This is a genomic window from Achromobacter kerstersii (genome assembly GCF_902859595.1).
In the GTDB taxonomy this organism is placed as follows: domain Bacteria; phylum Pseudomonadota; class Gammaproteobacteria; order Burkholderiales; family Burkholderiaceae_B; genus Achromobacter; species Achromobacter kerstersii.
Genome location: NZ_CADIJQ010000001.1, coordinates 57,672 through 114,710, shown reverse-complemented (window position 1 = coordinate 114,710; position 57,039 = coordinate 57,672). Strand labels below are relative to the sequence as shown.

Below are 57,039 nucleotides of genomic sequence, written 5' to 3'. Positions count from 1 at the left end.
GTTGCATGCGCTGGTTCAAGCCTGCGCCACATCGCTGGGCTCGTTGGAAGAAAAAATGGGCCAAAGCCTGCTGACGCTGGCGCTGGACATTGCGCAGCAGGTCGTGCGCACCACCCTGTCGGAACAACCCGAGACGGTGGCCGCCGCCGTGCGCGACGTGCTGCACATCAACCCGTCCGCGGGCGGCCAGATGCGCTTGTGGGCCAACCCCGAAGACATCGAGCTGATCCGCCTGCACCTGGCCGACGAATTGAAAGAAGGCCATTGGCGCGTGCTGGCCGATGAGTCCATTGCACGCGGCGGTTGCCGCGCCGAGACGCCGTTCGGCGATATCGACGCCACGCTGCAAACCCGGTGGCGCCGCGTCGCGGCGTCGTTGGGCCGCAACGTGTCGTGGGAGGACCCGGCGTGAACAGCAATCCGGCTCCGGCTCAGCCCGGCCAGACGGCTGTGCCCGCGGCGTCCGCACCGGCATCCGCGCCGGCGCCCGCCGCCCTTGCACCGGCCGCCACCACCGTGCCCGTGCTGGATCGCTGGAAAACCCAGCTGGAGATCGGCTCGATCCGCGCCGCCTCCACCGACCCGTGGCTCGTCAGCGGCAAGATCACGCGCGCCACCGGCCTGGTGCTGCACGCCACCGGCCTGCGCCTGCCCGTGGGCGCCGCCGCCCGCATCGAAATCGCGCGCGGCCATGACCACTGGGCCGACGCCGAAGTCGTGGGCTTTGACGGCCACACCCTGTATTTGATGCCGCAGGCCGATATTTCCGGCCTGCCGCCCGGCGCGCGCGTCGTGCCTGGCGAACCGCCCGTGCAACGCGCGATTCCGCTGCCGCGCAAGGCCGAATTGAACGGCAACGCCAAACCGCAGCTGGGCCGCCACTTGCCCGTCGGCAATGCGCTGTTGGGCCGCGTGCTGGATGGCGCTGGCCGCCCGCTGGACGGCTTGGGCCCGCTGACCGGCGCCGAACTGGCGCCGCTGTCCGCCCAGCCGATCAACCCACTGTCGCGCGCCCCGATTGACACCGTGCTGGACACGGGCGTGCGCGCCATCAACGGCTTGCTGACCGTTGGCCGCGGCCAGCGTATGGGTCTGTTTGCCGGCTCCGGCGTGGGTAAATCCGTGCTGCTGGGCATGATGGCCCGCTACACCAAGGCCGACGTCATCGTCGTGGGCCTGATCGGCGAACGCGGCCGCGAAGTGAAAGAATTCATCGAGCACAACCTGGGCCCCGAAGGCCTGGCGCGCTCGGTTGTGGTGGCCGCACCTGCCGACGTCTCGGCGCTGTTGCGCCTGCAAGGCGCGGCCTACGCCACACGCCTGGCCGAACATTTCCGCGACCAGGGTCTGGACGTGTTGCTGATCATGGATTCGCTGACCCGCTACGCCATGGCGCAACGGGAAATCGCGCTGGCTATCGGCGAGCCGCCGGCCACCAAAGGCTATCCGCCGTCGGTGTTCGCCAAGCTGCCGATGCTGGTTGAACGCGCCGGGATGGGCGCGCCTGGCCCTTCGGGCAAGGCCGGTTCCATTACCGCGTTCTATACCGTGCTGGCCGAAGGCGATGACCAGCAAGATCCGATCGCCGATTCGGCGCGCGCGATTCTGGACGGCCACGTGGTGCTGTCGCGCCATCTGGCCGAAGCCGGTCACTACCCCGCCATCGATATCGAAGCGTCGATCTCACGCGCCATGACCTCGCTGATCACGACGCAGCAATTCGCCATCGTGCGCCGCTTCAAACAAAACCTGTCGCGCTACCAGCGCAACCGCGACTTGATCGCCGTGGGCGCCTACGCCGCCGGCAACGATCCACAGTTGGACGAAGCCATTGCCCGTTATCCCCGTCTTGAAGCCTTCTTGCAGCAAGACGTTGGCGAGAACATCGGCTATGAAGACGCCGTCAACCAGTTGCGCGCCAGTTTTGAGTTAAGGGACACCTATGCCTAGCCAATTGCCCTTGGACATGTTGATCAACCTGGCCAAGGAGAGCACGGATGAAGCCGCGCGTCTCTTGGGCCGGCTCAGCGCCGAACGCACCAATGCCGAACGTCAGCTCGGCATGCTGAACGATTACCGCCAGGACTATCTGGAGCGCTTGCAGCAGGCGATGACGACGGGAATGTCGGCCAGCGACTGCCATAACTATCAGCGCTTCATTGGCACCCTGGACGACGCCATCGGCCAACAGCAAGGCGTGCTGCGCCAGGCGGATGAAAACCTGGCCAAGGGCCGCCAATACTGGCAGCAGGAAAAGCGCAAGCTCAGTTCCTACGACGCCTTGGCGCAGCGCGAAATGCGCGCCCAAGCCGTGGTGGAATCCCGCCGCGAACAACGCGCCAACGACGAATACTCCGCCCGCCTGGTCCAGCGCCAAGCCGGCATGCATTAAGCAATACCTAACAGGAAGCCCAAGATGACCGCTCCCCTGCCCTTGCCGACGATCGCTCCGGTCGCGCCGACGTCCATCGCTGATGCGTTGGGCGCCAACAAGACGCCCGCGAACAAGAAAGGCCCCAGCTTCTCCGACGTGCTGGCTCAGCAGCGTCCGAAGCCGTCGGCCGATTCGCGCCCGGCGAACAATGGCGCCAAGACGCCCGGCAAAAACACGAACACCGCCAGCGACGCCGCCAGCAAGGCTGAAGGCGCTGCCGCCGGTGCAATCAACGACGCTGTCACGACGGCGACCGCTGCCGAAGCCGGCGCGCTGGCCGTTGCCGCGCAACAACCGGCTGCGCCCGTGCTGCCGCAACAAGCGCTGGACATCGCCGCGCAAGCCGCCGAACAGGTGCAGCTTGCCCGTGGCAACGCGCAGGCTGCCGCCACCGCCATGAGCAGCGGCGCTGCCGTGCTGACCGCAGCGCTCACGGCTGCCGATAGCCCCGCCACAGCACAGACCCCGGTCGCCGCGACGGCCTTGCAGGCCGAATCCGCCGCCGCGATTGCCGCGCGCAACGCGCAAGCCGCTCAGCCCGTGCTGACCGAAGCCGTCAAGCCGGGCAGCGCCGTGGCCGCCGTGGCCGCTACTGCCGTCGCCGAGGTCGCGCCTGCCGCCGCCAAGCCGGCCGCCAAGGCCGACACGCCGCGCCTCGCGCCCGAGATCGCACTGCCGCGAGTCCCGCGCGCAACCACGGCCGATGCTGACGCCAAGCACACCACCACGTTGCCCGCGCATACCGAAGAAGAACTGACCGCCGCGCTGAACAGCACGGCCCAGCAATTCCAGGCCCCGCAGCATGGCGCATCCGCGCAAGACCAATTGGCGCAAGCGCTTGCCGCCGCCACCCAGCGTCAGGCCGCCCCGGTTGCGAACCAGGCCGCCATCGCCGCGCCTGCGGTGCCCGTCGTGATGCAGATCGCCACCCCGGTTGGCGGTACGCATTGGGGCACGGAACTTGGCCAGCAAGTGGTGATGATGAGCACCAACGCACGCCAAGGCATGCAGACCGCCGAGCTGCGCCTTGACCCGCCGGATCTGGGTCCGCTGCGCGTCAGCCTGAATCTGGCCGACGGCGTGGCCAGCGCCTCGTTCGTGTCGGCCCACGCGTCGGTGCGTCAGGCCATTGAAACCGCAATTCCGCAGCTGCAACAGGCGTTGGCGCAAGCCGGCATCTCGCTGGGTCAGACCAGCGTCGGTGAACAAACCGCGCAGCAGGAATTCGCACAACAGAACGGCAACGGCGGCTCGCAGCGCCAGTCCGGCGGCGCATCGGTGGTTGCCGATGGCGCAGCCGACAACGCAGCGCCTGTCGTGACCGCGTCGCGCAATGCCAACGCCCTGGTAGACACCTTCGCGTAATAAACGAGCGGCCCGCGCCCAGCAATGGACGCGGGCGGTGCAGCAATAGCTTGAGATACGCGGCTTTCGCCCTGTTTTTCGCCTCCAAGCCGAGGCGTCTTTTCGGGCAGAATGCTTTCATCCACTAAGAATCCGTTTTCACCAGCGGCCCAATACGCATCGAAACCGAGATGGCGACTTCCAAAACCATAACCGCGCCGACAGGCGCTAAGAAATCCGGTGGCATCGGCATTGTTCGCATGCTGCTGGCCCTTCTGGTCCTGCTCATCGTCGCCGCCGCTAGCGCGGGCGGCACGTGGTTCATCACCCAGCGCATGCAGCAGCCGCCCGCCGGCGCCGCAGTGCAATTGGGCGTGGGCCAGGTTCCTGGCGGCCAGCCTGGCCAGCCCGGCCAAGCAGGTCAAGCCGGCCAGGCCGGCGCAGGTCCGCAAGCCACGCCGACGACCTTCGTCGCCCCGCCTGCCGGCCCTATCGCCGTGCCCGCACCGATTTTCGTGCCGATCGAAGCCTTCACCGTCACGCTGCAAAACGCTGACACCGAACGCATCATGCACGTCGGCCTGACGCTGCGCGTCAGCGATGAGCAAACGCGCACGCGTCTGGAAAAGTACATGCCTGAAGTGCGTAGCCGCATCCTGATGGTGCTGTCGTCGCAATCGCCCACCGGCGTGCAGACCCAGCAAGGCAAGACCGACATGGCCAACGCGATCAAGCAGGCAGTCAACCGCCCGTTCTCGCCCCTGCCGGACGGCCAGTATGTCACCGACGTACTGTTCACGGCGTTCGTGGTGCAATAAAGATGGCCTACGAGGCATTTCTTTCGCAGGACGAAGTCGATGCGCTGCTGGCTGGCGTCACCGGCGAGAGCGATAGCAAGTCAGAAGCGGCAAGCTCCACGGATGGCGCGCGCGCCTATGACCTGAGCTCGCCCGAGCGCGTCGTGCGCCGCCGCATGCAGACGCTGGAGCTGATCAACGAGCGTTTTGCGCGCCACATGCGCAACGTGCTGTTGAACTTCATGCGCCGCAGCGCAGACATCACGGTCGGCTCGATCAAGATCCAGAAGTACGCGGACTTCGAACGCAACCTGCCGGTGCCGAGCAATCTGAACATGATTCAGATGAAGCCCCTGCGCGGCACGGCGCTCTTCACGTATGACCCGAACCTGGTGTTCCTGGTCATCGACAGCCTGTTCGGCGGCGATGGCCGCTACCACACGCGCGTCGAAGGCCGGGACTTCACCACGACCGAACAGCGCATCATCCGGCGCCTGCTCAACCTGACCCTGGAAAGCTACGGCAAGTCCTGGGACCCCGTCTATCCGATCGAATTCGAGTATGTGCGCTCGGAGATGCACACCAAGTTCGCCAGCATCACCGGCAACAATGAAGTGGTGGTCGTCACCTCGTTCCACATCGAATTCGGCGCGACCGGCGGCGACCTGAACATCTGCCTGCCCTACTCCATGATCGAGCCGGTGCGCGATCTGCTGACGCGGCCGTTGCAAGAAACCACGATGGAAGAAGTGGACCAGCGCTGGTCGCAGCAGCTGTCGCGCCAGGTGCGCAGCGCCGATATCGACGTGGTCGCGGAATTTGCGCGCATCCCGTCGTCGATCCGCGAGCTCATGAGCCTGAAGGTGGGCGACGTCCTTCCCGTGGACGTCCCCGACACAATCATTGCCAACGTTGATGGCGTACCGCTGATGGAATGCGGTTACGGCGTCTTCAACGGCCAGTACGCCCTGCGCGTGCAGAACATGTTTACCTACGATACCGATTCACACGAGGCCCCCGACCATGACTGACAAGAACGAGCCTGGCACCGGCTCGTCCCCGGCCGACGACTGGGCCGACGCGCTCGCCGAACAATCCCGCGCCAATCCGCCCACCCAGGCCGATGGCCTGAAGCCGCAGGACGACTGGGCAGCCGCGATGGCTGAACAGACCGCCTCCACGCCGCCCGCTGAAACGCCCGCCCCGGCAGCCGCCGCGCCGGCCGCTCCGGCTGCGCCCGCACCCGCCAAGCCCGCCGCGCAATCGGCGTCGCAATCGGTGTTCAAGCCGCTGGCTGGCACCACCGCAGGCGCCGGCACCGACATCGACCTGATCATGGACGTGCCCGTCCAGCTGACGGTTGAATTGGGCCGCACCCGCCTCACCATCAAGAACCTGCTCCAGCTGGGCCAGGGCTCGGTGGTGGAACTGGACGGCCTGGCCGGCGAGCCGATGGACATCTTCGTCAACGGCTACCTGATCGCCCAAGGCGAAGTCGTCGTCGTTGAAGACAAGTACGGCATCCGCCTGACCGACATCATCACCCCGTCCGAGCGGATCAACCGCTTGAACAACCGTCGTTGACGTCTGGCGCCATGACTGAGTCCGCCCTGCTGCGCGTCATCATCGGCCTGGTGCTGGTGGTGGCCGCCATCCTGGTTTCGGCCTGGCTGGCGCGGCGCGCCGGCCTGACTCAGCGTGGCGGCGGCAACGTGTTGAAGCAGGTCGCCAGCATGCCGGTCGGCCCGCGTCAGAGCATCGTTGTCGTCGAAATTGAAAACACCTGGCTGGTGGTGGGCGTTGGCCCGAACCAGCTCAACACCCTGCATACCCTGCCCGCCGGTCAATTGCCGGAGGGTTCGCCCTTGCCCGCCGCAGCGTTCGCGGCCAAGCTGGGCCAGGCGCTCAAGCGCCGCTAGCGCCATCCGCGCGATCCAAGCGATACCCATGAGTTTGCTCAACAGCACGACATCCCCCTCTCTCCGCTCGCGCGCGCTGCCCATGCTGGCCGCCGCCGCCGTGCTGGGCCTGGCCTTCTTTCCGGCCGGTGTCGTCGCCCAGGCCACCCTGCCCGCGCTGACCACCACGCCGGGCGCAAACGGCTCCGAAACGTATTCGCTCAGCATGCAGACGCTGCTGCTGATGACGTCGCTGTCGTTTCTGCCCGCCGCCCTGCTGATGATGACGGGCTTCACGCGCATCATCATCGTGCTGGGCCTGTTGCGCAGCGCGATGGGCACGGCGATGTCGCCGCCCAATCACGTGCTGATCGGGCTGGCGCTGTTCCTGACCTTCTATACGATGTCGCCGGTGTTCGACAAGATCTACGCCGACGCCTACAAGCCGCTGTCCGAAGGCTCCATCCAATTCGAGACGGCCGTTGAACGCGCGGCCGGCCCCTTGCGCACCTTCATGCTGCACCAGACGCGCGAGAACGATCTGTCGTTGTTCGCCAACCTGGCCAAGCTGCCCGCGCTGGAAGATCCGTCGCAAGTGCCGATGCGCATCCTGGTGCCGGCATTCATCACCAGCGAACTGAAGACGGCGTTCCAGATCGGCTTCACCATCTTCATCCCCTTCCTGATCATCGACCTGGTTGTGGCCAGCGTGCTGATGGCGCTGGGCATGATGATGGTGCCGCCCGTGACCGTGGCGCTGCCGTTTAAGCTGATGCTGTTCGTGCTGGCCGACGGCTGGAACCTGCTGATGGGCTCGCTTGCCCAGAGCTTCTACCAATAACGCCCGGAGACACGCCATGACCGCCGAAACCGTCATGACCATGGCCTACCAGGCGATGAAGATCGTCCTGGCGATGGCGGGTCCGTTGCTGCTGGTGGTGCTGGTGGTGGGCTTGATCATCAGCATCTTCCAGGCCGCCACGCAGATCAACGAAATGACGCTGTCGTTCATTCCGAAGCTGCTGGCCATGTGCGGCGTGCTGGTGCTGCTGGGCCCGTGGCTGATCGGCGTCATGGTCGACTACATCCGGCTACTGATCGGCCAGATCCCGATGCTGGTGTCCTGAGCGGCCGGGTTTTCCGCCTGCCCGCCGCCCGGTCCCCGCCGCCATGATCGCCTTCACGCTCGAACAGCTCAACGGCTGGATCGGCCAGTTTCTCTGGCCGTTCGTGCGTATTCTTGCGTTGGTCGGCACCGCGCCGCTGTTCTCTGAATCCATCATTCCGATCAAGGTCAAAGTAGGCCTGTCCTTCGTGCTGGCGGTTGCCATCAGCCCCGCACTGGACCCCATGCCGCCCATCTCGCCGGGCTCGTTCGCAGGCTTGTGGATGGTCATGCAGCAGGTGCTGATCGGCATCGCCATGGGTTTCACGATGCGCATCGTGTTCGCCGCCGTGCAGACCGCGGGCGAATTCGTCGGCCTGCAAATGGGCTTGTCGTTCGCGTCATTCTTCGACCCCAGCTCCGGCGCCAACACCGCCGTGCTATCGCGCTTGTTCAACATGATCGCGATGCTGACCTTCCTGGCGCTGGACGGCCACTTGCTGGTGCTGGCGGCGCTGGTGCGCTCGTTCGACACCCTGCCCGTCGCCATGATCCAGCTGCATCAGAACGGCTGGGGCGTGGTGGTGGAATGGGGCAAGACGGTGTTCGTGTCGGGCCTGCTGCTGGCCCTGCCGCTGATCTGCGCGCTGCTCACCATCAACCTGGCCATGGGCATCCTGAACCGCGCGGCGCAGCAACTGTCCGTGTTCTCGGTAGGTTTTCCGGTGACGCTCATTGTTGGCGTAACGGTACTGACCGTCGTGTTGCCACACGCGGGGCCCTTTCTGGAGACGTTGTTTGAGTCCGGGCTGGGCGCGATGAGCCGCGTAGTGGATGCGCTGGCGGGGCGATAGCGCCGTATCCCGCTCATAAAAAAACGGCCGCTTTTCAGCGGCCGTTTTGTTTTGCCTATCACACCCGGGACGTTACGGCTGACCCGTCAAGCGGAACACGCGGATCGTCTCGCGCAGCGCGCCAGATTGGGTGCCCAGCTGCATCACTGCGCCACCCAGTTCCTGCACCAGCGCCGTGTTCTGCACCGTCATCACATCCATTTGCGACACGGCCGTATCCACTTGCTCGATACCGCTGGACTGTTCCTGGGACGCCTGCGAGATCTCGCCGATGATGTCGGTGACGCGATGCACGGCGGCCACGATTTCTTCCATCGTCGCGCCGGCCTGCTCGGCCTGCGCCGAGCCTTCGGTCACGCGGTCAACGGAATCCTCGATCAGCCCCTTGATCTCCTTGGCTGCTTGCGCGCTCTTCTGTGCAAGGCTGCGCACTTCGCCCGCCACCACGGCGAAGCCCTTGCCGGATTCGCCGGCGCGCGCTGCTTCCACCGCCGCGTTCAAGGCCAGGATGTTGGTCTGGAATGCAATGCCTTCAATGATGCTGACGATGTCGGCAATCTTGCGCGAGCTGCTGGAGATGCCGTGCATGGTGTTCACCACCTGCCCCACCGCCACGCCGCCGCGGCGGGCCACGTCCATGCTGCTGGCGGCCAGTTGGTAGGCCTGCCGCGCGTTGTCGGCGTTCTGGCGCACCGTGGACGTCAGTTGCTCCATGCTGGCGGCCGTCTGTTGCAGCGATGCCGCCTGGCCTTCGGTACGGCCGGCCAGTTCCTGGTTGCCGCGCGCAATGTGCACGGCGGCGTGCGTCGTGCCTTCGATGCCGCGATAGACGTCCTGCGCAATGCCGATCAGGCTTTTGCGCATCACTTCCAGCGAAAACTTCAGGCTGCCGATCTCGTCATCGGAATCCGCGATGATCTGCGTGGTGAGGTTACCGGCGGCGACTTGGCGCGCCATGTTGGCCGCGTCCACCATCGGGTCCAGCAACGAGCGCGACAGGCTCCAGCCCATGCCAAAAATGGTGATGGCTGCCAGCGCAATCGCGCCGCAGCCCAGGCTTGCCGTCATCGTGCTCAAGCTGTCCCAATTGGCGTGCAGCCCATAGGCGCCCGCGGCCGCCATGATGGCGGAGGACAAAAACGAATGGCGGAACATGCGGCTGCGCACGCTGTTCCTGAAGGGAAACGCCAGCACATCCAGGCTGCGACGCCAGCCGGCGCGCACCGGCCGCCCGCGCAAGATACGCACGCCGCGCGCCGAGCCCTCGCGAATGCGCGCGTAGAGCTCCTCGGCCATTTCGACCTGCTCATCCGACGGACGCACGCGCACAGACGAATAAGCCACCACTTCGCCGTTTTCGACGATAGGCGTGGCGTTGGCCAGCACCCAGTAGTAGCCGCCGTCCTTGCGGCGGTTCTTGACCAGCCCCAGCCACGACTCGCCGGCTTGCAGCGTTTCCCACAGATCTTCGTAGGCTTCGGGCGGCATGTCGGGATGGCGCACGATGTTGTGCGGCTTGCCGATCAGTTCTTCGCGGGTGAATCCGCTGACTTCGACGAACGCCGGGTTCGCGTAGACGATGCGGCCCTTGGTATCGGTACGCGAGATCAGATACTGATCTTCGCGCAGCTTGGTTTCCACATCATTGACGGGTAGGTTCACGCGCACAGCTAGTCTCCAGTGACATCAATAGAGCAGCGAATGAATAGCAGCGAGCAAACCGGACTAGACGCCCCGCATCGACCTGTTCCCGCCTGGTTTGTCATGTCGACGCGGCTGCGCCGAATTTCAAACACCGTTCACCGCCCTTTACAGGCGTTATTGTTATTAACGGTCTTATTCGTAAGAACTTAACGTGCGTAGTAAAAACGCAGGCGTTCTTATGACCGTCAGATATAAGGAACACGGCCGCGCTATCAGCGCGGCCGCGATCGTCCTGCCAAACCGCGTGGAAGCGTCTTAGCCCTGCGTCAACGTCGGCGCGGCGTAGCCGCTCAGTTGATGCGCCGGCACTTCGATCACTTCGCCAGCATTGATCTTGAACACCGCCACGGCTTCGGCCAGGCGGTGCGCCTGATCCTGCAAGGAACCGGCGGCAGCCGCCGCTTCTTCCACCAGCGCCGCGTTCTGCTGCGTCACTTCGTCCATCTGCGACACGGCGCGGTTCACTTGATCAATACCGCTGGACTGCTCTTCGGACGCCGCCGAGATTTCGCCCATGATGTCCGTCACACGCTTCACCGAGGCCACGATCTCTTGCATCGTTGCGCCCGCGCGTTCCACCTGCTGCGAACCGGCGCCCACCTTGGTCACCGAGTCTTCGATCAAACCCTTGATTTCCTTGGCGGCTTGCGCGCTGCGTTGCGCCAGCGAGCGCACTTCGCCCGCCACCACCGCAAAGCCCTTGCCCTGCTCGCCGGCACGCGCGGCTTCCACGGCGGCGTTCAGCGCCAGGATGTTGGTCTGGAAAGCGATACCGTCAATGACGGAAACGATTTCCGAGATCTTGCGCGAGCTGGCCGAAATGCCCTGCATCGTGCTGACCACTTCCGACACCGCCGAACCGCCGCGCTCGGCCACGTCCGACGCGCTGGCCGCCAACTGATTGGCCTGGCGTGCGTTGTCGGCGTTCTGCTTCACGGTGGACGCCAGCTCTTCCATCGACGCCGCGGTTTCTTCCAAGGAAGCGGCTTGCTCTTCCGTGCGGCTGGACAGGTCCGTGTTGCCGGCCGCGATTTCACGCGAACCCACGGTGATCTCGTCCACGCCACGGCGCACCGTTGCGACGGTGCGCGTCAGGCTTTCCTGCATGCGCTTCACGGCCGCCATCAATTGGCCGACTTCGTTGTGCGACTTCACTTCCACGCGGCTCGTCAGGTCGCCTGCGGCGATCTTGTCGAAGTGCTGGCCCGCTTCCACCAACGGACGCACCACCAAGCGGCCGAACAGAATGCGGCAGAACACCATCAGCAACAGCGCCAGGCCCACGGCCACGCCCACCGCCACCATGGCGCGGTTGAAGTTGGCTTCGGCCTGATCGATCGTCGCTTGCTGCTGGTCACCGATGTACTTGCTGAAATCGCTGATCGCCTCGATGAAGGCGGCGCTACGCGGGGTGCCGTATTCGTTGTTCACCATGTAGAACGTCGAATAGTCTTCGCTGCGCAGCGCTTCCACCATGGTGTCCACGCCATCGTCGATATACGAGCGATAGCGGCGCACCAGGTTCATGGACAGCTGACGGCCGGTGTCGTCTTGCAGCATGTTCTTTTGGAAGTCAGCAAAACGGCTGCGCACGCCGGTCAGCAGATCCGTCGCGCCCTTCAACGCGGCGGCCGCGTCGCGAGCCGAATTCTCGCCGCTGCCCCAGCCGGATTCCTGCAGGTGGCGTGCGGCCACCATCAGGCTCACGCGGGCGCGCAGCATGTCGCTGTTGATCATCTCGACTTGCTTGGCGCGCTCGGTCAGCGCGTTGACTTCGCGGATGGACTCGTAATTGTGTTGCAAGAAAAATGACGCCAGGCCACCGACGGCCGCGATCAAGATCGCGAAGAACGCCATGACCCACAGCAGCATCGTGCCGACGCGGGCGTCGCGCAAGCGCAGTTTGCGTTTCACCTTGGGCGCTCGCGCGGCCTTCTTCTTCCCGCCTTTGCCGGCCTTTGCGCCGGATTCGAGACTTGCTTCCATATTTTTCCCCATCCCTCAGGAACAGCTCTGACCAAATGAAAAACCACCCTGTGGACACGCCCTGTTACATGGGGTGTACATTCAGGGCGACGTTCATTGCGGCTTGCGCCGCAATGCTCTGCCGGACTTACACGACTATTTGCCCACAGGCGCCAACCCGGCCGGTTCACCCGGGCCAGGAATGTAGATCGTTTGCACCTCGGGTTCCGCCGACGGCATCGGCGTCCAGGCCTGATTCAAATCAGGCGCGGGCGCAGGCCCCAGCAGTTTTTGGCGTTCCCAAGGTTCCAGCAGAATATTGGTGCTGTCGACGAGCCGCATCAGACGGCCATCCGGGCCGAATTGCAGCAGCGCTTCCTTACGGCTGTACAGGCCGTCGGCGACAAACGTGATCTTGAAGTCCCACAGGGCGAGGAGCGTCCCGTCGGTCTGTCTGTAAAGCTTGGTGGGCGGCGCGGTCAGCGCGCGCGAGGCCTCTTCCAGCGTCGTCTGCCCCGGCGTCAGGGTCGACAACTTGCCCGGGTCGAAGTTGTGACCCGTTGCCGCGCAGCCGCCAAGCAACAACGCGATGGCGGCAGCCGCCAGAAGATGTATATAGCCTCGCATACCCTACCTATTCGCCGGCATGGCCGGCATCAAAAAGATTCCCAATCGTCGTCCGACGGCGCCTGACGACGGCTTGCGGCCGGAGCTGCTGGCTTGGTGTCAGCCGCAGCGGCTGCCGCGCGCGGCGCGGGGCGGCGCAGCGGACGCGCCGCCGTGGCGCCTTCTGCAGCAGCGGCCGGCTTGGCGCGCGCCGTATGCGTCAGACGCACTGCCGGCTTGGACGGCGCGGCTTGCGCTGCTGGCGCTTCAGCGGCCGGGGCAGCCACGCGCGGCGCGCGGCGTTGCGGCTGCTGCGCCAACTGGCGAGCCGGCACTTCAATCACTTCACCTGCATTGATCTTGAACACGGCTACGGCCTGGACCAGGCGCTCTGCCTGTTCCTGCAAGGAGCCCGCAGCAGCAGCCGCTTCTTCCACCAGCGCCGCGTTCTGCTGCGTCACTTCGTCCATCTGCGACACGGCGCGGTTCACTTGATCGATACCGCCGGACTGCTCTTCGGACGCCGCCGAAATCTCGCCCATGATGTCCGTCACACGTTTCACCGAGGCCACGATCTCTTGCATCGTTGCGCCCGCGCGTTCCACCTGCTGCGAACCTGCGCCCACCTTGGTCACCGAGTCTTCGATCAAACCCTTGATTTCCTTGGCGGCTTGCGCGCTGCGTTGCGCCAGCGAACGCACTTCGCCCGCCACCACCGCAAAGCCCTTGCCCTGCTCGCCGGCACGCGCGGCTTCCACCGCGGCGTTCAGCGCCAGGATGTTGGTCTGGAAAGCGATGCCGTCAATGACGGAAACGATTTCGGAAATCTTGCGCGAGCTGGCCGAAATGCCTTGCATCGTGCTGACCACTTCCGACACCGCCGAACCGCCGCGCTCGGCTACGTCCGACGCACTCGCTGCCAACTGATTGGCCTGGCGTGCGTTGTCGGCGTTCTGCTTCACGGTGGACGCCAGTTGCTCCATCGACGCCGCGGTTTCCTCAAGGGACGCCGCTTGCTGTTCGGTACGGCTGGACAGGTCGGTGTTGCCCGCGGAGATTTCGCGCGCGCCCACATTGATTTCGTCCACACCACGGCGCACGGCGGCCACGGTGCGCGTCAGGCTTTCCTGCATGCGCTTCACGGCCGCCATCAATTGGCCGATTTCGTTGGAGGACGTTGCCTCCACACGCACCGTCAGGTCGCCGCCTGCAATCTTGTCGAAACTGTCGCTCACCGAGCGCAAGGGGCGGAGAACGACGCGGTTCATGAACAGGAACGCGCCCAGCGACACCGCCAGAATCAGCGCGGCCAGGGCCAGGTACACAAACGTCATCGTGGACGCCTGCGTACGGGACGCCTGCACCCGCTCTTCGCTGAACGCGTTGATGTTGCTGGCGAATGCACTCAATTGCTTGAAGAACGCGGCGCTGGCGGCGCCAGCCTGGGTGTTTTTCAAGTTCAGGTAGGTGGCGGCGTCGCCCTTGTCGAGCGCGGCCATCATGGCCTGCAGCGCACCCGAGAAGCCGTTGAACGAGGACAGCAGCTCGCCCTCAGCCGCCTTGCCCAGCGCCGTCACTTTCGGCACGGCCTTGAAGGCTTCCATCTTCTTGTTCGCGTCTGCGATCAGCTGCTGGACGGTGCGCGAGTTGTCGGCCGCGCCGTTCGTATCACCGGCCGCGCGCTGCGCGGCCGCGATGTCGGCGCGGATCGTCGCGCGCAGCATCTGCGTATAAGCGTCCTTGATCAGATTGCTCTGTTGGACGCTCAGGGAATCCAGAGCGTTGATGGTGTCGGCGCTGGAACGCATGCTGTTCCAGCCCAAACCAATGGCAACCAGTGCGGCAAGGGCAACGGCCAACTGAGCGAGCATCAAGCCCGTGCGCACCTTCAGATTGCTGAACATGTTCCGATTGTTCCGGTAGTCGTCCCGGCGGCGCTGTCGCCGCTGGTCCGTAAAAGGGGGTCTATCTGTGAGCTACTGCCTATTCAATGCACTGACGGGGGAATCGCGTCAGAAAGACTCCCAATCGTCGTCCGCTGGCGGCGCACGGCGGCTGGAGGCGGAAGGTGCCGGCGGCGCACCCGCGGCATCCGCCCGGGTCGCGGGACGGCGCAACGGTCGCACCACGGTAGCCGCCGTTGCTGCGGGTTTGGGACGCGCTACCTGCGTCTTGCGCGGCGCGGCGGCGGGCGCCGGCTTCGGCGCCGCAGGCGCGTCGCCCGCGTCAGGCGCCGACTGCGATTCCTGCTCCAGCTGCGATTCTTGTGCGGGCGCCTCGGGTTTGTTCACGGGGGCATGCGCGGCGGCATTCGCCGATCGGTGGCCAGGCTTGCTCAGCTGCGCCACCGGTGCTCTCGGGGCGGTGGCCTGCGCTCTCGGGGCGGCGGCCTGCGCTGCCTGCACGCGCGGTGCACTGCGTTGCTGCGCCAACTGGTGGGCGGGCACTTCAATCACTTCGCCGGCGTTGATCTTGAACACGGACACGGCTTCGGCCAGACGTTGCGCCTGCTCTTGCAACGAACCGGCGGCGGCGGCCGCTTCTTCCACCAGCGCCGCGTTCTGCTGCGTCACTTCGTCCATCTGCGACACGGCACGGTTCACTTGATCGATACCGCTGGACTGCTCTTCGGACGCGGCCGAGATTTCGCCCATGATGTCGGTGACGCGCTTGACCGACGCAACGATCTCTTGCATCGTCGCGCCCGCACGTTCCACCTGCTGCGAACCCGCGCCCACCTTGGTCACCGAGTCTTCGATCAAACCCTTGATTTCCTTGGCGGCTTGCGCGCTGCGTTGCGCCAGCGAACGCACTTCGCCCGCCACCACCGCAAAGCCCTTGCCCTGCTCGCCCGCACGCGCCGCTTCCACGGCCGCGTTCAGCGCCAGGATGTTCGTCTGGAAAGCGATACCGTCAATGACGGAAACGATTTCGGAAATCTTGCGCGAGCTGGCCGAAATGCCTTGCATCGTGCTGACCACTTCCGACACCGCCGAACCGCCGCGCTCGGCCACGTCCGACGCACTCGCTGCCAACTGATTGGCCTGGCGCGCGTTGTCGGCGTTCTGCTTCACGGTGGACGCCAGTTGTTCCATCGACGCTGCGGTTTCCTCAAGGGACGCCGCTTGCTGTTCAGTACGGCTGGACAGGTCCGTGTTGCCCGCGGAGATTTCGCGCGCGCCTACATTGATTTCGTCCACACCCCGGCGCACCGTTGCCACGGTACGCGTCAGGCTTTCCTGCATGCGCTTAATCGCGCCAAACAGCTGACCGATTTCGTTGGTGCTGCGCACCTCGATGCGGCCGGTAAAGTCACCGCCCGAAATCTTGTCGAAGTGATCGCCCGCCTGATGCAGCGGACGCAGCACGGTGCGGTTGATGAACAACCAGCAACCCAACGCCAGCACCAGCGCAATCGCCAGCATGGCAAGGGTGACCGTGCGCGAGATCCGGTGATCCGTTTCGGCTTGCACGACCAGTTCGTCCGTGCGCGTGTCCAGGAATTGCAGTACGCCGTTGACGCCTTCGCGGAACTCGGTATTGGCCTTGCTGCCGGAATCGTTAAGATCCAGGTATTCCTGGATCGCCATGCTGGACAACGCGGCGGCCTGGCGCTTGTACACGTCGTCGAACTGTTTGTAGCCCGCTTCCAGCTTGGCCACGGCGGCTTCGGAACCCGCCATGCGCGGCGCTTTGCGGAAGGCGTCCAGCGACTGCCTGCCTTCTTGCATCAGCGTCTCAGCGCGCTTGGCCTGGGCGTTTGCTTGCTCCGTCTTGCCCTGCTGCATATCCATCAACGACGTCGCCAGCAACAGCCGGCCGCGCAGAAACGCGGCATACGCGCGGTTCAGCTGGGTGCCTTGGTTCGAGTAGGCGTCGTTGACCCGTTCCAGCTTTTCATTGCTGGAATTCAACCCCATCCACGCCACGCCGTTCGAAATGAACATGGCGCTCGTGAAGAGCAACAGCACCAGAACGATACAGGTGCGAACTTTCAAATTGACAAGCATGAAATATCCGAGCGTTAGGCCACGAGAAACGACTATTTCCTACCCTGCACGCAACCACGGACGCCCCGGCCCAAGGCCAGCAGCGTCCGCAAATCGCTACGCCCCAAGGGCGCCTACAGGGCTACTGCCGCATTATTTGCGGCTGAACAAACTTGATCCCTGAATGGTCATGAAAGCCGACGATGCCGCAGCCAGCGCCACTTGGCGCAAGGCGAGCTGGCTGGCGCCCGAGTAGTAATCCAGGTCTTCCAGATCGGACAGCGACTTGGCGTACGTCAGGCCCTTTTTCGTGCCGGTCGCGTCCAGCGCTTCCAGCTCATTCATCCGGGCGCCAACCGATGCGTTCACGGTCAGGACGTTGTCATAGCTGTTCGACAACTTCTTGTTCGCGGTCGCCAGGGCGTTGGTCACGCGGGCCGTTGCGACAGGGTCCCCATTGCTGGGAGCGTCCAAGGCAGAGATGAGGTCGTCCAGCGTGGAGAACACGTCCATATCTGCGGACTGCACGCTCTCGACGTTGATCGTGTCATTGGCTTTGGGCGCACCGGTGATCACCACCGAAACGCCGCCAAAGTCGATGGCGGTGCCATCGGCGTAAGGCGTCGCGGGCTGGGACGGGTCCGGCACGGTCACGGGGTTGCCGCCATTGGCGTCAGTCGTGGTCACGCGAAAACCCATGGCGCCGGAGGCGTCGGCCTCGAACGTCACGCTGAAATTCTTGCCCTGATTGGCAGCGCCCGGCGTCACAGACACGGAGCCGAACTGCGCGGTGCCGGTGTTGGTGGCGGGCGTGGATGCCACATAGGCTTGCGAGCCCGGATTGGCGCGGCCGAAGACGTCGACACCCAGATCGCTGGTGGACAATTGACGGCTCTGATCTACTTGAATGGTGCGCTCGCCGACCGAACCGCTGTATTGAATATTGCCGCTGGCGTCCTTGGAGTAAGGCGCCACGCTGCCGTCGTTACCCGAAAACAGGTACTGACCGCTGCCATCAGTCGTATTGGCCAAACCCAGCAACGCTTCACGCGTGCTTTTCAGCGCGGTGGACAAGCTTTGGCGATCGCTATCGGAGAGCACGCCGCCCGCCTGCACCACCCGGGTACGCGCGTCCTGCAGCACATTCTTGACCGCGTCCAGCGTATTGCTTTCCTGGCCAAGATTCGTATTGGCGGTCGCACGGTTCGAGGCGTACGTCGAATTGATGCTTTGCGTCTGGGCCACGCCAATGGATAAGGCCGCCGACAAGGGATCATCCGCCGGCGTCAAGAACTTACGGCCGCTGCCGATCTGTTCTACCAGGCGGTTCATGTCGGATTCCTGAGCGAGAACGCCGCTCAGGCCGTTCGTGTACATCATCGTGGTGCTCAGGCGCATGGTGCAACTCCGAAATTCTTTTTAGTAATCACAGTTCAACGCTCAAATCAGCTACGCAGACCCAACAGCGTGTCGAAAATCGTGCTGGCCACATCGATAATGCGGGCGCTGGCCTGATACTGCTCTTGGTACAGCGACAGGCTCACGTACTCTTCGTTCAGGTTGACGCCCGACACGGACTGTTGCGCGGACGTGGTCTGCTTGATCAGGTTGGCCTGTGCGGTAGCAGCCGATTTGGCCTGCGCCGTCTGAACGCCTACCGTGTTCACGACCTGCGCGAACATGTCGGTGGTGCTCATCGTGCCGTGGCCCAGGACCTTGGCAGTTTGCAGTTGCGCGAGCTTCAGGGCGTTCTTGCCGTTGGCGTCACCGCCTGCGGCGTCGGCGGCGGCGATCTTTTCGGGATCGGTGATCAGCACTTCAATGTCACGTGCCGCGTTGCGCGTGGGCGCCAGCGCCCACTTGTCGCCTGCCTGGGGCGGGGCGTTGATCGTCAACGTCACGCCCATCTCGCTTTCCATGTTCAGGGTGGCGTTCGGCGGCGTGCCCGTGGCGGGGCCGTTGTAGACCTGCGTACCGCCCGGCATGCGCACGACCTGATAATTCGTGCCGTCGAACGAAATCTCGTATTCCTTGGCGTTGATGTTGGCCAGGTTCGTGAATTCGCCAGTAATCTGCGCGTTGCTCTTGTTCTGTGTGTTCGGCACGGCTTCGGGAGAAGAAATACCGAAGAAATCGGTGCCCGGATTGCCGTTCTGGTCCAGACCCTGCTTGTGCTGCTCGTTGAAAGACATCGCCAAGCCAACGGCCATCTGGCCCAGCTGGCTCTGCATGACGTCCAGCGATTCCGCGCGGAATTGCAGCAGGCCGCCTAGCTTGCCGCCAGTGACTTCCGTGTCGTTCAGCTCCACGGCGACGGTCTTGCCCGAACCGGCAGGCAAGGTGTAGGCCAGCACGGTACGGCTCGCGTCCGAGGACGACGGCACGGCTTGCAGCGGATAGATCGTGTTGCCCGACAACAGCGACTGGCCGCCCTTGGCCAGCGAAATATTGATCTTGTCACCTTGCTCGTAGGTCGTGATGCCCACGAGCTGGTTCAGTTCCATGACGGCTTGATCGCGCTGGTCGAGCAAGTCGTTCGGGGGGCTGCCGCCGGCCTTGCCGGAGGCGAGCGAGATCTGCGTGTTCAGATCGTCGATGCGGGTCAGGTAGCTGTTGACCTGCTCCACCGTCGTCGTGATCTGGGTGTTCAGCCCTTCACGCTGCTTTTGCATTTCGGCATAGGTCGAACGGATCTGGGTGGCCAGGCTGTTCGCTTTGCCCAGCAAATCCTGGCGAGCGGCCGGATCTGCCGGCGCGCTTGCCACCGCGTTCATGCTCGAGAAGAAATTCGTCAGCCCCGGGGCAATGCCAACTGTGCGGTCTGCAAACAGGTTGTTCACCTGCGAGACCTGGTCAAACTGGGCTTGAAGCTGAGCACCGCTGCCCTGCGCGCCGACCAGCTGCTTGTACAAGAAGCTGTCGTAGCTGCGCGTGACCGTGTCAACCTGAACGCCGCGGCCGATGTAGCCGTTGCTGGTTGCCTGGGCGCCCGCGGTGGACGTCATCACGCGTTGGCGGTTATAGCCGACCGTGGTGGCATTGTTGATGTTGTGGCTGGTCGTTGCCAAGCCTGCCTGGGCAGCATTCAACCCACCTAGCGCCGTTTTATACAAATTCATGCTGACATTGCCCTGTATGTAGCCACAGCTGTTATTCCTGGATACTCCGTTTACGGCAGGAGATCCTCGAAATTTAGAGTCCTTCCAAGATCTGGCGAGATTTTTCTACGCTGGTCGCCGCCCCGCGCAACTGGCCCATGATGCCAATCAGTTTTTGCGCATAGCGGGGGTCGGTCGCGTAGCCCGCGTCCTGGATCTTTCGTGCCGCGTCGATTTCGTTGCGGGCCTGCGTCACGGCTTCGTAGCGCGGGCTGTTGCCGATCAAACGGGCGTAGTCCGCAAACGATTCCTCATAAGAGGCGTAAGCGCGGAAAGGTTGCGTCACCTTTTTCGCCACACCGTCTTCGTATTCGGTGGTCATCACGTTGACGACCTTGCCCTTCCAGCTGCCGCCCGCCTTGATACCGAACAGGTTGTAGCTGGTGCTGCCGTCGGAATGCTTGATTTCGCGCTGGCCCCAGCCGGATTCGAGCGCCGCCTGGCCCATGATCAGACGCGCCGGCACGCCGCTTTGCTGCGACGCCAGATTGGCCGCGCGCGACATCTTCGACACGAAATCCACGACGTGTTCGGGTGCGCCTTCGGCCGCGGCCAAGGCGCGGTCGCTGGCGCGGTTGTTGCGCATCACGTTCAGCAGCGCCGACACTTCACGGGAGCCGCCAGTGCGGAAATCCAGATCGGCGCCCTGCCCGATGGCCTTCACCGCATCGTCCGACACGTCGGCGGGCTTGCCTTGCTGCATCTGCGCCAGGATGGACTGCGACAGCCCAATCCCCGGCGTGGCCAGGTGCAGCGCCAATTGCTCATCCGCCATGGATTGCAGCATCTGCGTCTGCTGCGAGTCGAACAGCCCTTCTTTGGGCGTCGCCTCGCGCATGCGCTTGACCATCATTTGCAGGAACAGGGCTTCGAACTGCTTGGCCACCTGCTTTTGCTGGTCGGTGCCTTCCGGGTCTTTCTTGACGTCGCGCTTCAGGTCCGACAAGCGGCCCATGTCAAACACCGAATCCTGGCGGGCTGCGCCCCGGGCCGCATCTTGAGTAATTGCCATGGCCGTCAGATGATTTCCAGTTCGGCGCGCAAGGCGCCGGCGGTTTTCATGGCCTGCAAGATAGCCAGCAGGTCTTGCGGCGTAGCGCCCAAGGCGTTCAGGCCCTTGACCACGTCAGCCAGGTTGGCGCTGGTGCTCACGCGTTGCAGCGATCCGTTGTCCTGGCGCACTTCGATCTGGGTATTGGGCACCACCACCGTCTGGCCTTCCGTGAACGGCGTGTCCGGTTGCGACACCTGGTTCTGGCGGTTGATGATGACCGACAGGTTGCCGTGCGCCACGGCCGCCTCTTCGATCATGACGTTGCGGTTCATGACGACCGAGCCGGTACGCGCATTGATGATGACCTTCGCGACCGTGGGCGCGCGCGCCACCTGCATGTCTTCCACCTGCGACAAAAAGCGCGCCTGCGACGCCTGTTCCATCGGCGTGCGCACTTGCACGACGCGGCCGTCCAGCGCCGTGGCCGTGCCTTGGCCGAACTTCTTGTTCAGCGCCGACGCCACGTTCTGCGCCGTGCCGAAGTCGGTGTTGTTCAGCTCGACATGAATGTAGCCGTCGCGCGAGAACGTGGTGGGCACGCCGCGCTCGACGATGGCGCCCGCGCTGATGCGGCCGCCGTTCAATTGGTTGATCTGCACGCTGGAGCCGCCGGCGGATGCGCCTGCGCCGCCCACCAGGATGTTGCCCTGGGCGATGGCGTAGACCTGGCTGTCGGCGCCCTTGAGCGGCGTCATCAGCAAGGTGCCGCCGCGCAGGCTTTTGGCGTTACCCATCGACGACACCACCACGTCCAGCGTCTGGCCGGGCCGGGCAAACGCCGGCAAGGTGGTGGTGACCATCACGGCCGCCACGTTCTTCAACTGCATGTTGCTGCCGGCAGGCACCGTAATGCCCAACTGCGACAGCATGTTGGTCAGGCTTTGCTGCGTGAACGGCGTCTGGCGAACCTGGTCGCCGCTGCCATCCAGCCCCACGACCAGACCGTAGCCGATCAGCTGGTTGCCCCGCACGCCCTGGATCGTGGCCAGGTCCTTGAGCCGCTCGGCCTGTGCAGCGCCGGCGCCGGCCACCAGCCCGACCGCCACGCAGACACGGGCGAACAAGGACAGCAAGGCGGATATCGGAGTCGGTTGTGTCATGGTCAGAACGGCGATGCGATCAGGAAGAAGCGTTGCAGCCAGCCCATGGTCTGGACTTCGTCCATGACGCCCTTGCTGCGGTATTCGATGCGGGCGTCGGCCACTTGCGTGGACGACACGGTATTCGTGCCAGTAATGGAGCGCGGATCAACCACCCCGGCAAAGCGAACGTACTCACTGCCGCGGTTGATGGCGATCTGCTTTTCGCCGGCCACTTGCAGGTTGCCGTTGGACATTACGCCGACCACCGTGGTGGTGATGGTGCCGGTGAAGGCGTTGTTGGCGGTGCTGTCGCCCTTGCCCTGCGAGACGTTGCCGCCCGTTGCCTCGGTATTCAGATTCGCGTTCGCCCAGCTGTTCATGAACGACGGCGCGGCAGCAATGCCCAGGTTGGTCGAACCGGTGCGATTCGTATTCGTGGCGACGTTCTTGGACGCGTTGGTGCGCTCGTTCAGCACGATGGTGACGATGTCGCCCACATTGCGCGGCCGGCGGTCTTCGAACAACGGATAGTTGCCGTAAGTCGTGGGCTGATAGATCGAACCCGTGGGCTGCGCCATGGGCATCGGCGGCGGCGGCGGTGCGGCCGTCGTCGGCCCGGTCACGATGGGCTCGGGCGGGATCATGGCGCAACCGGCCGCCAGCAAAGCCAGCGCCGCAGACAAAACCAGACGCAGGACAGACATGGGCATCACAGTTGGGACAGGCGGGCCAGCATCTCGTCGGACGTCTTGACGGCCTTGCTGTTCATTTCATAAGCGCGCTGGGTCGTGATCATGTTGACCAGTTCTTCAGCGACGTTCACGTTCGAGGTTTCTACGTAGTTCTGCATGATCGAACCCGCACCGTCCACGCCCGGTTGCAGCAGGTTGGCCGGACCCGACGCGTCGGTTTCCAGATACAGGTTTTCGCCGATGCTTTGCAGGCCGGTCGGGTTGATGAAGGTGGCGATCTGCAATTGGCCGATCTGCACGTTCACGCCCGCGGCGCCAGGTTGCGTCACCGACACGATGCCGTCCTTGCCGATCGAGATCGACAAGGCGTTGTCCGGCACGTTCATCGGCGGCTGGATCACGTAGCCGCTGACGGTGGTCAGCTGGCCGTTCTGGTCGCGTTGCAGCGCGCCGTCACGGGTGTAGCCCTGGGTGCCATCGGGCAGCTCGACCTGCAGGAAGCCGCGTCCGTTGATGGCGATATCCATTTCGCCACCGGTGTTGTTCAGGTTGCCTTCGGTGTGGATGCGCTCGGTGGCGGCCACGCGCGCGCCCGTACCCAATTGCAGGCCGGACGGCAGTTGCGTCGCATCGCCGACTTGGGCGCCGGGCTGGCGCAGCGTCTGGTACATCAGGTCCTGAAACACGGCGCGGCCGCGCTTGAACCCGTTGGTGGAGACGTTGGCCAAGTTATTGGAGATCACGTCCATGGAGGTCTGTTGACCTTCCAGGCCGGTTTTGGCAATCCACAACGAACGCATCATGATGAAAAACTCCTGGTGCCGCGGCTGGGCCGCGCGCGAAAAATGTTTGAATCAGCGGCTGAATCAGCTAACGGACAACAGCCCGTTGGCGCGTTCGGCGTTGCGGTCCGACTGCTGGATCACCTGCATCTGCTGCTCGAAACGGCGAGCGTTTTCGATCATGCCCACCATCGCCTTCATCGGATTGGTGTTGCTGCCTTCCAGCACGCCGGACAAGACGCGCAGGCTCGGGTCAGCAGGCGCGGGCGGCGCGGGCTGGCCGTTCACGGGCGCCAGGCGGAACACGCCGTCGTCGCCATGCACCAGCTGCGCGTTGTTCGGGTTGGCCAGCTTGATGCGGCCCAGGTTCAGAATATTGTTCGGGCCGTCGCCGGCGCCGATGGCGGTGATCGTGCCGTCCGACGTAATCGTCAGCGCGGCCTGGTCAGGCACGTCGATCGGGCCGCCCTGGTCTGACAGCACGGGCTGGCCCAGCGACGTTTGCAGCAGGCCGTTGATGCCCACTTGCAGGCTGCCGCCGCGCGTGTAGGCCTCGCCTTGCGGGGTCTGCACGGCGATCCAGCCGTTTTCGCTGGACAACGCCACGTCCAGGTCGCGGCCCGTCGTCTGCATATTGCCCATTTCAAAGCTGTTGCCAGGCGTCGACGCCACCGTCGAAACCCGCGTCGGCAGACTCACCCCGTCCGTCACCGGAACCGAGCGGTACAGCGCGATCTGCTCGCGAAAGCCCGTCGTGTTCACGTTGGCCATGTTGTTGGAGAGCGCGGCCTGATGCTCAGTGATACGCGCTGCGCCATTCATGGCGGTGTAGATGATTCTGTCCATTGCCTATTCCGTCGGTGTCGTCGCTGGCCTGTCAGGCTTTACTTCAGGTTCATCAGGACTTGCATGATTTCGTCCTGGGTCTTGATGGTTTGCGAGTTGGCCTGGTAGGTGCGCTGGGCGATGATCATGTTGACCAGCTCCTTGCTCATGTCCACGTTGGACGCTTCCGTCGCCTGACCCACCACCTTGGACATGCCGTTGGTGCCGGGCTGGCCCAGGATCGGCTGGCCGGAAGCGGCCGTTTCGGTCCAGGCGTTGTTGCCCACCGGCTGCAGGCCTTGCAGGTTCGAGAAGTCAGCCAGCACGATGTTGCCGACCACTTGCGTCTGGCCGTTGGTGTAGCTGGCCACCAGGCTGCCGTCGCCGCCGATGTTGATGCCGCTGAATTCGCCGGACGTGTAGCCGTTGGGCTTGGCGACCAGTTTGTAGTCGCTGCCGTACTGCGTGGTGCCCGTGTAGTTCATGGCGATGCTGATCGGGTCGGCGGGCGTCGTGGTGCCGCCCGGCGCTGCAAAGCTCAGCGTCACAACCGGGGCGCTGGTCATGGCGCCGGCCTTGTTGAACGTGAACTGCTGGGGGGTGCCCCAAACGCCAGCGGCCTGCGTCGTGGGCGCCATGGCCTGGCCGTCCATCGTGTAGTACACGTCATAGACGCTGTTGCCGGCGGCGTCCGCCGGACGCTTGACGAAGTACTGCATCACCTGGTGCGAGTTGCCCAGGGAGTCGAACACGGTCATGGGCGACGCGTTCGTGTAGCTGTTGGAGACGGTCGGGTCAAACGGACGGCCGATTTCGGTGACGGCGGCGGTGTAGTTGACGTAGCCCGGGATCTGGGTGATGTCGCCCGTGATGGCGCCCGCGCCGTCGATAACGACGGTGTTCGGGGCAGTGCCGTACGTGCCGGCCGGGGGTGCGCCCGCCGCCCACACCAGGTTGCCCGTGGCGTCGCGCGTGAATTCATAGGGCGTGCCGCCCAGCGAGACCGAACCGTTGACGGCCGGCGACGTGACCGTGTCCGTCAGGTACACCACCTTGGCGTTGGCGTCCAGGTTGGCCACCGTCGTGCCGGTGCTGGTTGCCAGCGGCGCCACGTTGGCGGTCGGCAATTGCAGTTCCACCGGGTTCGCGCCAATGGCGCCGGGGGGGTAACCCGTCAGGCGGTAGCCTTGGGCGTTGACGATGAAGTTGTTCTTGTCGACCAGGAATTCGCCGTTGCGCGAATACATCACCGCGCCGCTTTGGTCGGTCACGCGGAACATGCCCTTGGCGCCGTCAATCGCGATGTCGTATTCACCGCCGCCGCCTTGCACGGTACCGACCGTGAAGCGCTGGTTGATGGCAGCCACTTTGACGCCCAGGCCCACGCGGGAGCTGGCGTACACGTCGGCGAACGACGCCGTCGCCGACTTGAAGCCGACCGTGCCAGAGTTGGCGATGTTGTTGCCGATGACGTCCAGGTTCTGCGCAGCGGCGTTCAAGCCGCTCAATCCTTGTCCGAAGCCCATGTTTTCTCTCGCTAATTTCTTTAGGTAGTGAAGCCGCCGCCCATGCGCCGGCACCGATTCATGTGCGCCCCGATCAGGCGCCGATCACCTTGCGCACGTCCAGCATGCTGGTCTGGCCGTCCAGGCCAAGATCCAGACGCAGGCCGTTGGTGGAATACGCCACGCTCTTGACCATGCCGTAGCTCAGCACTTCGGCATTAACCTTCTTGCTGTCACCATCCGTCGCCAACACGGACACGGTGTACGCGCCCGGCTCCATCGCCACACCGTTGTCGTTCTTGCCATCCCAATCCAGCGTGTACACGCCGGCTTTCTGTTCACCCATTTCGATCGTGCGCACCACTGCGCCGTTCGCATCCGAAATGCGAACCTGCACCTTCTGCGCATCGGCTTGCAGATCCAGGCCGTACGGCGTGACCACACGTTCGGCGGCGTTGTCGCCGTCGACGCCAACTTTGATCTTGGTGCCCGGAATCAGCACGCCCTTGCCGATCATCGACACGGCGTTCATCGACTGCGACACGTCGATCTGGCCACTGATGGCCAGCATCGTGTTCTTCAGGTTGTTCACGCCTTCCACCGTCGCGATCTGCGCCATCTGCGAGGTGAGCTCGGCGTTCTGCATCGGGTTAAGCGGGTCCTGATTCTGCAACTGCGTCACGAGCAGCTTCAAGAATTGGTCTTGCAAGCCCTGCGCCGTGATGGAGCTGCCAGAGCCCGCTTGCGCCAGGCCCAGGCCGGTCGTGCTGGTGTTTTGATCGACGGTGGTCATGAATTCACTCAGTCAAGAAATTAGGATTGACCAATGGTCAGCGTTTTCTGCATCAGGGACTTCGCGGTGTTCAACACCTCGACGTTGGCCTGATAGGAGCGCGACGCCGCAATCATGTTGACCGTCTCGGCCACCGGATCGACGTTGGGCATACTGATATAGCCCTGGGCATCGGCCAGGGGATTCTTCGGGTCGTAGACCTGCTTGAGCGGCGACGGGTCCTGAATGACCCCAGCCACGCGCACGCCGCCAATTTCCTGGCCCATCGCCTGGCCGGGGGCCGGGTTGACCTGGAACACGACCTGACGGGCGCGATAGGGCTGGCCGTCCGGGCCGATGACGCTGTCGGCGTTGGCCATATTGCTGGCCGACACGTTCATGCGTTGCGACTGCGCGCTGAGCGCCGAGCCGGCGATATCGAAAATGCTCAACAAGGACATTGCCTGTCGCTCCCGTTATGGATCATTCTTGAATGGCGGACATCATCGTCCGGATGCGCCCGGAGACGAGCTGCATGGTGCTTTGGTAATGCAGCGTGTTGTCGGCGAACTGCACGCGCTCGATATCCATGTCCACCGTGTTGCCGTCCATGCTGGGCTGGTACGGCAGGCGGTACAGCAGGTCGGTCGGGCCTTGCGACACGGCCTTGGCGGGAATGTGGCGCGCGGAAGTCAAGGTGAGCGAGGTGTCGGACAGGCGCTTTGAGCCTTCCATGGCGTTTTCCATCGCGGTCTTGAAATCAAAATCGCGGGCCTTGTAGTTCGGCGTGTCGGCGTTCGCGATGTTCGACGACAGCACTTCCTGGCGCTGCGCGCGCAGCGCGAGCGCCTGCTGGTAGAACCGGAAATCTTCGTTAAGCCTGTCTAGCATCGTGGCGCCTTCTTGCGTTGCAATTCGGATCGAGCAAGGGATTCCGGACACACCGTTATCCCATTGGATGACCGAATCATAGGGGCCGGCGGTGAAACACAATCAGCCAAATAACCCGCCATTTCTCATCCAATTCACGTATTGCCAAGTGCGGCGGACTTCTACAATTCAGTCATCATGAAAATCTCCGCACGACTCCTCCGCGCGCGCGCAAGCCTCACCGCCCTGGCGCTGCTGGCCTTCTCCGGCGCCGCGCTGGCGCAGGACGCCGCCAGCCAGCCGCCCGAAGCGATCGTCATCGCGGCGCAGGGCTATCTGATGGATCAGCTGTCCGGCCTGCCCGGCCAGCCATCGGTGGCGATCGACCCGCCGCGCACCGAGCGGCTGGCGCCGTGCGATGCGATGTCCCCATTTATGCCGTCGGGCATGAAACTGCGGTCGCGGATGACGGTCGGCGTGCGCTGCAACGCGCCCAAGCCCTGGACCACGTACGTCCAGGCCACCGTCAGCGTGCCCGGCTACTATTACGTCGCCTCGCGGATGATTTCGGCGGGCCAGGCGCTGACGCCGGATGACCTCTCCCCCCGGGATGGCGATCTGGTGTCGCTGCCGCCCGGCGCCATCACCGACCCGCAAACCGTGGTGGGCATGACGGCCGCTTACCGCATCAACGCCGGGCAACCGGTGCGGGGTTCGTCGTTGCGCAACGCGCAATCGGTGGTGCGCGGGTCGAACGTGCGGATCAATGCGCGCGGCAACGGTTTCGTGGTCAGCAGCGAAGGCCAGGCGATGGACAATGGCGCGCCGGGCGCGATGGTGCAGGTGCGGACGGCCAACGGCCAGGTCGTCAGCGGCGTGGTCCGCAACGCCGGTCTGGTTGAAATACAACTGTAGGTAGTGTTACAAATCGCGCAGCACCAACGGACGGACTGCCCTAAAGTTCCGGCCAGACCTGACGTTACAGAGACATAAGTAGGCGTATCCGTCGCAAACCGACCCAGGACGCCCTGCGGAGAAAACCTTGAAAATCAATTCGACCTCCAACCGGCCCCTCTCGGCCGACGCCGTTGGCCAACGCCCGGAATCCGCCGTTGCACAGGCGTATGGCGCCAGCAACGGGACGGGCTCCAGCAGCTCGCAAGTCGCGCTGAGCTCGGCGTCGCGCAAGATGCTGGCCCTGCAAGACGGTTCGAACGACATCAACGTCGAGCGCGTGGCCGCCATTCGTGCCGCGATCGCCTCCGGCCAGCTGAAGATCGACACCGGCAAAATTGCTGACAGCCTGATCGCCAGTGCGCGCGATCTGCTGAAGTAATTCCCGCGCAGCCCATCCCGTTCACCGCCCTACCGCCTTCGAAGCATGACCATGAATCCCGTCGACTCCCTCCAGGCCTGCATGCGGCAGGAAGATGCCCTGATCACCGAGTTTTCGGCCATCTTGGAAGAAGAGACCGAAGTCTTGGTCGGCCCGGGCAATGTCGGCGCGTTGCAGGCCATCACCGAACGCAAGGGCCGTGTCGCCCAGCAATTGGTGGACTTGAGCGACACGCGCGACGGCCTGCTGTCCGAAATCGGCCTGCCCATCGGGCACGCCGGCACGGAACAAGCGGCTGTGCTGCACCCGCAGCTGTCGGACACCTGGCATGCGCTGCTGACCAAGTCGGCCTCGGCAAACGAAATCAATATGCGCAACGGCGCGCTGATTGATGTGCATCTGCGCTATACCCAGCAATCGCTGGACGCGCTGCGCAACATCGGCGGCGTGGGCGTGAACGCCACCTATGACGCCAGTGGCCGTGGCGCGCGCGGCGCACCGGGACGCAAGCCGATCGTGGCGGGCTGATTCCGCGGGCGCATTTGCCCTTTCCCAGGCATAAAAAAGGCGACGCCATGCGTCGCCTTTTCGTTATGCGCAGCCCATCAGACGCTGCCCGTCATTTCCAGCATCGCAAACATTTTCAGAATGGCAACGGGCAGCAGGCGGCCCGATAGCTTGCGCTCGGAACCCATGATGCCCGACAAGGGGCCGCGCACTACGTCGGCAGCAGGCGAATGCGCCATCTGCCAGCAGGCCGCGGCCAACTGGCCGGCCATCAGCGACTGGCGCGCCAAGGTGTGTGCGCCATCCACCGCGGGCAAGGCCTGCCAGGCGCTGGCCAGATACCGGAAGCTTGCCTTGGCCTCGTCTTGCAGCACGAGCCAGCGCGCCACCGTCGCGGCATCCGCCTGGGAGGCCGGCAGATTGGTCAGGCCGAACAATTGGCCGGCGATCTCGCCGCTGACCGTATCGATCAGGCGCGCGCAGACCAGACGCATCGTTGCACCCTCGCCACGCCCCGGCAACGTGATTTCCGTGCCTGAGGCCCAAAGCGCCAGCGCCACGCGCTTGCCCGCCGTCTCGCTGATCAGGCCCGGCATGTCGCCCGGCTGGCCAACCGGCAGATAGCCGACGCTCTTGCCGACCGCATTCAAATTCGTCGGACATTCATCTTGAATCACGCGCATGCCGCCGGGGCTGCGCGCCACCCATGACACGCCCTGCCCGCTTAGCGATTGCCACAAAGCGGATGTGCCCGCCTCCAGCATGTGCACCAGCGGCAGGCGCGGCAACTGCTCGCCCAGCCAGCGCACGCGCGCCTCCAACGCCGGGCCGGCATCCGGCAAACCGGGCGCGGCGGGTGCGAAGGACGTCAACATGCCGTGGGCCAGCGCCAGTTGCTGCGCCGGCGCCGCGAGAGCCACGCCGCGATCGCTCATCAGCAGCGAGCCCATCAGCGAACCGCCCGGCAGGCCATCGCCCTTCATGCTGGTCTTGCCGTGCATCACCAGCAGATGGCGGTTGCTTTGGGCCGAAAATTCGCGGCGCACCATCGCCAGCGGCTCATCGCCCAGCGCGGCCAGGCTTGCGCCCGCGCCGTCGCCGACATACTCGCGCCATGACGCGCGCGCCTGCACGCAAGCCGGATCGCTATCCAGCATGGCGATCGTGTGATCCAGATTCTGCGCGGCGGTAATCGAGGCCGAGCCGCCTTGCGGACGCAGAATCGCCGAGGCCAGCAGCTGGCGGCGGCGCGCCGGGTCGACGGCATCGGCATCACGGGCCGGCGGCATCAGCGACGCCAGATCGGCCTCGCTCGGCGTGTACAGCGCGCGAGCGCGTTCCACCATGCTGAAAGCGCGGTCGATCAGCACGTCCGCGCGCGCCAGCTCCATGTGCTCAGGCACCTTCTGCCCGACCGACATGTAGTGGATGGGCAGCCGGTGGCGGATCGCCGTGTCCAGCGCCGCGCCCAGCCGGGTCGCTTCGTCCAGCTTGGTGATGATGCAACCGGCCACGTCCTCGCCCACGCCGTTGCGGTAGGCGTGCGCCACTTCGTCCAGCGTGTCGCCCTGACTGGCGGCGTTCAGCACCAGCAGGCGGCGCACGGGCTTGCCGGCGTTACACAGCATCGCGGCTTGCTCGGCCACCAGGCGGTCGCGCTGGCTGATGCCGGTGGTGTCGATCAGCACAATCTTGCGGTTGCCCAGTTCGGTCAGAATGCGGCGCAGCTCGCCGGCATCGCGCACCGAATGCGCCGGCACACCCATCAAGCGGCCATAGATCTGCAACTGTTCCAACGCACCGATCCGGAACAGGTCGGTCGTCAGCATCGCAACCTGATCACGGCCTTCACGGGCCACGCAGCGTGCGGCCAGCTTGGCCAGCGTGGTGGTCTTGCCTACGCCCGTGGGGCCAACCAGCGCATACACGCCGCCGGCCAGGAATTCATCTTCGGATGCGACGACGGGCAGGTGCGTGACCAGCTCGTTGCGCGCCCAGGCTTGCGCGGCGTCGGCGGACATCCCCTGCGGCAATCGGTCCACCAGCGCGCGCACGAGCTTCGTGCTGAAGCCCGCGTCCAACAAGCTGCGGAACAACGCAGCGGCGGCAGGTTCGCGGGCCGTGCCTTGACGGCCACCCCAGAGCAGGCCGTCCATACGAGTTTCCAGCGCGCCGCGCAAGGCGCTGATGGCGTCTTGCAAGCCTGCGGCGGTATCGGTCGGCAGCGCAGCGGACGGCGCAGGCGGCGCATGGCGCAACGGCGCGTCCGGTGTGCGGGCCATGGAAGGCGCAGGCGCAGGCGCGGGCGTGGGCGCAGGCGCGGCATAGGGGGCAGGGGCTGCCGGTGTCGCCGACGCAGCGGACGGTGCCGGTGCAGCTGGAGCGGCATAGGCAGCAGGCGCGGCGGGCGCAATCCGGCCCGGCGCGGGCATGGCCGCGGGCGGCGGCGCGCTTACGGATGGCCGTGCGGGGGGCAAGGCCGGCAGTTCAACCCGGGTTGCCGCAGCGGCAAGCGGAGAAAGTGCGGCGGGTGCAGCGGTTTGGAAGGCAGCGGGCGACGGGGCAGCGGGCTGCGCGGCAGCGGCCGACGGGGCAGCGGGCTGCAACGCCACGGGCGGCGTAGCGGGCTGGAGCGGCGCGGGATATCGGGTGGACGGCGGGGCGGCATGCGGCACGATGTCCTGCTCGTCAGCCCCCTCCTCTTCCGGCGACGCCGACGAGGCGTAGGCGGATTGATAGGCGGCGATCGACCTGGACGGCGTCGAATAGCTGGTCTGCGGCATCGCGGCGGGCGCCGCATAAGCGCGCTCCGTTGTGGCCGGGGCCGGGGCCGCATAAGACGGAAAAGGCGCCGCCGTCGCGGGCGCAGGCGCAGTCACTGGCACAGTCAAGGGCACAGACAAGGGCACAGTCAAGGGCACCCCAGCCGGCGCCGCAGCGGGCGTCATCGCATGACCCGAAGCCGGCGCGGCCTCGCGTTGCGGTGTTTCGGAAGCCGCGTCGTCGAACGCACCTTCAACCGTGGCCAGCACTTCCACGCCGCCATCCACACTGCGGTTCGACACGATCAGCGCGTCCGGCCCCAGCACCTGGCGCACCTGGCGCATCACTTCACGGCTGTTGACGCCAAAAAAGCGGCTTATCTTCATTGCCCATTGCTCCCGCCAATCAGCGCGGTCACGCGGACCATGCGCTCATCGGGAATTTCCGTATTCGACAACACACCCAACTGCGGCAAGTGGTGGCGCAGGAAGCGCGACAGCGGCGCGCGCAAGACCGGCGACACCAGCAGCACCGGCGCGTTGCCCTGCGATTCCTGGCGCTCGACCGCCGCTTGCGTTTCGCGCAGCAGCGTATCGGCCAGGCCCGGCTCCAAGCCGCCGCTGGTCGTCATGGCTTGCGACAGCACACGCTCCAGCTTCACATCCAGCCCGATGACCCGCAGCTCGCCCTCGCCCGGGAACCATTGCTGCGTGATCGCGCGGCCCAGCGAACGGCGGACCAGCATGATCAGCTCGTTGATATCGGGCTGGCCACCAGAACCGGCCGCCTGCGCCGCCAGGCGCGGGCCGTGTTCGGACAGCGTATCGATGATGGTGCGCATGTCGCGGATCGGCACTTCTTCCGACAGCAAGCCTTGCAGCACCTTTTGCAGCGCGGTCAGAGACAGCGTCTTGGGCACCAGGTCCTCGACCAGCTTGGGCGCGTCGCGGCCGATACGGTCCAGCAGTTGCTGCACTTCCTGGCGGCCCAGCAAGTTCGAGCCGTGGCGGTGCATCAGATGGTTCAGGTGGGTGGCGACAACGGTGCCAGCATCCACCACGGTATAACCAGCCACTTGCGCCTGATCGCGCAAGCCCCCGTCGATCCACAGCGCCGGCAGGCCGAACGCCGGGTCGGTGGTGGGCGTGCCCTTGATCTGCATCGTGACGCCGCCCGGGTCGATGGCCAGCCACTGGCCCGGCATCGCCACGCCATGGCCCACTTCCACGCCCGACAGCAGGATGCGGTAGTCGTTGGGCTTGAGCTCCAGGTTGTCGCGAATGTGCACCACCGGCGGCAGAAAGCCGACGTCCTGCGCGAACTTCTTGCGCAGGCTGCGAATGCGATGCAGCAGTTCGCCGTTCTGCGCGTGGTCTACCAGCGGAATCAGCCGGTAGCCCACTTCCAGGCCCAGCTGATCCACCATGGACACGTCATCCCAGCTGGCTTCGGCCGCAGCGGCCTGCGCTTGGGTGATCGCCTGCGGCGGCACCTCTTCGGCCGCTTGCGCCGCTTTCTGGCGCTTCTTGGTCAACATCCATCCGCCCCAGCCCAGCGCACCGGCCAAGGTCAGGAAGGCAATGTGCGGCATGTTGGGAATCAGGCCCATGATGCCGATGATGCCAGCCGTCAGGAACAGCACGGCCGGGTTCGAGAACAGCTGGCTGATGATCTGCTGGCCGATGTCCTGGTCGGTCGACACGCGCGACACGACCACACCCGCGGCGGTGGAGATCACCAGCGCCGGGATCTGGGCGACCAGGCCGTCACCGATAGTCAGCAGCGTGTACACGCGGGCCGAATCGCCCATCGACATATCGTGCTGCGCCACGCCGACGATCAGGCCGCCGATGATGTTGATCGCCATGATCAACAGGCCGGCGATGGCGTCGCCGCGCACGAACTTGCTGGCGCCGTCCATCGAGCCGAAGAAGTCCGATTCCTGCGAGACTTCCGCGCGGCGGCGGCGTGCTTCGTCTTCGCCGATCAGTCCGGCGTTCAAGTCAGCGTCAATGGCCATCTGCTTGCCGGGCATGGCGTCGAGGGTGAACCGCGCGCCCACTTCGGCGATACGGCCCGCACCCTTGGTGATGACGATGAAGTTGATGATGGTCAGAATCACGAACACGATGATCCCGACGGCGAAGTTGCCGCCCACCAGGAAGTGCCCGAAGGCCTCAATCACCTTACCGGCCGCATCCGGACCCGTGTGGCCGTTGAGCAGCACGACGCGGGTAGACGCCACGTTCAGCGACAGGCGCAGCAGGGTTGCAAACAACAGCACGGCCGGGAACGCGGCAAAGTCCAGCGGCTTGCGTGTGAACATGGCCACCAGCAGGATCATCACAGACAACGCAATGTTGAAGGTGAACAGCAAGTCCAGCAGGAACGTGGGCAGGGGCAGCACCATCATGCCCAGCACCATCACGATCAGGATCGGACCCGCCAGGAGCCGCGCGTGGCCGGCTCCGCTACTCTTCAACATGGTGAGCAAAGCGCTCATTCCTTAGACTCCTTGTGCTGCGGTTGTTGCCTGCGGGTCCAGTGCGGCGGGCACGGCCAGTTTGGTCGGGGCCGTCGGTTCAACCCCCCATCCTGAGCGCCACGAACGCAGCTGGAAAACCCACGCCAGCACTTCCGCCACCGCGGTATATAGCTCGGCCGGGATTTCTTGCCCCAGCTCGACGTGTTGATGCAATGCGCGCGCCAACGGCGGCGCTTCCAATGTGGGAATACGGTTTTCAGCGGCCAGCTCGCGGATCTTCGCCGCGATCAGGCCGGTGCCCTTGGCGATGACGCGCGGGGCGCCGTTCTTGTCTTCGTCATACTTCAGCGCCACGGCATAGTGCGTGGGGTTGGTCACCACCACGTCGGCCTTGGGCACTTCGGACATCATCCGGCGGCGCGCCGCCTGGCGCTGCTGCTGGCGGATGCGGGCCTTCACGTGCGGGTCGCCTTCGCTTTCCTTGTGTTCCTGGCGCACATCTTCTTTGGACATGCGCAGCTTTTTCAGGTGGCTCCAGATCTGCCATGGCACATCCAGCATCACAATGACCAGCAGCGACGCCACGATGAACGCGCAACACATCGCCACCAGCGACAGCGCCTTGATCAGCGCGGCCGACGGGGCCACGTGCATCAGGCCCAGCATGTCGTCGTGGTAGCGCCAGATCACCCAGACGGCCACGCCGCCCACCAGCAAGGCCTTGGCCAGCGCCTTGATCAGCTCAACCACCGTTTGCGACGAGAACATCCGCTTCAGGCCGGCGAACAAGCTGAGCTTGGAAAAATTGGCCTGTAGCGGCTTGCCCGAAATCACGATGCCGCCCAGCAGCACGCTGGACAGAATGGCGATCACGACCAGCACGCCGAAGACGGGCATCGTCGCCAGCAAGGCGTGGCCGAAGCCATCAACCGCCAGCTCCACCATCACGCCCGGGTCCGTCACAATGCGCTGGTCGAACGCCAGGCCGTTGCGCAACACGCCGCTCAAGCCCTGGTAGAGCGAGCCGCCGCCCATCCAGATCACGCCGACACCGGCGGCCAGCATCATGAACGTTCCCAATTCCCGGGAACGTGCAATCTGCCCCTCCTCGCGCGCCTTTTCCAGGCGCCTGGGAGAGGCGGCTTCGGATTTTTCGAGGTCGCTTTCTTCGGCCATGCTCTGCGATGTAATTGCGGTTCGCGGATTTTGGGATCACGAACCACCCGCCGAGATTCTAGGAGGCCTGGGCGTTTGGCGATAAGCCAAGAAAAGGGGGGAAAGCGGTGCTATTCCCGGATGCGCAGCGGCGGCACCCGGGCCGTCCGGCAGACCGGCGGTTCGGCGCTCCGGGCGCCCTGCCCGCCAGCGACTGGGCCGCCGGCTGCTCAGCCTGCCGCGACGGCGGCCTGGCGATGGGGTTCAGCGCCGTCCAGCGCCGCCTGGAACCGCACGTAATCCAGGCCGATACGAACCGCGCCCCAATGCTCCGCGCCCACATACAAGGGCACGGAAATATCGTTGATGATCTCGCCGGTGTCCCGCGAATAGGTCTGGAACAGCATCGCGCCCGTGTTGGCCGCCAGCCGCGCGCCCACCGGGTCATTGAACATCCGCTTGTGGCGCGACCGGGCGATATCCTGCTTCGGGTCGCCCGTGGGCGGATGGGAATACTGGCTGTTGTGCGCGGGCGCGTAGCCGCGGCTGTCGACCAGCAAGGTGTAACTTCCGCCCGGCACGGCGGCCAGCACGCTGTCCAGCAACTGGGTCAGCGCGCCATCGATGACCCGGTCATAGCAGGTATGAAAACGCGGCGGCTCGCTGCCCGGAATGCGCTGGTAGTGGCGGTCAAACACATCCACCCCTCTTTTGCGCGCATCTTGCAGCAACCTGCCGGCAGTGTCGCGAAAGTCGACCAGCAAGTCCGACAGCTGATCAAACGCCGTGTCGCCCGTGCGCATGTCGGCAAGCACTTCCTGCACGCTTTCCGTCTGCCGGCGAATGCGGTCGATCTCGCCCGACATATGGCCCACGCGCTCCAACACATCGGCGCTCAGCGCTGCGATGCGCCCGACTTCCTGGCTCATGCCGTGGTTGGTGGCGTCGACCTCGCCTATCGCCTGCACCACGTCGCCCACCTGCCGGTTCATGCTGTCGAAATCGCGCACAAAGCGCTCGAAATCCGAGCAGGTGCGGTCCAGCACTTCGCCCGACGCATCCACGTCGCTGCGCAGCGTGCCGGTCTGGCGCTGCGTGATTTCCACGAGTTCAAGCATGTCGGACGTATGGCGGCCGATGTCAGTCGTGGCGGCGTTGACGCGTTCGGCCAGCCGGCCCACTTCGCTAGCCACCACCGCAAAGCCCCGCCCTGCATCGCCGGCGCGGGCAGCTTCCACGCCCGCGTTCAGCGCCAGCAGCTGCGTCTGTAACGCAATGTCCTTGATCAGCTTGCTGATATCGGCCACCGAACGCGCGCCGACGGTCAGCTTGCCCACCACCTCGGTGAAGGCGGCCATCTCGCGCGTCATGCGGTCCACGCGCATCTTCACGTCAGACAGCTCGGCCAGCGCTTGCTCGGCGGCTTGCAGGTTCTGGCCCGACATGGCCGAGATCTCGCGCGCGTGCGTCGAGGTGGACGCGGACAAGGTGGCGATCTGCGCACCGCTATCGGCCAAGGCGCCCGCCGCACGCGCCTGCTCCTGCGCCAGCTGCGAACAGCGCCCCGCCTGAAACTGCGTGCGCGCCGCATTCAGCGCGATTTCGATACTGGAGCCGCGCACGGTCATGATGCGCCGGCGGATCTGCGCCAGAAACCGATGCAATGGAAATACCGCGGGGCTGACGGACAACGTGCGTTCCGAGAGCATGGCGTCGCCCCGGTTCAAACGGCGCAACAAGCCCCACATACCGCCCAGGCGGAATACGGATCTGGCCATGGTAGACCTCCTTTTGCGGCCCGGTTCGCCTGCGTTGGGCGTCCGTGGCCTGGCGCGCATTGCGCGCGCCGTGTCTCCTGCGTTGCCCCTTTTTATTCTTATAAGCGCGCCGCCAGAGGACATGCCTGGCGGCGCGGTCTTGCATCACACGGGTACCACCACAGCCTTAGAAGCCCAGGCTGGCCAACAAATCGTCAACCTGGTCCTGGCTGGTCACCACATCCGTCTTGCCCTGCGGACTGATCTGCGGTCCGTTGAGCAGGCTGTTGGCTTCATCGCGGCGCTCTTGCGGCACGTTGTCCAGCAGCACTTGCAGCAGTTCGCGTTCAATCGCGCCCACCACATCCATCATGCGCATGATGACCTGGCCCGTCAGGTCCTGGAAATCCTGCGCCATGATGATTTCCATCAGCTTGGACTGCGTCTGCTGCGTCTGCTTGGGCACATCCGCCAGGAAGGCGCGCGTGTCCTTGACCAGTTCGCGGGCTTCGGGCAATTCCAGCGGCTGGTCATACCATTGCTGCCAGCGCGTATCCAGCGCCTGCGCCGAGCGCGACATGCCGTCCTGGATCGGGCCAGCCTGCTCGGTCGCATTCAGCACGCGGTTGGCGGCCTGTTCGGTCATCTGGGCGACATAGCGCAGGCGGTCGCGGGCATCCGGGATGGCGTTCGCCGCATCCTTGATGGCCTGATCCAGACCCAGCTCGCGCATGCTGTCGCGCAACATGCGCGTCAGCGATGCAATGCGGTGGATCAGGTCAGGGTTTTCCGCTGCGGGTTCAACGTGTTCCGTTGTGCTCATTGCACACCTCAGCCGGCAATTTTCTCGAAGATCTTGGTGAGCTTTTCTTCCAGCGTCGCCGCGGTGAAAGGCTTGACCACATAACCGTTGGCGCCGGCCTGAGCCGCCGCAACGATGTTCTCTTTCTTGGCTTCGGCCGTCACCATCAGCACGGGCAAGGATGCCAACGCCGCGTCGGCACGGATCTGCTTGAGCATTTCCAGGCCATCCAGGTTGGGCATGTTCCAGTCGGACACGACGAACTGGAAGCCGCCGTTGCGCAGCTTCTCCAGCCCGATCGCGCCGTCTTCGGCCTCATCCACGTTCTCGAAACCCAGCTCTTTGAGCAGGTTGCGGATGATTCGTCGCATGGTGGGGAAGTCATCCACCACCAGAATCTTTATGCCCTTGTCTACCATCTTTCACTCCAGAAAAAATTTGCTTGAGAACGATCGTGAAGCGTCCGCGTCAAACGCGGTGTCCACGGTCGCCCAGGCGAGTCAGAATGCGTTCGCTAATTGCCGACAGCGTCACCACTTCATCCGCGGCGCCAATGGCGATGGCCTCCCGGGGCATGCCGAATACCACGCAGCTGGCTTCGTCCTGCGCAATGGTGTGCGCGCCCGCGCGGTGCATGGCCAGCATGCCGGCGGCGCCGTCCTTGCCCATGCCGGTCAAGATGACGCCGATGGCGTTCTTGCCCGCGGCCACGGCGGCGGAATTGAACAACACGTCCACCGACGGGCGGTGGCGGTTGACGGGTTCGCTGGCTTCAAGCTCGATCACGTAGTTGGCGCCGCTGCGGCCCAGGCGCATGTGCGTATCACCGCCCGGCGCCAGATACACGTGGCCCGGCAGCACGCGGTCGCCGTGGACGGCTTCGCGCACCGTCACGGCGCACAGTGCATCCAGGCGTTGCGCGAACGAACGCGTGAAGCCGGCAGGCATGTGCTGCGTAATCAGAATGGCCGGGCTATCCGGCGGCAACGGCTGCAACACTTCACGGATGGCTTCGGTGCCGCCCGTGGAGGCGCCCACGATCACCAGTTTTTCCGAGCTGGCCAGCGGCCGGCGCAGCATCGGCGCGGGCGCGGCCTGCGCCGCGTGCGGCGTGGGCGCGCGCAGCTTGGCGCGTGAGGCGGCGCGAATCTTGTCGGCGATGAGTTCGGTGTATTCCAGCAGGCCGTCGCGGATGCCTAGCTTGGGCTTGGTCACGAAGTCGATCGCGCCCAATTCCAGCGCGCGCAGCGTGATTTCACCGCCGCGTTCGGTCAACGACGACACCATCACCACCGGCATCGGCCGCAGGCGCATCAGCTTTTCCAGGAAATCCAGCCCGTCCATGCGGGGCATTTCCACGTCCAGCGTCAGCACGTCGGGGTTATGGCGCTTGATGAGTTCGCGCGCAACCAGGGGATCGGGCGCGGTCGCCACCACTTCCATGTCTGGCTGGCTGTTGATGATTTCGGTCATCAGTCCGCGCACCAGCGCGGAGTCGTCTACACACAGAACGCTTATTTTTTTCATGGTGATGCCTTGGGCCGTCAGGCCTTACTCGCACATTCGTAGACCGTCTGCCCGCGCAGACGAAAATCCCGGCTGATGTAGGTGAAGTTCTCGGAGTGCCCCGCAAACAACAGGCCGCCCGGTTTGAGCAGCGGCGCGAAGCGTTCAAGAATTTTCGCCTGCGTCGGCTTGTCGAAATAGATCATGACGTTGCGGCAGAAAATCACGTCGAACTTTTCGTTGATCGCCCAGGAAGGCGCCAACAGGTTCAAGGTTTCATACCGCACCATGTCGGCAATCTCGGGGCGCACCCGCACCTGCCCTGCGTTCGCGCCGCGGCCTTTCAGGAAGAAGCGGCGCAGGCGCTCGTCTTCCATCTTCGCCACGCGTTCGGCCGGATACACTGCGGCGCGCGCGCGGTTCAGCACATTGGTGTCGATGTCGGTTGCCAGCACCGTGGACGACGCTCCGCGCGGCCCCAGCGCTTCAACGAGCGTCATCGCAATCGAATACGGCTCTTCACCCGTGGATGCGGCGCAGCACCACACCGACACCGGGCCGCCGCGCTTTTTCGCGAAGTCCGCCAAGATCGGGAAGTGGTGCGACTCACGGAAAAACGCCGTCAGGTTGGTCGTGAGCGCGTTGACGAACTCTTCCCATTCGGGCGCGTCAGGCTCGTTTTCCAGCTGATCCAGATAGCTGCCGAAGTCCTGCCGGCCAAGTGCGCGCAGACGCCGCGCGAGACGGCTGTAGACCATTTCGCGCTTGTGCGTGCCCAGCGAAATGCCGGCGCGCACGTGAATCATCTTGCGGACGCGGGAAAAATCCGCGTCGCGAAAATCGAATTGGCGGTCCACCGAAATGGACGGCGCCGAAGTTGCTGCAGTGGCCACTCGGTTCCTCAGTGCCCAAGCGCAAACGCGTCAGGCGCTTGCAAACGTGAGTCTTCATCGGACGAACGCACCGAAGACAGGCGATGCGCCGGCACTTCGATGACTTCGCCCGCATTGATCTTGAACACCGCCACGGCTTCCGCCAGGCGTTGGGCTTGTTCTTGCAGCGAGCCCGCTGCGGCCGCCGCTTCTTCCACCAGCGCCGCGTTCTGCTGCGTCACTTCATCCATCTGCGACACGGCGCGGTTGACTTGATCGATACCGCTGGACTGCTCTTCGGACGCCGCCGAAATTTCGCCCATGATGTCGGTGACGCGTTTAACGGACGCCACGATCTCTTGCATCGTTGCGCCCGCGCGCTCCACCTGTTGCGAACCCGCGCCCACCTTGGTCACCGAGTCTTCGATCAAACCCTTGATTTCCTTGGCGGCTTGCGCGCTGCGCTGCGCCAGCGAGCGCACTTCGCCCGCCACCACCGCAAAGCCCTTGCCCTGTTCGCCGGCACGCGCGGCTTCCACGGCCGCGTTCAGCGCCAAGATGTTGGTCTGGAACGCGATGCCGTCAATGACGGAAACGATTTCCGAAATCTTGCGCGAGCTGGCCGAAATGTCGTGCATGGTGTTGACCACTTCCGACACCGCGGAACCGCCCCGCTCGGCCACGTCCGACGCGCTGGCCGCCAGCTGGTTGGCCTGGCGCGCGTTGTCGGCGTTCTGCTTCACGGTGGACGCCAGTTCTTCCATCGACGCCGCAGTTTCTTCGAGCGACGCTGCCTGCTGTTCGGTACGGCTGGACAAGTCCGTATTGCCGGCCGCGATTTCATGCGAACCGACGTTGATCTCGTCCACACCACGGCGCACGGTTGCCACGGTGCGCGTCAGGCTTTCCTGCATGCGCTTGAGCGCGGCGAACAGCTGGCCGATCTCGTTCGTGTTGCGCACGTCAACACGCGCCGTCAGGTCGCCGCCAGCGATGCGGTCAAAATGATGGCCCGCTTCCTTCAGCGGCTGCAACACACGGCGGCGCAGGAAGACATAGGTGGCGAACACCAGCAGCGCGGCAATCACACCACCCGCGCTAACGGCGATCAACACAAATTGGTAACGCACCTGCGCCACTTCGTGCGCATCCAGCATCTTGCTGGCGCGCCAGAAGTCAAAGCCTTCAACGGCGCGGGCAAAGCGGCCTTCCGGCGCATCCTGCACCGTTTGCACCTGCTTCTGGTAGGCCGGCATGTCGGCCTTTTCCAGCGCGGCGATCAACGGCGTCAGCCCTTGCTGTTGCAGCGCCGCGTACGACGCTTCAATTTCCTTCAAGGCTTCCGCGGCTTCTGCCGGTTGCGGCAGCGTCTTGTAGTACTCGTATTCCGCCTGGCCCTTGTTCATCGAGGCCTTGGCGCGTTCGAGCAGGCCGGTGGCTTCCGCCGACAGGCCCGTGGTCAGCAAGGTGGCCTGGCCCACGCTGCCGACGATGTCGGCATAGTTGGCGGTGGCCGCGCGGCCCAGACCATTCATGGTGTCCTTGTAGCTGGACACGACCCGGCCGACGGCGTCGTCGAGTTCCTGCGATTGCTTGATTTCGGCGAGGGTCCCGTTGCTGATGCGCAAAGACAACACGCCAAGCGCCGCCCCAATCACCAACATGAATGAGAAAAACGCCAGCACCCACAACAGGCTGCTGCGTATCGTCATGTTCGCGAAAAACTTGCGCATCACAAGAACCATCCCTTGACTGCAATCGTTAAAGGAAAGCGCCACATCGGATTCAATATGGCGCCTCTACCCCGCTATCCGGCCGGATTCCGATCAGGAAGCGACCTTCTCCACCAGCGCCATTTCATCGCTGGTCATCATCTTTTCAATGTCCACCAGGATCAGCATGCGCTCATCCACCGTGCCCAAGCCCGTCAGGTATTCGGTGGACAGGGTGGCGCCGAATTCCGGCGCCGGACGAATCTGGCCGGCGTTCAACATCAGCACGTCCGACACACCGTCAACCACGATGCCGACGACGCGGCGATCCAGGTTGAGGATGATGACGACGGTCTGCTCGTTGTAGTCAACGCGGCCCAGGTTGAACTTGATGCGCAGGTCCACGATCGGAACGATGATGCCGCGCAGGTTCGTCACGCCCTTGATAAAGGGCGGAACGTTGGCGATGCGGGTCACCGTGTCGGCGTCGTAGCCGCGGATTTCCTGCACTTTCAGGATGTCGATGCCGTACTCTTCATCGCCCAGCGTGAAGACCAGGAATTCGCTGCCGACATCTTCGTTGCGCGCGGATTGCGCTTGCGGTTTGGCTGCCATGATTTTTTAATGCTCCATCAATTCAAAATGGCTTCGGGCTGCGACCAACGTTCACGGTTGGCGCGCGCAAGCGCAAATACGTCGACAATCAGCGCCACGCTGCCATCGCCAAGGATGGTGGCGGCCGAGATGCCGGGAACCTTGCGGTAATTCGACTCGAGATTCTTCACAACCACCTGGTGCTGCCCAATCAGGTGATCCACCAATAGCGCAAAGCGGCGGTCTTCGGCCTGCATGATGACCGCGATGGCCTGCGTCGGGTCCGTCTGCGCTTCGTGCACCGAGAACACGCGGTGCATCTCGACCAGCGGCAGGTATTCGCCGCGCACATGCATCACGCGTTCGTTGCCGGCCACCGAGTAGATCTGGTCGTTGGTGGGCTGGAGCGATTCCGTCACATGGTTCAGCGGCAGGATGAAAGTTTCTTCACCCACGCGCACCGACATGCCATCCAGAATGGCCAGCGTCAGCGGCAGCACGATACGCGTCGTGGTGCCGTTACCCGGCTCGCACGACAGCTGCACGTGGCCGCCCATGTCTTGAATGTTCCGGCGCACTACGTCCATGCCGACGCCACGGCCGGAAATGTCCGTGACCTTTTCTGCGGTTGAGAAACCCGGCGCAAAAATCAGCTGCCAGATTTCGTCATCAGGCGAATTCTCGTTGACGGCCAGGCCTTGCGCCATCGCCTTCTTCAAGATCTTCTCGCGGCTCAAGCCACCGCCGTCGTCGCTGACTTCAATGACGATGTTGCCGCCATTGTGTTGCGCGGACAGCACCAGCTGGCCGACCGGGTCCTTGCCTGCCGCGATCCGCTTTTCAGGCGTTTCGATGCCGTGGTCCAGGCTGTTGCGGACCAAGTGCGTCAGCGGGTCGATGATGCGTTCGATCAGGCTCTTGTCCAGCTCGGTCGCGCGGCCATAGGTTTGCAGTTCGATCTGCTTGCCCATCTTGCCGGCGATGTCGCGCACCAGGCGGGGGAAGCGGCTGAACACGTAGTCCATCGGCATCATGCGGATCGACATCACCGCTTCCTGCAGATCGCGGGCGTTGCGTTCCAGCTGTTCCATGCCATTCAACAGGCGGTCGTGCAGCACCGGGTCCAGCGTGGACGCGGTTTGCGCCAGCATGGCTTGCGTGATGACCAGTTCGCCCACCAGGTTGATCACCTGGTCAACCTTTTCCACGCCCACACGAATCGACGTGGATTCCTTGTCGGCATGGGCGGGTGCAGCGGGACGGGCGCGGGCCGCGGCCTGGGTGATGGCCTCGGCGGCGGCGGCGGCGGACTCGGCCACTACCGGCGCCGGCGCGGCGGCGACAGGTTCGGCAACGGGGGCAGCAGCAGCAACCGCGGCGGGCGCGGCTTCGGCGGCGGCCGGTGCGGCCGAGCTGGCCGGCGCGGCTTCACGCGTGATGCTCAGCTGGTCGCCGTCAACGATGAAGCAGCAAACCGCTTCGATGTCGTCCGGCGTGCAGGTGCTGTCCACCCACACGGTCAGCACGCCATCGGCGCGTTCGCTGGCGCGGACGTTGCCCAGGTTGCCCATTTCTTCGAGCAGGGACGCGGCGTCCTTGTCCGACACCTTGGTGATCTTGACCTTGAGCGGCAGGTTGCCGGCCGCGGCATCGGCCACGGGCGCAGCCTGCTGCACGGGTTCGGGCGCAGCGATGGGAGCCGGTGCGGGAGCCGGAGCCGCTGCCACGGGTGCGGGCGCTGCCGCAGGCGCCGCGGCGGGGTCCTTATGCTCTAGCGCCAACTGCCTCAACACGGCGCAGATACGCTCAAACACGGCTTCATCGGGCTCTTCGGAGGCCCGGTAGGCATCCAGTTGGCTTTTGAGCACGTCTTTCGTTTCCAAGAAAATATCAATCATGTCCGTGCGCAGCGCCATTTCGCCGCGACGGATTGCGTCCAGAAGGTTTTCAAGCAGGTGGGTAGTCCCCGCCAACTGCGTGAAACAGCCGAATGTCGCCGCCCCACCCTTGATCGAGTGGGCCGCGCGGAAGATGGCGTTGAGCTGTTCGATGTCGGGCGCGCCCACATCGAGTTCAAGCAGCAACTGCTCCATCTGCGCGAGCAGCTCATCCGCCTCGTCGAAAAAGGTCTCGTAAAACTGACTGAGGTCCAAACCAGAACTCATGACCCGTACGCCTTCATAAATGAACCTGCTTTACGCGCCGGCCTGCTCATCGAGCAGTTCGGTCGCTAATTCCACCAGCACATCAGGGTCGACCGGCTTGGACAGCCAGCCACAAACGCCCAGATCCCGAGCGGCCATCTTGCTGTCCACGTCGTCTTCGGTGGTCAGCACCAGCACCGGCACGTCCAGGTACTGGTCCATTTCCCGCAAGCCCTGAATCAGCTCCAGCCCGCCCTTGACCGGCATGTTCCAGTCACTGACAACCAGGTCTACCGGGTGGCTCTTGGCCACATCCAGCGCTTCCTGGCCGTTGCCGGCCGTCAGTACTTTCCATCCCGCGCCCGTCAGCGTCGCCTGCACGATCATGCGCATCGTCGCCGAATCGTCCGCCACCAGAATCGTTGCCGCCATTGCTATCGAACCCCTTCAGCTTGCGGCGTGGTCGCCGCGTCGCCTGGTTTGGTTGCCGTCGCGGCCTGGGCGGCGGCTTGCACCGCCTCCACGGCCGTCCCCACCTCGCGGGCATCTTTCGCGCTGACGTCCGCTGCCGCGGCGTTCTCGTTTTCGATGCGCTTCTGGGTGTTCATATTGAGCACCACGAGGCTGATACGTCTATTAACGGCTGCGTACGGATCATCTTTAACCAGACTCATGCTGGAAGACAGACCCTGGATACGCATGACCTTGCTTTCGCTCATGCCGCCGGCCACCAATTCCTGGCGCGACGCGTTTGCGCGGTCGGCGGAAAGCTCCCAATTGCTGTAGGCGCGTTCGCCGCGTGCGTACTGCGACGCGTCGGTGTGGCCCGAGATGCTGACCTTGTTGGGCAGCTCGTTCAACACCGGCCCCAGCTCACGCAGGATGTCGCGCATGTACGGCTGCACTTCCGCGCGGCCGGTGGCGAACATCGGGCGGTTCTGGTTGTCGATGATCTGAATGCGCAGGCCTTCGGTCGTCAGGTCAATCAGCATCTGCGGCCTGAAGCTCTTCAGGACAGGGCTGGTCTCAATGACGTTTTCAAGGCGCTTTTTCAGGTTTTCCAGGCGGTGCTGTTCGCGGCGCTCGGCGTCGCCCATTGGCTGCGACTCGACCCGGTTGCCCTGGCCACGGCGCACATCGCCCTCGCTGCGCAAGGGGTCGCGGCCGCCGCCTGGCACCGCGCTGGTTTCGGCGGAGCTGCTGGGTCCGCCCGTAATGGCCACGCGCAACGGCATGCGGAAGTATTCCGCGATGCCCTTGAGTTCTTCGCGCGGCACGATGCTGATCAGCCACATCACCAGAAAGAACGCCATCATCGCCGTGATGAAGTCGGCGTAAGCGATCTTCCAGCTGCCCCCGTGGTGCCCGCCGCCCTTGACCTTCTTGCGGCGGATCACCACACGGTGGTTGTTTACCGTGCTCATGGCCCGCTCCGTCAGGCCTTGCCGGTCGACTTGGTTTGCCGGACGTGCTCTTCCAGCTCACCAAACGTCGGACGCACAGACGAGAACAGCACCTTGCGGCCAAATTCCACCGCCAGTTGCGGCGGGTAGCCGTTCATGCTGGCCAAGAGCGTGGTCTTGATGCATTCCAGCACTTTCATGGCTTCGTCGTTGCGGCGCTCAACGCGCGAGGCCAGCGGCCCCACAAAACCGTAGGCCAGCAAAATACCCAGGAAGGTACCGACCATGGCCTTGGAGATCAGGTCGCCCAGAATGGCGGGCGGCTGGTCCACGGCGGCCAGCGCCTTGATCACGCCCAGCACTGCGGCCACGATACCGAATGCCGGCAGGCCGTCAGCCATCTGCTGCAACGCGTGCGCAGGCACTTCGCGCTCGTGGCGGTAGGTTTCGATTTCCTCGTCCATGAGCGTTTCGATTTCGAACGAGCTCATGTTGCCGCTGATCATGATGCGCAGGTAGTCCGTAATGAACTCCATGAGCTTCGCGTCTTTGGCGATGCGGGGATATTCGCTGAAGATCGGGCTGGAGGCCGGGTCTTCAATATGCGATTCGATGGCCATCAGGCCTTCACGGCGCGCTTTGTTCAGCAACACATACAACAGAGCCATCAGCTCCATGTACACGTCTTTGCTGTAGCGCGAGCTCTTTAGCGCGTCGGGCAACGCCTTCTTCACCAGCATCAGCGACTTTTTGCTGTTGCCGGCCAGGAACGCGCCGAAAGCCGCCCCGAAGATCAGCGTTAGCTCAAAGGGCTGGTAAAGCGCGCCCAAGTGGCCGCCCAGCGCTATGAAGCTGCCGACGACCGACACGATCACCACGAGAAAACCGATAACAATCAACACATCAGGCCCCTGCCAACGAAGTCTAAAACTGGCGTCAATGATCCCCTGTTCCCCCCGACCCAAAAAGGCGGGTTACGGGGAGTTTTCCAGGGCTTTTGATGTATTTGGACGCGGGAGGTCAAGGACGCGCGGCGTCGACGGCAGGCGCCGGACGGCTGCCCGCACGTGCTTTTGCTGCGGCGCGCGTCTTGCCGGCGCGAGGTGGCGGGCGGCAAATGGCGCACACAAAATCCGATTGCGGATCGTGAGCGTGGGCGATGAAATGACCGCCGCATTGGCGGCAGGCGGACAGCTGGAGCATGCCGCTGTCAAAGAAGCGCACCAGCATCCAGGCGCGGGTGAAGCTCAGGACGGGTTCGGCGTTTTCCGCCGTGTCCAGGCCAGCGTTCTCCAGATACAGGCGATACGCGTCAATGGTGGCGCGGATGCCCTTGCTGCTGGTGCGTGCATTCAAAAACGAATACACGTTATAGAACAGCGAAGAATGAATGTTCGGCAACCAGGTCATGAACCAGTCAACCGAGAAAGGCAGCATCCCCTTGGGTGGCGAGCAACCGCGAATTTCCCGGTACAAGCGTGCAAGGCGGTCATGGCTCAGGGCAGTTTCCGCCTCGAGCACCTGCAGTCGGGCTCCTAGGGTAATCATGGAGCTAGCAAGCAGGATATCGTCCGCTTCCTGAGATACGCTTTTGGAGGCCATTACACGTTCCGTTTGAGGATTCGAGTGGCGGTTAAGCCAGTTCTTCTACAGGTTGCTTGGCCAACAGGATCGTTGCGTGGGCTTGTTGCAGTGCACCACCCAGTACGTCATGGGTCAGCGCCGACAGCAGGCTGTAATCATCAAAACGGAACCGGCACAGCAGCGAACTGGAGCTGGCCAGTTTCACCAGTTGTGCCGGCGACAGACGCATCAGGATGTCAGCAACTTCATTGCTGAACCCCAGACGGAACATCGACGCAGCATAGTCATCACGCAACATACGTTGCGCAAGTAACAGATATGACAGATTCACTTCACGAATGTCTGCCAGCAAAGAATTTTCGACTTGTTGCACGCCCTACTCCCTATCCCTATCCCACCCACGGGGCTTGATATCCAAAAGCATCGGCAACCTGCGGTTACCTGACGCTGCTGCATCCTGTTTTAATGCGAAATGTATCATTTGTTCGCAATTTAAGTAAAATTTACCACAGGTGATGTCATTTTCTATGACTTATATGACAAATCTTTGTTGATATTGCGCAACTTGTTAGATTAGACACACCTTGACATAGAAATCGGTGACGAATTTACGTCAATTTGGCAAATAAGCATTCAAAACATTGCGTACTTCGGGGAATGAAATGTTGTGCAGTGCCGACAATGGCACCTTGACGATCACCTGATTGCTAGCTTTAGTGCAGCCGCGCGTTTGTCGACAATGTCGCAAATTGACAACGACCGACAATGCGTCACGATGGACACCGCCTGACATTCCCGCAATGCCCCACGCAGAAGACAGCTTGGTCGAATATGCCCCGCTCGTGCGGAAGCTGGCCCTGCAATTGCTCGCCCGGCTACCCGCCAGCGTTGAGCTTGACGACCTGATACAGGCCGGCATGATCGGCCTGCTTGACGCCGTAAGGCGCTATCAGGAAACCGCAGACGCCCAATTCGAGACCTACGCCACGACCCGTATTCGTGGCGCGATGCTGGACGAGCTTCGTAGCCAGGACTGGCTGCCGCGCAGCGTCCGCGCCAAGGCGCGCAAAATCGAGCAGGCCATTTCCCAGCTGGAGCAGCGCTTGATGCGCTCGCCCTCTGAAGCCGAAATCGCCCAGCAGCTTGAAATTCCGATCGACGAATACCAATCATTGCTGCACGACGCGCAAGGCGTGCAGATCGTTCACTACGAAGATTTCACGACCGAAACGGATTCCGCATCAGGACAGTCGGATTGGGCCGCAACACTGAACCATGGTTCGGCAGGCGGCAATCCGCTGGATTCTTTATTGGCTGGCGATTTCCGCCAGGCGCTTGTGCATGCGATTGACTCCCTGCCCGATCGGGAAAAATTGTTGCTGTCGCTGTGTTACGAGCAAGGCCTGAATCTGAAAGAGATTGGCGCGATCATGAATGTGACCGAGGCGCGGGTTTGCCAGCTGCGGTCGCAGGCAACGGCGCGGATCAGGGCCAAGCTGAAGGAACAGGCTTGGCAAGAGCTGCCCTTGGAGGGGCAGATCGCGCAGATCATCTAGCGCTCTCACTTACCCATGTATATAGACCCTTCTATATAGGGTTACGCAGACAGTGCAAAAACCAACGGGCGCCCCAGGCGCCCGTTTCGCATTTCAAGCCCTGGCCCACGCCAGCAAACGCTCGCGGCGGATACAACAATAAATGAGACTTTCGCGAAATAGGGCTAAAGAATGATTTGGGACTGCCGTAATCCTTGCAACGGAGAGATTCTTAGACAAAAAGTCGACGAGCTTTCCCGTTAACACCAGTGGGCGGCGTTGCTGCCCGGTTTGAAGAAGCCTTTCTCTCTTGGGAGCACCAACATGGCTGCCGTTATCAATACCAACTACCTCTCGATGGTTGCTCAAAACAACCTGAACAAGTCGCAATCGACGCTGGGCAGCGCCATTGAGCGTCTGTCGTCGGGCCTGCGCATCAACAGCGCCAAGGACGACGCCGCTGGTCAAGCCATCGCCAACCGCTTCACCGCCAACGTCAAGGGCCTGACCCAAGCCGCCCGTAACGCCAACGACGGCATCTCGATCGCTCAAACGACCGAAGGCGCGCTGAACGAAATCAACAACAACCTGCAACGCGTTCGCCAACTGTCGGTTCAAGCCGCCAGCGGCACGAACTCGCCGACCGACCTGGACTCGATCCAATCGGAAATCAAGCAGCGTCTGGACGAAATCGACCGCGTGTCGGCTCAAACCCAGTTCAACGGCGTGAACGTCCTGGCTAAGGACAACAAGCTGACGATCCAAGTTGGCGCCAACGACGGCGAAACCATCACGATCGACTTGAAGGAAGTCACCGCCAAGACCCTGGGTCTGGATGGCTTCAACGTGTCGGGCCCGCGTGGCACGCAAGGTGCTGTTACTACCGCTCAATACCAAGCCGCCTACGGCTCGACCACCTCCATGACCGCCAACACCGTTGCCGAAGGCACCGCTGGTGATCTGGCTGGCCGTCTGGGTGTTGCTACCGGCAACGTCACCGTCGGTTCGGAAGCGCAATCTGATGAAAACGGCAACTGGTTCGTCAAGGTCGACGTGTCGGCTGCTGACGCTACCGAGTCCAGCAACCTGAAGGCCAAGGGCTTCGACGTCGCTTCGGGCGCATCGGGCTCCTACTACATCGCCGTGAACCCGAAGGATGCCGACACCACTGGCACCCCCGGCACCGCCGTCTTCACGCTGAAGACCGACGAACTGCCCCTGACCAGCCTGACCCAGGGTTCGACCTCCAACCCGCTGGCCAAGCTCGACGCCGCTCTGCAAAACATCGACTCGCAGCGCAGCTCGCTGGGTGCGATTCAGAACCGCTTCGAATCGACCGTTGCCAACCTGAACAACACGATCAACAACCTGTCCGCCGCTCGTTCGCGCATCGAAGATGCCGACTACGCTACGGAAGTGTCGAACATGACCAAGGCTCAGATCCTGCAACAGGCTGGTACCTCGGTTCTGGCTCAAGCCAACCAAGTGCCGCAAACGGTTCTGTCGCTGCTGCGTTAATTCCAGCGGACGGTTCCTCGGCTCCGGCAGAGAAGGAAGTTTCTTCTCCGCCGCTGCCGAAGCAGTATCAAAAACCAGCCTTCGGGCTGGTTTTTTTATGCCTGACGGATGCGGGGCTGCCGCATTCGCACGTTCACGTTCACATTCACGATCCGGTTCACGTGCATCGGGATCAAGGCGCAAAAAAAAGGGGCGGAAAACTCCGCCCCTTTTTGTTTCCTTCCAACTGACCACTTCGCGTTCGTTGCAACCGCTTCGGCCATCGGCAGTATCGGTGCTTACGCCGTCACCGCCCCCATGGCCTGCACCAACGCGGCCACCGCTACGGGGTTGTCATTGATGAGGTCATGCCCCCCCTTCACGCGTTCAACCCGGCAGCCCAGACCGCGCAGACGCGCCAGATCAGCTTCGTCCAGGCAGCACGGCACGGGAGGCATCTTGCGCGGCGGCTGCATTGGCACATCGCCGGTCACGACCAGCACAGGCTGCGTGACGCCCTCCAGCAGATGCCAGTATTCGCGCTCCACCGCGGCCGCTGGCGTCACGCCATAGATGTCCAAGGCGAAGCTGCGCAAGTAGCGGTCGTCCGGCCGGCCGGCAATGGCGCCGCGCAGGAACGCGTGGTTATGCCAAAGCTTCGCCGCGCTGAAAGGCGTATCCAGCAACACCAGCGCCTGGCATTGCGCCGTGCGCCGTGCAATGGCCAACCCCACGCTGCCACCGAACGACGCGCCGATGACGCCAAAGCCTGCCGGCAGCGCGGTCAGCAGCGCAGGCAACAGCTCGTCAGCAAAACCCGCTACCGACATGTCCGCGGGCGCTGTGCTGTTGCCGCAACCCGGCAAATCGACGAACAGCAAGTTGGCATCGGGCAGATGTTTTTCAATGCCTTGCACGGTGGAGATGTTGCCCAGCGAACCGTGCAGCACCACCCAGGTCGGACGCCCTTCCCGCCAGTTCGCCGAACGGCGTGCGCGCAGCTGGCCGGAGCGGCCTGACAGCATCTCGAACGGGGCGGCAACATCTTTGCGCAGCCGCGCATGCCAGGCCTCGCGCCCTTGTTCCAGCGCCGCCAACGCCTCGGGCGTGCCGCGCATGATGTCGCGCGCATGGCGCTCGATGATGTCTTTGGGCCAGTCCCACCAGCGCAGCGCTAGCAAACGTTCTGACACGACATCGTCAAAGCGGCGGCGGCGGAACTGCGCGGGGTTGCCAGCCCAGATTTCGTAGGGGCCAACATCGCGCGACACCACCGATCCTGCGCCGATCACGGCGCCGGTGCCGATCGTCACGCCCGACATGATCTTGCTGCCGGCGCCGATCCAAACGTCGTGGCCAATGGTGACGCCGCCCTTTGTGCTGGAGTAATCCGTGATGGATTGCGTGGACGAAAACAAGGTGCCGAAATGCGGCGCCGAGAAGGGGTAGATCGTGTAGGTGTCCTGGCGATGGTAAGCGCCCAGAATGATCTCGACGTCGTGCCCGATCGTGCAGAAGTTGCCGATCGTCAGCCGCGCGGGTTCGTGCGGCTGGTTATGCGGGAAAACCGACGGCACGCCATAGGAATAGTCGCCAATGCTGTAGAGCTCGGGGTCCGACAAGCCCAAGGCCGTGAACACCAGCCCGCGCACGCCGTGCTCAAGGGCCATCGTCAGATGACGCGCCCCCTGATGCGCCGGCCGCGCGGCGTGGATCTGCCGGCTGATGTGCTCGGCTTCGGCACGCTTGCCTTCCCGCCAGTGACGCACCGCCAAGCCAAAGGCCTCATTCAGACCCATCGTTTGTCCGCCCGCGGCCCCCTGGCCGCCCTTCGTCGACGATGTCATTACAAACACTCCAAAATTAGTTGCTGCGTGCGCTCTCGCGATACCGCATGACGGCCGCCGGGCTGCCGCCGATGACTGCGTATTCAGGCCACTCGCCGCGCAAGACCGTGCCGGCCGCGACGACGCAGCCGCGCCGTAACACACAGCCGTCAAGCAGCACGCAGTTCGCGCCGATCCAGCAATCGTCTTCGATGACGATGCCGCCCTTGCTGGGCATGAAGCGTTGCTCGATGATCGTTTTGTCGCGGCTGCGGTATTCGTGGTTGGTCGGCGCAAGCGTTGTGTTGGCGGCGATCAGCGTGCCACGGCCAATCGAAATGCCGTTGCCGGAATAGATCACAACACCGGAATTCAAATAGACCTGGTCGCCAATATGTACGTCGCCATCGCCGCCTGCGAACTTGATCTTCACGAAACTGTCGATGGTCACGTGGTCACCGATGACAACGGCGTTGCCTCGCACGGAGCGCTCGATGTCGGCCAGCGGGGAAATCTTGGCCAACGTGGAAATCTGGTTCATGCCTTGTGCTCCATCAGGTACGTCAAGGTTGCACGAAGAAACGCAGCCATCGCGGCGTGCTCGCAGCCATCACGCGCTGGCAATTGCCGCGACTGGAATTGGTAGATCGGCGCGGCCGCTTCCTGCGCATCGCCTGTCTGCACCGGGACGTCTCGCCCAAGGAGTTCGCTGGCCTGGCACGCAGCCAAGGTGGCCAGATCGCGAATCCGCCAGTCGCCGCCCGCCACGTGCAGCAAGCCCTGTCCGGCGGACACCAGGCGCAGGGCCGCTACGTCGGCAAAGTACGCCACGTCCAGATAATTGCGCATGGCCAAGCCCTGCCCATGCAAGACGATCTTGCCCGCATTCACCGCCTGGCGGCAGAAATCAAACGGCGCCAGCGTCCAGCGATCAAATCCGCTCCAGGACGCCGGCACGCCGTAAAGGTTCGAAGGCCGAAGGATATCGACCGACATGCCCAGCGCGCGGGCGGACCAGTCGAACAACTGTTCAGCTTGCCAATGCGTCAGCCCGTAATCATTGCCTGGCACGGCGGGCGCGGCCTCGTCCAGTACGCCCTCGGGGCGCCCGTATACGTGAAACGTAGAGACATACATCAGACGCCGGATGCCGGCGCGCTCGCAGGCTTGCAGCAACGCCCGGGTACCCGCCACGTTCACCACATAAGCCGCTTGCGGGTCCGCGCGGCAACCCACCTCGTGCATTGCCGCGGCATGAACACAGGCGTCGATGCCCGCGGGCAGCACCCGTTCGGCCACGCTGCGCGGATCGGCCAGATCCAGTTGCAGATCATTGGCGGGCGCTCGGCCCGCTGTCACGACCTGCACACCCTGCGCACGCAAGCGCGCAGCGACCGCGCCGCCCGCATAGCCGTTCGCGCCCGTCACCAATACCCGTCGGATCATGGCTGCGCGGCGTAAATGAAGGGCGAATCAAAGGCGGCGGCTTGTGGCAGCGCGGCGTCGCGTGGCGACATCACGGGCGCGCCGATGTCCGCCTCCCCTGCCCACCAATCAATATCCGTGCTCTGCGCATGCACTCCCGCATCGCGCTCGGGGTCGTGTACGGACGTGGTGTAGTACAGCAACGCCGTGCCGTCGCGATGCGAGGCAAAGCCATGCGCCACGCCTCGCGGCACGTACACCGCCTGGGGCTCGGCGCCATCCAGCATCAGGGAAATCGATTGCCCATAGGTTGGCGAGCCCCGGCGCAAGTCCAGCAAACCGTCGCGCGCGCGTCCCACCAGGCAGGTGACGAGCTTGGCGTGATCGGACGGCGGCAACTGAAAATGCATGCCGCGCAATACCCCGCGATGCGATACCGACACGTAGGACTCCGTGAAGCCGGTCTCAAGCCCCAGCGCCGCTAGCGTCGGCGCGTGCAGCAGTTTGCGGAACTCGCCACGCGCGTCCGGAAAGCACGGCAGCGTCAGCACATAGCAGCCCGGAATCGCCAACGCCTCGGCGCGCATGTCAGAAGCCCGCGCCGAAGAACAGCTCGATGCGGCTGGCGGCGTAGTCCAGCATGTCGGGGGTCAGTGCGGGCTGTACGCCGATCCAGAACGTGTTCTGCATGATGATCTCGGTATTGGCCAAGTCGCCCGACACGCGATAATTCTGGCCCACCATGGACGGCTGACGCGTCAGGTTGCCGGCAAACAGCAGCCGCGTGCCCACCTTGTCCTGGTCCAGGTACGTCAGCAGGTCGACCCGGCGCACGTTGGCTTCGGGACGCAACGTGATGGGGAAGCCAAACCACGAAGGGTCCGAACCCGGGGTGGCCTCGGGCAGGATCAAAAATTCTTCGCAGGACGCCAGGCGTTCTTTCAAGAAGCGGAAGTTCGCCTTGCGCTGCGCCACGAATTCTTCCACACGATCCATCTGCGCCAGGCCACACGCCGCCTGCATGTCGGTGATCTTCAGGTTGTAGCCGATATGCGAGTACGTGTACTTGTGGTCATAGCCTTCGGGCAGGCTGCCCAGCTTCTGACAAAAGCGGCGGCCGCAGGTGTTGTCCTTGCCCGGCGCGCAATAGCAATCGCGGCCCCAGTCGCGGAACGATTCAGCGATCAGCTTCAGGTGGGGATCGTTGGTGAAGACCGCCCCGCCCTCACCCATCGTGATGTGATGCGCGGGGTAGAAGCTGAGCGTGCCGATGTCGCCGAAGGTCCCGACCATGCGGCCGTTGTAGGTCGAGCCCAGCGCGTCGCAGCAGTCTTCAATCAGCCAAAGGCCGTATTTCTTGCAAAGCGCCGTGACCACGTCCAGGTTGTAGGGGTTACCCAACGTGTGGGCCAGCATGATGGCCTTGGTGCGCGGCGTAATCGCGGCTTCCAGGCGGCTTGCGTCCACGTTGTACGTGCCCAGTTCCACATCCACGAACACCGGCACCGCGCCGAATTGCAGGATGGGATTCACCGTGGTGGGAAAGCCCGCCGCCACGCCAATGACTTCGTCACCACGGCGGATGGCGCGATCCCCCAGTTTGGGCGAGGTCAGCGTCGAAAACGCCACAAGGTTGGCCGACGATCCCGAGTTGACGGTGATCAGGTGCTTGACGCCCAGATACTGCGCCAGCCGCTGTTCGAAGGCGTCGTTGAAGCGGCCCGTCGTGAGCCAGCCGTCCAGCGACGCCTCGACCATGGCTTTGAGTTCCGCCGCGCCGATCAGCTTGCCCGATGGCGGCACCGCCGTCTTGCCGGGCGCAAACGCTGCACGCTCGCGCTCCTGGGCCTCGTGGTACTGATCGACCAACTGGGCGATCTGCGCCCGGATTTCGTTAGGATTCATTGCTTGTTCTCTAAAACCGTTATGTTCTTGGCGCCGCGGGCGGCTCAGACCGCACCATAGGCCGCGATTTGCGCGTCGCACAAGGCGCGCGCGTCAGCGCCTTCATGCAAAGCGCGATACCACTGCATGGTGTTGGCCACCCCTTGCGCCAGGCTCCAGCGCGACGCCACACCCAGCACCGACCGGGCGCGCGACGTATCCAATGCCAGCAAGCCCGCTTCGTGCGGACCCTGGGCCGACTGCCCGTACACCACCTCGCCCGAGCCGTACGCCGCGCGCGCGAGTTCGACCACGTCGCGCACCGTCGCGGTATCTTGCGATGGCGGCCCGAAGTTGTAGGGGCCAGCCAGCTCTGGACGCGTCCACAGCATCTCGGCCAGGCGCAGATAGCCCGCAAGCGGCTCCAGCACATGCTGCCAGGGCCGCACCGCATTCGGACTGCGAATATCCAATGCAATCTGGCCTTGCCACGCGCGCACAGCGTCTGGCAGCAGCCGGTCTTCCGACCAGTCGCCCCCGCCAATGACATTGCCTGCACGCGCCGTGGCCAGCGCTACCCCCTGCGCCGCCAGGAAGGCATCGCGATAGCAGGCCGCCACCAGTTCGGCCGCAGCCTTGCTGGCGCTGTAGGGGTCATGGCCGCCCAGCGCGTCGCTCTCGCGATACGGATGCGGCCATTCCTCATTGCGGTAGACCTTGTCGGTGGTGATGCAGAGCGCCACGCGCACGTCCGGCAAGCCCCGCAAAGCGTCCAGAAGGTTCGCCGTGCCCATCACATTCGTGTCAAACGTCTGC

54 protein-coding genes (2 of these 54 running past the window's edge) are annotated in these 57,039 nt (G+C 63.9%); 16 read left to right on the top strand and 38 right to left on the bottom strand.

Translation table 11 applies throughout. From position 1 onward, the window contains the following. The 11 genes from fliH to fliR form a co-directional block, all read left to right on the top strand. Positions 1 to 412 carry the 3' portion of a flagellar assembly protein FliH gene (gene fliH / locus HV765_RS00500; protein WP_175168432.1) on the top strand. The gene continues 332 nt to the left of window position 1, outside the view, so only the last 412 of its 744 coding nucleotides appear in the window; the start codon falls outside the window, past its left edge; the stop codon is at positions 410 to 412. Positions 413 to 516: 104 nt separating this feature from the next. Next, entirely contained in the window at positions 517 to 1,950 is a 1,434-nt protein-coding gene (gene fliI / locus HV765_RS00495) for a flagellar protein export ATPase FliI (protein ID WP_054426344.1), read from the top strand. Next, positions 1,943 to 2,392: a flagellar export protein FliJ gene (gene fliJ / locus HV765_RS00490; protein ID WP_054425911.1), complete on the top strand. Its 450-nt coding sequence runs from the start codon at positions 1,943 to 1,945 to the stop codon at positions 2,390 to 2,392. Before fliI ends, fliJ begins: the two co-directional genes overlap by 8 nt. A 24-nt stretch (positions 2,393 to 2,416) precedes the next feature. Next, the gene (locus HV765_RS00485) at positions 2,417 to 3,799 is read left to right on the top strand and encodes a flagellar hook-length control protein FliK (protein ID WP_175168431.1); all 1,383 of its coding nucleotides are present in this window, start codon (positions 2,417 to 2,419) and stop codon (positions 3,797 to 3,799) included. A gap of 170 nt (positions 3,800 to 3,969) precedes the next feature. Further along, the gene (gene fliL / locus HV765_RS00480) at positions 3,970 to 4,596 is read left to right on the top strand and encodes a flagellar basal body-associated protein FliL (protein ID WP_054425915.1); all 627 of its coding nucleotides are present in this window, start codon (positions 3,970 to 3,972) and stop codon (positions 4,594 to 4,596) included. A gap of 2 nt (positions 4,597 to 4,598) precedes the next feature. Further along, the gene (fliM, locus tag HV765_RS00475) at positions 4,599 to 5,606 is read left to right on the top strand and encodes a flagellar motor switch protein FliM (RefSeq protein WP_054425918.1); all 1,008 of its coding nucleotides are present in this window, start codon (positions 4,599 to 4,601) and stop codon (positions 5,604 to 5,606) included. Continuing rightward, a complete protein-coding gene (gene fliN, locus HV765_RS00470) occupies positions 5,599 to 6,159 on the top strand; it encodes a flagellar motor switch protein FliN (RefSeq protein ID WP_054425919.1) in 561 nt (186 codons plus the stop codon). The genes fliM and fliN overlap by 8 nt, the downstream gene beginning before the upstream one ends. 11 nt (positions 6,160 to 6,170) lie before the next feature. Next, positions 6,171 to 6,494 (top strand): flagellar biosynthetic protein FliO, encoded by a 324-nt coding sequence (gene fliO, locus HV765_RS00465; RefSeq protein WP_054426346.1) that lies wholly within the window; start codon positions 6,171 to 6,173, stop codon positions 6,492 to 6,494. 28 nt (positions 6,495 to 6,522) lie between these two features. Beyond that, positions 6,523 to 7,314, top strand: a complete 792-nt coding sequence (gene fliP, locus HV765_RS00460) for a flagellar type III secretion system pore protein FliP (protein ID WP_054425921.1) — start codon at positions 6,523 to 6,525, stop codon at positions 7,312 to 7,314. Positions 7,315 to 7,330: 16 nt separating this feature from the next. Beyond that, on the top strand, positions 7,331 to 7,600 hold the full coding sequence (fliQ, locus tag HV765_RS00455) for a flagellar biosynthesis protein FliQ (RefSeq protein ID WP_054425924.1): 270 nt from the start codon (positions 7,331 to 7,333) through the stop codon (positions 7,598 to 7,600). 43 nt (positions 7,601 to 7,643) lie between these two features. Then, entirely contained in the window at positions 7,644 to 8,432 is a 789-nt protein-coding gene (gene fliR, locus HV765_RS00450; RefSeq protein WP_054425926.1) for a flagellar biosynthetic protein FliR, read from the top strand. A 72-nt stretch (positions 8,433 to 8,504) separates the two neighbouring features. Here the strand turns inward: fliR and HV765_RS00445 are convergent, their stop codons facing one another. The 16 genes from HV765_RS00445 to flgB all read right to left on the bottom strand — a co-directional run bounded on the left by HV765_RS00445 (position 8,505) and on the right by flgB (position 27,457). Next, complete coding sequence (locus tag HV765_RS00445) at positions 8,505 to 10,100, bottom strand: methyl-accepting chemotaxis protein (RefSeq protein WP_175168430.1); 1,596 nt, start codon at positions 10,098 to 10,100, stop codon at positions 8,505 to 8,507. 291 nt (positions 10,101 to 10,391) lie between these two features. Next, positions 10,392 to 12,122 (bottom strand): methyl-accepting chemotaxis protein, encoded by a 1,731-nt coding sequence (locus tag HV765_RS00440; protein ID WP_054425930.1) that lies wholly within the window; start codon positions 12,120 to 12,122, stop codon positions 10,392 to 10,394. A gap of 135 nt (positions 12,123 to 12,257) precedes the next feature. Continuing rightward, positions 12,258 to 12,728, bottom strand: coding sequence for a hypothetical protein (locus HV765_RS00435; RefSeq protein ID WP_054425932.1), 471 nt, complete (start codon positions 12,726 to 12,728; stop codon positions 12,258 to 12,260). A gap of 29 nt (positions 12,729 to 12,757) precedes the next feature. Beyond that, positions 12,758 to 14,611, bottom strand: coding sequence for a methyl-accepting chemotaxis protein (locus HV765_RS00430; protein WP_175168429.1), 1,854 nt, complete (start codon positions 14,609 to 14,611; stop codon positions 12,758 to 12,760). Between the two features lie 108 nt (positions 14,612 to 14,719). Next, a complete protein-coding gene (locus HV765_RS00425; RefSeq protein WP_175168428.1) occupies positions 14,720 to 16,717 on the bottom strand; it encodes a methyl-accepting chemotaxis protein in 1,998 nt (665 codons plus the stop codon). Positions 16,718 to 16,849: 132 nt separating this feature from the next. Next, positions 16,850 to 18,094 (bottom strand): flagellar hook-associated protein FlgL, encoded by a 1,245-nt coding sequence (flgL, locus tag HV765_RS00420; protein ID WP_054425939.1) that lies wholly within the window; start codon positions 18,092 to 18,094, stop codon positions 16,850 to 16,852. Positions 18,095 to 18,141: 47 nt separating this feature from the next. Continuing rightward, positions 18,142 to 19,815 carry a flagellar hook-associated protein FlgK gene (flgK, locus tag HV765_RS00415; RefSeq protein ID WP_175168427.1) on the bottom strand — a complete coding sequence of 558 codons (1,674 nt, stop codon included), beginning with the start codon at positions 19,813 to 19,815 and terminating at the stop codon, positions 18,142 to 18,144. A gap of 73 nt (positions 19,816 to 19,888) precedes the next feature. Beyond that, the gene (gene flgJ, locus HV765_RS00410) at positions 19,889 to 20,866 is read right to left on the bottom strand and encodes a flagellar assembly peptidoglycan hydrolase FlgJ (RefSeq protein ID WP_054425943.1); all 978 of its coding nucleotides are present in this window, start codon (positions 20,864 to 20,866) and stop codon (positions 19,889 to 19,891) included. A 5-nt stretch (positions 20,867 to 20,871) separates the two neighbouring features. After that, complete coding sequence (locus tag HV765_RS00405) at positions 20,872 to 22,008, bottom strand: flagellar basal body P-ring protein FlgI (RefSeq protein ID WP_054425945.1); 1,137 nt, start codon at positions 22,006 to 22,008, stop codon at positions 20,872 to 20,874. 2 nt (positions 22,009 to 22,010) lie between these two features. Further along, entirely contained in the window at positions 22,011 to 22,700 is a 690-nt protein-coding gene (locus HV765_RS00400; protein WP_054425947.1) for a flagellar basal body L-ring protein FlgH, read from the bottom strand. Further along, positions 22,700 to 23,485, bottom strand: a complete 786-nt coding sequence (gene flgG, locus HV765_RS00395) for a flagellar basal-body rod protein FlgG (protein WP_006224597.1) — start codon at positions 23,483 to 23,485, stop codon at positions 22,700 to 22,702. Before flgG ends, HV765_RS00400 begins: the two co-directional genes overlap by 1 nt. A 63-nt stretch (positions 23,486 to 23,548) precedes the next feature. Continuing rightward, on the bottom strand, positions 23,549 to 24,310 hold the full coding sequence (locus tag HV765_RS00390; RefSeq protein WP_054425951.1) for a flagellar basal body rod protein FlgF: 762 nt from the start codon (positions 24,308 to 24,310) through the stop codon (positions 23,549 to 23,551). A gap of 38 nt (positions 24,311 to 24,348) precedes the next feature. After that, positions 24,349 to 25,815 (bottom strand): flagellar hook-basal body complex protein, encoded by a 1,467-nt coding sequence (locus HV765_RS00385; RefSeq protein ID WP_054425953.1) that lies wholly within the window; start codon positions 25,813 to 25,815, stop codon positions 24,349 to 24,351. A 73-nt stretch (positions 25,816 to 25,888) separates the two neighbouring features. Beyond that, complete coding sequence (locus HV765_RS00380) at positions 25,889 to 26,587, bottom strand: FlgD immunoglobulin-like domain containing protein (protein ID WP_175168426.1); 699 nt, start codon at positions 26,585 to 26,587, stop codon at positions 25,889 to 25,891. Positions 26,588 to 26,607: 20 nt separating this feature from the next. After that, positions 26,608 to 27,027: a flagellar basal body rod protein FlgC gene (gene flgC, locus HV765_RS00375; protein ID WP_054425957.1), complete on the bottom strand. Its 420-nt coding sequence runs from the start codon at positions 27,025 to 27,027 to the stop codon at positions 26,608 to 26,610. A gap of 22 nt (positions 27,028 to 27,049) precedes the next feature. Next, positions 27,050 to 27,457: a flagellar basal body rod protein FlgB gene (gene flgB / locus HV765_RS00370; RefSeq protein ID WP_054426348.1), complete on the bottom strand. Its 408-nt coding sequence runs from the start codon at positions 27,455 to 27,457 to the stop codon at positions 27,050 to 27,052. A 177-nt stretch (positions 27,458 to 27,634) separates the two neighbouring features. On the opposite strand from flgB, the gene flgA reads away from it, so the two are divergent. The 3 genes from flgA (at position 27,635) to HV765_RS00355 (ending at position 29,300) form a co-directional block, all read left to right on the top strand. Next, positions 27,635 to 28,351, top strand: a complete 717-nt coding sequence (gene flgA / locus HV765_RS00365; RefSeq protein ID WP_054425959.1) for a flagellar basal body P-ring formation chaperone FlgA — start codon at positions 27,635 to 27,637, stop codon at positions 28,349 to 28,351. Positions 28,352 to 28,478: 127 nt separating this feature from the next. Beyond that, positions 28,479 to 28,772, top strand: a complete 294-nt coding sequence (flgM, locus tag HV765_RS00360) for a flagellar biosynthesis anti-sigma factor FlgM (protein WP_054425961.1) — start codon at positions 28,479 to 28,481, stop codon at positions 28,770 to 28,772. A 51-nt stretch (positions 28,773 to 28,823) separates the two neighbouring features. Further along, a complete protein-coding gene (locus HV765_RS00355; RefSeq protein ID WP_054426349.1) occupies positions 28,824 to 29,300 on the top strand; it encodes a flagella synthesis protein FlgN in 477 nt (158 codons plus the stop codon). Positions 29,301 to 29,377: 77 nt separating this feature from the next. Here the strand turns inward: HV765_RS00355 and flhF are convergent, their stop codons facing one another. The 16 genes from flhF to flhD all read right to left on the bottom strand — a co-directional run bounded on the left by flhF (position 29,378) and on the right by flhD (position 48,429). After that, entirely contained in the window at positions 29,378 to 32,428 is a 3,051-nt protein-coding gene (flhF, locus tag HV765_RS00350; RefSeq protein WP_175168425.1) for a flagellar biosynthesis GTPase FlhF, read from the bottom strand. Further along, entirely contained in the window at positions 32,425 to 34,545 is a 2,121-nt protein-coding gene (gene flhA, locus HV765_RS00345; RefSeq protein ID WP_054425965.1) for a flagellar biosynthesis protein FlhA, read from the bottom strand. The genes flhF and flhA overlap by 4 nt, the downstream gene beginning before the upstream one ends. Positions 34,546 to 34,548: 3 nt before the next feature. Further along, positions 34,549 to 35,703, bottom strand: coding sequence for a flagellar biosynthesis protein FlhB (gene flhB / locus HV765_RS00340; RefSeq protein ID WP_054425967.1), 1,155 nt, complete (start codon positions 35,701 to 35,703; stop codon positions 34,549 to 34,551). A 209-nt stretch (positions 35,704 to 35,912) separates the two neighbouring features. Next, positions 35,913 to 37,460 (bottom strand): methyl-accepting chemotaxis protein, encoded by a 1,548-nt coding sequence (locus HV765_RS00335; RefSeq protein ID WP_254600382.1) that lies wholly within the window; start codon positions 37,458 to 37,460, stop codon positions 35,913 to 35,915. A 166-nt stretch (positions 37,461 to 37,626) separates the two neighbouring features. Further along, positions 37,627 to 38,262, bottom strand: a complete 636-nt coding sequence (gene cheZ, locus HV765_RS00330) for a protein phosphatase CheZ (protein WP_054425969.1) — start codon at positions 38,260 to 38,262, stop codon at positions 37,627 to 37,629. Between the two features lie 8 nt (positions 38,263 to 38,270). Then, entirely contained in the window at positions 38,271 to 38,660 is a 390-nt protein-coding gene (gene cheY / locus HV765_RS00325) for a chemotaxis response regulator CheY (protein ID WP_054425971.1), read from the bottom strand. Positions 38,661 to 38,709: 49 nt separating this feature from the next. Further along, positions 38,710 to 39,768, bottom strand: a complete 1,059-nt coding sequence (locus HV765_RS00320; protein WP_054425972.1) for a protein-glutamate methylesterase/protein-glutamine glutaminase — start codon at positions 39,766 to 39,768, stop codon at positions 38,710 to 38,712. A gap of 17 nt (positions 39,769 to 39,785) precedes the next feature. Further along, the gene (locus tag HV765_RS00315; protein WP_054425973.1) at positions 39,786 to 40,640 is read right to left on the bottom strand and encodes a CheR family methyltransferase; all 855 of its coding nucleotides are present in this window, start codon (positions 40,638 to 40,640) and stop codon (positions 39,786 to 39,788) included. Positions 40,641 to 40,648: 8 nt separating this feature from the next. After that, positions 40,649 to 42,352 carry a methyl-accepting chemotaxis protein gene (locus HV765_RS00310; RefSeq protein WP_175168424.1) on the bottom strand — a complete coding sequence of 568 codons (1,704 nt, stop codon included), beginning with the start codon at positions 42,350 to 42,352 and terminating at the stop codon, positions 40,649 to 40,651. A 93-nt stretch (positions 42,353 to 42,445) separates the two neighbouring features. After that, positions 42,446 to 42,946: a chemotaxis protein CheW gene (gene cheW / locus HV765_RS00305; RefSeq protein ID WP_054425975.1), complete on the bottom strand. Its 501-nt coding sequence runs from the start codon at positions 42,944 to 42,946 to the stop codon at positions 42,446 to 42,448. A 17-nt stretch (positions 42,947 to 42,963) separates the two neighbouring features. Further along, the gene (gene cheA / locus HV765_RS00300) at positions 42,964 to 45,090 is read right to left on the bottom strand and encodes a chemotaxis protein CheA (RefSeq protein ID WP_175168423.1); all 2,127 of its coding nucleotides are present in this window, start codon (positions 45,088 to 45,090) and stop codon (positions 42,964 to 42,966) included. 30 nt (positions 45,091 to 45,120) lie between these two features. Then, positions 45,121 to 45,501, bottom strand: a complete 381-nt coding sequence (locus HV765_RS00295; protein WP_054425979.1) for a response regulator — start codon at positions 45,499 to 45,501, stop codon at positions 45,121 to 45,123. A gap of 2 nt (positions 45,502 to 45,503) precedes the next feature. Next, the gene (gene motB / locus HV765_RS00290) at positions 45,504 to 46,493 is read right to left on the bottom strand and encodes a flagellar motor protein MotB (protein WP_054425980.1); all 990 of its coding nucleotides are present in this window, start codon (positions 46,491 to 46,493) and stop codon (positions 45,504 to 45,506) included. A gap of 11 nt (positions 46,494 to 46,504) precedes the next feature. Further along, positions 46,505 to 47,374: a flagellar motor stator protein MotA gene (motA, locus tag HV765_RS00285; protein WP_046806435.1), complete on the bottom strand. Its 870-nt coding sequence runs from the start codon at positions 47,372 to 47,374 to the stop codon at positions 46,505 to 46,507. 118 nt (positions 47,375 to 47,492) lie between these two features. After that, positions 47,493 to 48,074: a flagellar transcriptional regulator FlhC gene (gene flhC / locus HV765_RS00280; RefSeq protein WP_054425982.1), complete on the bottom strand. Its 582-nt coding sequence runs from the start codon at positions 48,072 to 48,074 to the stop codon at positions 47,493 to 47,495. 31 nt (positions 48,075 to 48,105) lie between these two features. Beyond that, a complete protein-coding gene (gene flhD, locus HV765_RS00275; RefSeq protein WP_006219025.1) occupies positions 48,106 to 48,429 on the bottom strand; it encodes a flagellar transcriptional regulator FlhD in 324 nt (107 codons plus the stop codon). A 427-nt stretch (positions 48,430 to 48,856) separates the two neighbouring features. On the opposite strand from flhD, the gene HV765_RS00270 reads away from it, so the two are divergent. Continuing rightward, positions 48,857 to 49,612, top strand: a complete 756-nt coding sequence (locus tag HV765_RS00270; RefSeq protein ID WP_175169441.1) for an RNA polymerase sigma factor FliA — start codon at positions 48,857 to 48,859, stop codon at positions 49,610 to 49,612. Between the two features lie 303 nt (positions 49,613 to 49,915). Then, positions 49,916 to 51,109, top strand: coding sequence for a FliC/FljB family flagellin (locus HV765_RS00265; protein ID WP_175168421.1), 1,194 nt, complete (start codon positions 49,916 to 49,918; stop codon positions 51,107 to 51,109). A gap of 278 nt (positions 51,110 to 51,387) precedes the next feature. On the opposite strand, the gene HV765_RS00260 is transcribed toward HV765_RS00265, so the two are convergent. The 6 genes in view from HV765_RS00260 to rfbG are tightly spaced (at most 44 nt apart) and all read right to left on the bottom strand, a layout consistent with a single transcriptional unit that may run on beyond the window. After that, positions 51,388 to 52,935: an alpha/beta fold hydrolase gene (locus tag HV765_RS00260; RefSeq protein WP_175168419.1), complete on the bottom strand. Its 1,548-nt coding sequence runs from the start codon at positions 52,933 to 52,935 to the stop codon at positions 51,388 to 51,390. Positions 52,936 to 52,951: 16 nt separating this feature from the next. Further along, positions 52,952 to 53,455: an acyltransferase gene (locus tag HV765_RS00255; RefSeq protein ID WP_054425989.1), complete on the bottom strand. Its 504-nt coding sequence runs from the start codon at positions 53,453 to 53,455 to the stop codon at positions 52,952 to 52,954. Continuing rightward, positions 53,452 to 54,360, bottom strand: coding sequence for an NAD-dependent epimerase/dehydratase family protein (locus tag HV765_RS00250; protein WP_175168417.1), 909 nt, complete (start codon positions 54,358 to 54,360; stop codon positions 53,452 to 53,454). The genes HV765_RS00255 and HV765_RS00250 overlap by 4 nt, the downstream gene beginning before the upstream one ends. After that, positions 54,357 to 54,926 carry a dTDP-4-dehydrorhamnose 3,5-epimerase family protein gene (locus HV765_RS00245; RefSeq protein ID WP_175168415.1) on the bottom strand — a complete coding sequence of 190 codons (570 nt, stop codon included), beginning with the start codon at positions 54,924 to 54,926 and terminating at the stop codon, positions 54,357 to 54,359. The genes HV765_RS00250 and HV765_RS00245 overlap by 4 nt, the downstream gene beginning before the upstream one ends. Position 54,927: 1 nt before the next feature. Continuing rightward, entirely contained in the window at positions 54,928 to 56,244 is a 1,317-nt protein-coding gene (rfbH, locus tag HV765_RS00240; protein ID WP_054425995.1) for a lipopolysaccharide biosynthesis protein RfbH, read from the bottom strand. A gap of 44 nt (positions 56,245 to 56,288) precedes the next feature. After that, positions 56,289 to 57,039, bottom strand: the 3' portion of a protein-coding gene (rfbG, locus tag HV765_RS00235) for a CDP-glucose 4,6-dehydratase (RefSeq protein ID WP_254600381.1). 311 nt of this gene lie beyond the right edge of the window; only the last 751 of its 1,062 coding nucleotides appear in the window; its start codon lies beyond the right edge, outside the window; the stop codon is at positions 56,289 to 56,291.

Bases quoted from the DNA above. Each gene is read 5' to 3' on its own strand.
- flgA (WP_054425959.1), top strand. From the start codon at position 27,635: ATGAAAATCTCCGCACGACTCCTCCGCGCGCGCGCAAGCCTCACCGCC.
- HV765_RS00270 (WP_175169441.1), top strand. From the start codon at position 48,857: ATGCCCCACGCAGAAGACAGCTTGGTCGAATATGCCCCGCTCGTGCGG.
- HV765_RS00250 (WP_175168417.1), bottom strand. From the start codon at position 54,360: ATGATCCGACGGGTATTGGTGACGGGCGCGAACGGCTATGCGGGCGGC.
- HV765_RS00355 (WP_054426349.1), top strand. From the start codon at position 28,824: ATGAATCCCGTCGACTCCCTCCAGGCCTGCATGCGGCAGGAAGATGCC.
- flgG (WP_006224597.1), bottom strand. From the start codon at position 23,485: ATGATGCGTTCGTTGTGGATTGCCAAAACCGGCCTGGAAGGTCAACAG.
- HV765_RS00400 (WP_054425947.1), bottom strand. From the start codon at position 22,700: ATGCCCATGTCTGTCCTGCGTCTGGTTTTGTCTGCGGCGCTGGCTTTG.
- cheY (WP_054425971.1), bottom strand. From the start codon at position 38,660: ATGGTAGACAAGGGCATAAAGATTCTGGTGGTGGATGACTTCCCCACC.
- HV765_RS00390 (WP_054425951.1), bottom strand. From the start codon at position 24,310: ATGGACAGAATCATCTACACCGCCATGAATGGCGCAGCGCGTATCACT.
- fliJ (WP_054425911.1), top strand. From the start codon at position 1,943: ATGCCTAGCCAATTGCCCTTGGACATGTTGATCAACCTGGCCAAGGAG.
- HV765_RS00440 (WP_054425930.1), bottom strand. From the start codon at position 12,122: ATGGAAGCAAGTCTCGAATCCGGCGCAAAGGCCGGCAAAGGCGGGAAG.
- flgK (WP_175168427.1), bottom strand. From the start codon at position 19,815: ATGAATTTGTATAAAACGGCGCTAGGTGGGTTGAATGCTGCCCAGGCA.
- HV765_RS00265 (WP_175168421.1), top strand. From the start codon at position 49,916: ATGGCTGCCGTTATCAATACCAACTACCTCTCGATGGTTGCTCAAAAC.
- fliN (WP_054425919.1), top strand. From the start codon at position 5,599: ATGACTGACAAGAACGAGCCTGGCACCGGCTCGTCCCCGGCCGACGAC.
- HV765_RS00335 (WP_254600382.1), bottom strand. From the start codon at position 37,460: ATGGCCAGATCCGTATTCCGCCTGGGCGGTATGTGGGGCTTGTTGCGC.
- fliL (WP_054425915.1), top strand. From the start codon at position 3,970: ATGGCGACTTCCAAAACCATAACCGCGCCGACAGGCGCTAAGAAATCC.
- HV765_RS00260 (WP_175168419.1), bottom strand. From the start codon at position 52,935: ATGACATCGTCGACGAAGGGCGGCCAGGGGGCCGCGGGCGGACAAACG.
- fliQ (WP_054425924.1), top strand. From the start codon at position 7,331: ATGACCGCCGAAACCGTCATGACCATGGCCTACCAGGCGATGAAGATC.
- flgC (WP_054425957.1), bottom strand. From the start codon at position 27,027: ATGTCCTTGTTGAGCATTTTCGATATCGCCGGCTCGGCGCTCAGCGCG.
- rfbH (WP_054425995.1), bottom strand. From the start codon at position 56,244: ATGAATCCTAACGAAATCCGGGCGCAGATCGCCCAGTTGGTCGATCAG.
- HV765_RS00245 (WP_175168415.1), bottom strand. From the start codon at position 54,926: ATGCGCGCCGAGGCGTTGGCGATTCCGGGCTGCTATGTGCTGACGCTG.
- HV765_RS00310 (WP_175168424.1), bottom strand. From the start codon at position 42,352: ATGCGCAAGTTTTTCGCGAACATGACGATACGCAGCAGCCTGTTGTGG.
- flhC (WP_054425982.1), bottom strand. From the start codon at position 48,074: ATGGCCTCCAAAAGCGTATCTCAGGAAGCGGACGATATCCTGCTTGCT.
- HV765_RS00405 (WP_054425945.1), bottom strand. From the start codon at position 22,008: ATGACACAACCGACTCCGATATCCGCCTTGCTGTCCTTGTTCGCCCGT.
- flgJ (WP_054425943.1), bottom strand. From the start codon at position 20,866: ATGGCAATTACTCAAGATGCGGCCCGGGGCGCAGCCCGCCAGGATTCG.
- HV765_RS00385 (WP_054425953.1), bottom strand. From the start codon at position 25,815: ATGGGCTTCGGACAAGGATTGAGCGGCTTGAACGCCGCTGCGCAGAAC.
- HV765_RS00435 (WP_054425932.1), bottom strand. From the start codon at position 12,728: ATGCGAGGCTATATACATCTTCTGGCGGCTGCCGCCATCGCGTTGTTG.
- flgL (WP_054425939.1), bottom strand. From the start codon at position 18,094: ATGCGCCTGAGCACCACGATGATGTACACGAACGGCCTGAGCGGCGTT.
- fliO (WP_054426346.1), top strand. From the start codon at position 6,171: ATGACTGAGTCCGCCCTGCTGCGCGTCATCATCGGCCTGGTGCTGGTG.
- HV765_RS00430 (WP_175168429.1), bottom strand. From the start codon at position 14,611: ATGTTCAGCAATCTGAAGGTGCGCACGGGCTTGATGCTCGCTCAGTTG.
- fliR (WP_054425926.1), top strand. From the start codon at position 7,644: ATGATCGCCTTCACGCTCGAACAGCTCAACGGCTGGATCGGCCAGTTT.
- flhF (WP_175168425.1), bottom strand. From the start codon at position 32,428: ATGAAGATAAGCCGCTTTTTTGGCGTCAACAGCCGTGAAGTGATGCGC.
- HV765_RS00320 (WP_054425972.1), bottom strand. From the start codon at position 39,768: ATGAAAAAAATAAGCGTTCTGTGTGTAGACGACTCCGCGCTGGTGCGC.
- flhB (WP_054425967.1), bottom strand. From the start codon at position 35,703: ATGGCCGAAGAAAGCGACCTCGAAAAATCCGAAGCCGCCTCTCCCAGG.
- HV765_RS00255 (WP_054425989.1), bottom strand. From the start codon at position 53,455: ATGAACCAGATTTCCACGTTGGCCAAGATTTCCCCGCTGGCCGACATC.
- cheW (WP_054425975.1), bottom strand. From the start codon at position 42,946: ATGGCAGCCAAACCGCAAGCGCAATCCGCGCGCAACGAAGATGTCGGC.
- flgB (WP_054426348.1), bottom strand. From the start codon at position 27,457: ATGCTAGACAGGCTTAACGAAGATTTCCGGTTCTACCAGCAGGCGCTC.
- flhA (WP_054425965.1), bottom strand. From the start codon at position 34,545: ATGAGCGCTTTGCTCACCATGTTGAAGAGTAGCGGAGCCGGCCACGCG.
- motB (WP_054425980.1), bottom strand. From the start codon at position 46,493: ATGAGCACGGTAAACAACCACCGTGTGGTGATCCGCCGCAAGAAGGTC.
- HV765_RS00295 (WP_054425979.1), bottom strand. From the start codon at position 45,501: ATGGCGGCAACGATTCTGGTGGCGGACGATTCGGCGACGATGCGCATG.
- HV765_RS00485 (WP_175168431.1), top strand. From the start codon at position 2,417: ATGACCGCTCCCCTGCCCTTGCCGACGATCGCTCCGGTCGCGCCGACG.
- fliP (WP_054425921.1), top strand. From the start codon at position 6,523: ATGAGTTTGCTCAACAGCACGACATCCCCCTCTCTCCGCTCGCGCGCG.
- fliM (WP_054425918.1), top strand. From the start codon at position 4,599: ATGGCCTACGAGGCATTTCTTTCGCAGGACGAAGTCGATGCGCTGCTG.
- cheA (WP_175168423.1), bottom strand. From the start codon at position 45,090: ATGAGTTCTGGTTTGGACCTCAGTCAGTTTTACGAGACCTTTTTCGAC.
- HV765_RS00380 (WP_175168426.1), bottom strand. From the start codon at position 26,587: ATGACCACCGTCGATCAAAACACCAGCACGACCGGCCTGGGCCTGGCG.
- HV765_RS00425 (WP_175168428.1), bottom strand. From the start codon at position 16,717: ATGCTTGTCAATTTGAAAGTTCGCACCTGTATCGTTCTGGTGCTGTTG.
- cheZ (WP_054425969.1), bottom strand. From the start codon at position 38,262: ATGAGCACAACGGAACACGTTGAACCCGCAGCGGAAAACCCTGACCTG.